58 protein-coding genes (2 of these 58 only partly in view) are annotated in these 57671 nt (G+C 32.2%); 31 read left to right on the top strand and 27 right to left on the bottom strand.

From position 1 onward, the window contains the following. From DMZ43_RS06450 to DMZ43_RS06395, 12 genes are all read right to left on the bottom strand, one after another. Positions 1-697 carry the 5' portion of an aldo/keto reductase gene (locus tag DMZ43_RS06450; protein WP_131506755.1) on the bottom strand. It extends 53 nt beyond the left edge of the window, so only the first 697 of its 750 coding nucleotides appear in the window; the start codon lies at positions 695-697; its stop codon lies off the left edge, out of view. Continuing rightward, positions 694-1470 carry a TauD/TfdA family dioxygenase gene (locus DMZ43_RS06445; protein ID WP_161566737.1) on the bottom strand — a complete coding sequence of 259 codons (777 nt, stop codon included), beginning with the start codon at positions 1468-1470 and terminating at the stop codon, positions 694-696. The genes DMZ43_RS06450 and DMZ43_RS06445 overlap by 4 nt, the downstream gene beginning before the upstream one ends. A gap of 4 nt (positions 1471-1474) precedes the next feature. Beyond that, on the bottom strand, positions 1475-2086 hold the full coding sequence (locus tag DMZ43_RS06440) for a sugar transferase (RefSeq protein ID WP_131507215.1): 612 nt from the start codon (positions 2084-2086) through the stop codon (positions 1475-1477). Between the two features lie 2 nt (positions 2087-2088). Next, complete coding sequence (locus DMZ43_RS06435) at positions 2089-3240, bottom strand: glycosyltransferase family 4 protein (RefSeq protein ID WP_131506751.1); 1152 nt, start codon at positions 3238-3240, stop codon at positions 2089-2091. A 167-nt stretch (positions 3241-3407) separates the two neighbouring features. Beyond that, positions 3408-4481, bottom strand: a complete 1074-nt coding sequence (locus DMZ43_RS06430) for a glycosyltransferase (protein ID WP_131506750.1) — start codon at positions 4479-4481, stop codon at positions 3408-3410. Beyond that, complete coding sequence (locus DMZ43_RS06425) at positions 4478-5563, bottom strand: glycosyltransferase (RefSeq protein ID WP_131506749.1); 1086 nt, start codon at positions 5561-5563, stop codon at positions 4478-4480. The genes DMZ43_RS06430 and DMZ43_RS06425 overlap by 4 nt, the downstream gene beginning before the upstream one ends. Before the next feature lie 3 nt (positions 5564-5566). After that, positions 5567-7417 carry an asparagine synthase (glutamine-hydrolyzing) gene (gene asnB, locus DMZ43_RS06420; RefSeq protein WP_131506748.1) on the bottom strand — a complete coding sequence of 617 codons (1851 nt, stop codon included), beginning with the start codon at positions 7415-7417 and terminating at the stop codon, positions 5567-5569. A 20-nt stretch (positions 7418-7437) separates the two neighbouring features. Next, complete coding sequence (locus DMZ43_RS06415) at positions 7438-8535, bottom strand: O-antigen ligase family protein (RefSeq protein WP_131506747.1); 1098 nt, start codon at positions 8533-8535, stop codon at positions 7438-7440. A gap of 1 nt (position 8536) precedes the next feature. After that, positions 8537-9409, bottom strand: a complete 873-nt coding sequence (locus DMZ43_RS06410; protein ID WP_131506746.1) for a glycosyltransferase family 2 protein — start codon at positions 9407-9409, stop codon at positions 8537-8539. Further along, on the bottom strand, positions 9402-10739 hold the full coding sequence (murJ, locus tag DMZ43_RS06405) for a murein biosynthesis integral membrane protein MurJ (protein ID WP_131506745.1): 1338 nt from the start codon (positions 10737-10739) through the stop codon (positions 9402-9404). Before murJ ends, DMZ43_RS06410 begins: the two co-directional genes overlap by 8 nt. Positions 10740-10760: 21 nt before the next feature. Continuing rightward, the gene (locus tag DMZ43_RS06400; RefSeq protein WP_131506744.1) at positions 10761-11708 is read right to left on the bottom strand and encodes a glycosyltransferase family 2 protein; all 948 of its coding nucleotides are present in this window, start codon (positions 11706-11708) and stop codon (positions 10761-10763) included. Further along, complete coding sequence (locus DMZ43_RS06395) at positions 11708-12802, bottom strand: glycosyltransferase family 4 protein (protein ID WP_131506743.1); 1095 nt, start codon at positions 12800-12802, stop codon at positions 11708-11710. Before DMZ43_RS06395 ends, DMZ43_RS06400 begins: the two co-directional genes overlap by 1 nt. A 290-nt stretch (positions 12803-13092) precedes the next feature. Here DMZ43_RS06395 and DMZ43_RS06390 point away from each other — a divergent pair, with 290 nt between their 5' ends. Next, on the top strand, positions 13093-17190 hold the full coding sequence (locus DMZ43_RS06390; RefSeq protein WP_131506742.1) for a T9SS type A sorting domain-containing protein: 4098 nt from the start codon (positions 13093-13095) through the stop codon (positions 17188-17190). Between the two features lie 31 nt (positions 17191-17221). On the opposite strand, the gene DMZ43_RS06385 is transcribed toward DMZ43_RS06390, so the two are convergent. The 6 genes from DMZ43_RS06385 to DMZ43_RS06365 form a co-directional block, all read right to left on the bottom strand. Continuing rightward, positions 17222-17593, bottom strand: coding sequence for a hypothetical protein (locus DMZ43_RS06385; RefSeq protein ID WP_131506741.1), 372 nt, complete (start codon positions 17591-17593; stop codon positions 17222-17224). 80 nt (positions 17594-17673) lie between these two features. Beyond that, a complete protein-coding gene (locus tag DMZ43_RS06380) occupies positions 17674-18873 on the bottom strand; it encodes an alanine dehydrogenase (protein ID WP_131506740.1) in 1200 nt (399 codons plus the stop codon). Positions 18874-18930: 57 nt separating this feature from the next. Then, entirely contained in the window at positions 18931-19482 is a 552-nt protein-coding gene (locus tag DMZ43_RS06375; protein ID WP_129760105.1) for a hypothetical protein, read from the bottom strand. Next, a complete protein-coding gene (locus tag DMZ43_RS14935; RefSeq protein WP_165353677.1) occupies positions 19421-19567 on the bottom strand; it encodes a hypothetical protein in 147 nt (48 codons plus the stop codon). Before DMZ43_RS14935 ends, DMZ43_RS06375 begins: the two co-directional genes overlap by 62 nt. Positions 19568-19723: 156 nt before the next feature. Further along, on the bottom strand, positions 19724-20179 hold the full coding sequence (gene tsaE / locus DMZ43_RS06370; RefSeq protein WP_131506739.1) for a tRNA (adenosine(37)-N6)-threonylcarbamoyltransferase complex ATPase subunit type 1 TsaE: 456 nt from the start codon (positions 20177-20179) through the stop codon (positions 19724-19726). A 102-nt stretch (positions 20180-20281) separates the two neighbouring features. Continuing rightward, a complete protein-coding gene (locus tag DMZ43_RS06365) occupies positions 20282-21835 on the bottom strand; it encodes a bifunctional response regulator/alkaline phosphatase family protein (protein WP_129760103.1) in 1554 nt (517 codons plus the stop codon). Between the two features lie 35 nt (positions 21836-21870). Between DMZ43_RS06365 and DMZ43_RS06360 the strand changes: the two genes are divergently transcribed. From DMZ43_RS06360 to DMZ43_RS06245, 24 genes are all read left to right on the top strand, one after another. Next, positions 21871-23100, top strand: a complete 1230-nt coding sequence (locus tag DMZ43_RS06360; protein WP_131506738.1) for an HD domain-containing protein — start codon at positions 21871-21873, stop codon at positions 23098-23100. Positions 23101-23125: 25 nt separating this feature from the next. Next, positions 23126-24154, top strand: a complete 1029-nt coding sequence (gene lpxD / locus DMZ43_RS06355) for a UDP-3-O-(3-hydroxymyristoyl)glucosamine N-acyltransferase (RefSeq protein ID WP_129760101.1) — start codon at positions 23126-23128, stop codon at positions 24152-24154. Then, a complete protein-coding gene (locus tag DMZ43_RS06350; RefSeq protein ID WP_131506737.1) occupies positions 24141-25547 on the top strand; it encodes a bifunctional UDP-3-O-[3-hydroxymyristoyl] N-acetylglucosamine deacetylase/3-hydroxyacyl-ACP dehydratase in 1407 nt (468 codons plus the stop codon). The genes lpxD and DMZ43_RS06350 overlap by 14 nt, the downstream gene beginning before the upstream one ends. A 94-nt stretch (positions 25548-25641) precedes the next feature. Beyond that, a complete protein-coding gene (gene lpxA / locus DMZ43_RS06345) occupies positions 25642-26427 on the top strand; it encodes an acyl-ACP--UDP-N-acetylglucosamine O-acyltransferase (RefSeq protein ID WP_129760099.1) in 786 nt (261 codons plus the stop codon). 3 nt (positions 26428-26430) lie between these two features. Further along, positions 26431-26997: an elongation factor P gene (gene efp / locus DMZ43_RS06340; protein WP_129760098.1), complete on the top strand. Its 567-nt coding sequence runs from the start codon at positions 26431-26433 to the stop codon at positions 26995-26997. Positions 26998-27003: 6 nt separating this feature from the next. Then, positions 27004-27942 carry a UDP-3-O-(3-hydroxymyristoyl)glucosamine N-acyltransferase gene (locus tag DMZ43_RS06335; RefSeq protein ID WP_131506736.1) on the top strand — a complete coding sequence of 313 codons (939 nt, stop codon included), beginning with the start codon at positions 27004-27006 and terminating at the stop codon, positions 27940-27942. Then, entirely contained in the window at positions 27939-28346 is a 408-nt protein-coding gene (locus tag DMZ43_RS06330) for a nuclear transport factor 2 family protein (RefSeq protein WP_131506735.1), read from the top strand. The genes DMZ43_RS06335 and DMZ43_RS06330 overlap by 4 nt, the downstream gene beginning before the upstream one ends. Before the next feature lie 67 nt (positions 28347-28413). Further along, positions 28414-29286, top strand: coding sequence for a succinate--CoA ligase subunit alpha (gene sucD / locus DMZ43_RS06325; protein WP_129760095.1), 873 nt, complete (start codon positions 28414-28416; stop codon positions 29284-29286). 94 nt (positions 29287-29380) lie between these two features. Then, entirely contained in the window at positions 29381-32353 is a 2973-nt protein-coding gene (locus DMZ43_RS06320) for a pitrilysin family protein (RefSeq protein WP_131506734.1), read from the top strand. A 136-nt stretch (positions 32354-32489) separates the two neighbouring features. Continuing rightward, positions 32490-33236: a 3-oxoacyl-[acyl-carrier-protein] reductase gene (fabG, locus tag DMZ43_RS06315; protein WP_131506733.1), complete on the top strand. Its 747-nt coding sequence runs from the start codon at positions 32490-32492 to the stop codon at positions 33234-33236. A gap of 21 nt (positions 33237-33257) precedes the next feature. Then, positions 33258-33794, top strand: coding sequence for a hypothetical protein (locus tag DMZ43_RS06310; protein ID WP_131506732.1), 537 nt, complete (start codon positions 33258-33260; stop codon positions 33792-33794). A gap of 146 nt (positions 33795-33940) precedes the next feature. Then, complete coding sequence (locus tag DMZ43_RS06305; protein ID WP_238155785.1) at positions 33941-35827, top strand: VWA domain-containing protein; 1887 nt, start codon at positions 33941-33943, stop codon at positions 35825-35827. A 12-nt stretch (positions 35828-35839) separates the two neighbouring features. After that, complete coding sequence (locus DMZ43_RS06300; RefSeq protein ID WP_131506730.1) at positions 35840-36655, top strand: prohibitin family protein; 816 nt, start codon at positions 35840-35842, stop codon at positions 36653-36655. Positions 36656-36664: 9 nt separating this feature from the next. Further along, entirely contained in the window at positions 36665-37207 is a 543-nt protein-coding gene (locus DMZ43_RS06295) for a hypothetical protein (protein WP_131506729.1), read from the top strand. 280 nt (positions 37208-37487) lie between these two features. Next, on the top strand, positions 37488-38345 hold the full coding sequence (gene hisG / locus DMZ43_RS06290; RefSeq protein WP_131506728.1) for an ATP phosphoribosyltransferase: 858 nt from the start codon (positions 37488-37490) through the stop codon (positions 38343-38345). 1 nt (position 38346) lies between these two features. Beyond that, on the top strand, positions 38347-39633 hold the full coding sequence (hisD, locus tag DMZ43_RS06285) for a histidinol dehydrogenase (protein WP_131506727.1): 1287 nt from the start codon (positions 38347-38349) through the stop codon (positions 39631-39633). Next, entirely contained in the window at positions 39630-40682 is a 1053-nt protein-coding gene (hisC, locus tag DMZ43_RS06280) for a histidinol-phosphate transaminase (RefSeq protein WP_131506726.1), read from the top strand. Before hisD ends, hisC begins: the two co-directional genes overlap by 4 nt. Further along, entirely contained in the window at positions 40679-41815 is a 1137-nt protein-coding gene (gene hisB / locus DMZ43_RS06275) for a bifunctional histidinol-phosphatase/imidazoleglycerol-phosphate dehydratase HisB (RefSeq protein ID WP_131506725.1), read from the top strand. Before hisC ends, hisB begins: the two co-directional genes overlap by 4 nt. A gap of 47 nt (positions 41816-41862) precedes the next feature. Beyond that, a complete protein-coding gene (gene hisH / locus DMZ43_RS06270) occupies positions 41863-42444 on the top strand; it encodes an imidazole glycerol phosphate synthase subunit HisH (protein ID WP_131506724.1) in 582 nt (193 codons plus the stop codon). 77 nt (positions 42445-42521) lie between these two features. Further along, positions 42522-43253 (top strand): 1-(5-phosphoribosyl)-5-[(5-phosphoribosylamino)methylideneamino]imidazole-4-carboxamide isomerase, encoded by a 732-nt coding sequence (gene hisA / locus DMZ43_RS06265; RefSeq protein WP_131506723.1) that lies wholly within the window; start codon positions 42522-42524, stop codon positions 43251-43253. A 1-nt stretch (position 43254) separates the two neighbouring features. After that, positions 43255-44010 (top strand): imidazole glycerol phosphate synthase subunit HisF, encoded by a 756-nt coding sequence (hisF, locus tag DMZ43_RS06260; RefSeq protein ID WP_131506722.1) that lies wholly within the window; start codon positions 43255-43257, stop codon positions 44008-44010. Next, a complete protein-coding gene (hisIE, locus tag DMZ43_RS06255) occupies positions 44007-44603 on the top strand; it encodes a bifunctional phosphoribosyl-AMP cyclohydrolase/phosphoribosyl-ATP diphosphatase HisIE (RefSeq protein WP_131506721.1) in 597 nt (198 codons plus the stop codon). The genes hisF and hisIE overlap by 4 nt, the downstream gene beginning before the upstream one ends. A 96-nt stretch (positions 44604-44699) precedes the next feature. Then, complete coding sequence (locus tag DMZ43_RS06250) at positions 44700-46502, top strand: zinc-dependent metalloprotease (RefSeq protein ID WP_131506720.1); 1803 nt, start codon at positions 44700-44702, stop codon at positions 46500-46502. Positions 46503-46608: 106 nt separating this feature from the next. After that, positions 46609-47391, top strand: a complete 783-nt coding sequence (locus DMZ43_RS06245) for a tRNA pseudouridine(38-40) synthase TruA (protein ID WP_131506719.1) — start codon at positions 46609-46611, stop codon at positions 47389-47391. Between the two features lie 52 nt (positions 47392-47443). On the opposite strand, the gene DMZ43_RS06240 is transcribed toward DMZ43_RS06245, so the two are convergent. Next, entirely contained in the window at positions 47444-47881 is a 438-nt protein-coding gene (locus tag DMZ43_RS06240) for a hypothetical protein (RefSeq protein WP_131506718.1), read from the bottom strand. Between the two features lie 100 nt (positions 47882-47981). Further along, entirely contained in the window at positions 47982-48206 is a 225-nt protein-coding gene (locus tag DMZ43_RS06235) for a hypothetical protein (RefSeq protein WP_129760079.1), read from the bottom strand. Between the two features lie 188 nt (positions 48207-48394). On the opposite strand from DMZ43_RS06235, the gene corA reads away from it, so the two are divergent. From corA to DMZ43_RS06220, 4 genes are all read left to right on the top strand, one after another. Continuing rightward, positions 48395-49465 carry a magnesium/cobalt transporter CorA gene (corA, locus tag DMZ43_RS06230; protein WP_131506717.1) on the top strand — a complete coding sequence of 357 codons (1071 nt, stop codon included), beginning with the start codon at positions 48395-48397 and terminating at the stop codon, positions 49463-49465. A 238-nt stretch (positions 49466-49703) separates the two neighbouring features. After that, a complete protein-coding gene (locus tag DMZ43_RS06225) occupies positions 49704-49868 on the top strand; it encodes a DUF1328 domain-containing protein (protein ID WP_131506716.1) in 165 nt (54 codons plus the stop codon). A gap of 47 nt (positions 49869-49915) precedes the next feature. Continuing rightward, the gene (locus DMZ43_RS14930) at positions 49916-50077 is read left to right on the top strand and encodes a hypothetical protein (protein ID WP_187347846.1); all 162 of its coding nucleotides are present in this window, start codon (positions 49916-49918) and stop codon (positions 50075-50077) included. Between the two features lie 94 nt (positions 50078-50171). After that, positions 50172-50846, top strand: coding sequence for a DUF2461 domain-containing protein (locus DMZ43_RS06220; protein WP_131506715.1), 675 nt, complete (start codon positions 50172-50174; stop codon positions 50844-50846). 75 nt (positions 50847-50921) lie between these two features. Here the strand turns inward: DMZ43_RS06220 and DMZ43_RS06215 are convergent, their stop codons facing one another. The 4 genes from DMZ43_RS06215 to DMZ43_RS06200 form a co-directional block, all read right to left on the bottom strand. Continuing rightward, the gene (locus tag DMZ43_RS06215; protein WP_131506714.1) at positions 50922-51446 is read right to left on the bottom strand and encodes a hypothetical protein; all 525 of its coding nucleotides are present in this window, start codon (positions 51444-51446) and stop codon (positions 50922-50924) included. A gap of 196 nt (positions 51447-51642) precedes the next feature. After that, positions 51643-52068 carry an RDD family protein gene (locus DMZ43_RS06210; protein WP_131506713.1) on the bottom strand — a complete coding sequence of 142 codons (426 nt, stop codon included), beginning with the start codon at positions 52066-52068 and terminating at the stop codon, positions 51643-51645. 75 nt (positions 52069-52143) lie between these two features. Continuing rightward, on the bottom strand, positions 52144-52587 hold the full coding sequence (locus tag DMZ43_RS06205; RefSeq protein WP_131506712.1) for a GreA/GreB family elongation factor: 444 nt from the start codon (positions 52585-52587) through the stop codon (positions 52144-52146). Next, positions 52587-53000 (bottom strand): glyoxalase, encoded by a 414-nt coding sequence (locus tag DMZ43_RS06200; protein WP_131506711.1) that lies wholly within the window; start codon positions 52998-53000, stop codon positions 52587-52589. The genes DMZ43_RS06205 and DMZ43_RS06200 overlap by 1 nt, the downstream gene beginning before the upstream one ends. Before the next feature lie 186 nt (positions 53001-53186). Here DMZ43_RS06200 and DMZ43_RS06195 point away from each other — a divergent pair, with 186 nt between their 5' ends. Continuing rightward, positions 53187-54080 carry a DUF72 domain-containing protein gene (locus DMZ43_RS06195; protein ID WP_131506710.1) on the top strand — a complete coding sequence of 298 codons (894 nt, stop codon included), beginning with the start codon at positions 53187-53189 and terminating at the stop codon, positions 54078-54080. Between the two features lie 3 nt (positions 54081-54083). Then, positions 54084-54473, top strand: a complete 390-nt coding sequence (locus DMZ43_RS06190; RefSeq protein WP_131506709.1) for an acyl-CoA thioesterase — start codon at positions 54084-54086, stop codon at positions 54471-54473. Positions 54474-54476: 3 nt separating this feature from the next. On the opposite strand, the gene DMZ43_RS06185 is transcribed toward DMZ43_RS06190, so the two are convergent. The 3 genes in view from DMZ43_RS06185 to DMZ43_RS06175 are tightly spaced (at most 47 nt apart) and all read right to left on the bottom strand, a layout consistent with a single transcriptional unit that may run on beyond the window. Next, the gene (locus DMZ43_RS06185) at positions 54477-55718 is read right to left on the bottom strand and encodes a mechanosensitive ion channel family protein (protein ID WP_131506708.1); all 1242 of its coding nucleotides are present in this window, start codon (positions 55716-55718) and stop codon (positions 54477-54479) included. Beyond that, on the bottom strand, positions 55718-56008 hold the full coding sequence (locus DMZ43_RS06180) for a DUF3817 domain-containing protein (RefSeq protein ID WP_187347845.1): 291 nt from the start codon (positions 56006-56008) through the stop codon (positions 55718-55720). Before DMZ43_RS06180 ends, DMZ43_RS06185 begins: the two co-directional genes overlap by 1 nt. Before the next feature lie 47 nt (positions 56009-56055). Continuing rightward, positions 56056-57671 carry the 3' portion of a DUF6851 domain-containing protein gene (locus DMZ43_RS06175; protein ID WP_131506707.1) on the bottom strand. 580 nt of this gene lie beyond the right edge of the window, so the window shows 1616 of its 2196 coding nt (coding positions 581-2196); its start codon lies off the right edge, out of view — the gene reads right to left on this strand; its stop codon occupies positions 56056-56058.

Raw genomic sequence — 57671 nt, 5'->3', positions numbered from 1 at the left:
TGCTTATTATAGAGGTTTTTACGCTTTTGTGTTTATACACATAATCTAAACAATCACTAATTATGCTTTCAGAGGTGTTTGAAGCATCATTAAAAAGTTTTCCTGCAAAAAATGGTCTTATGGCTATAAAAGGTACTGAATTTGCAAAGTGGGAATAATCAGTTTCAGATTTATTGAGATAAGAAATAATTCCATCAACAGATTTTAGTTTTATGACCTCATGTGCAAAGTTTACAGAGTAGGGGAAAGCAAACACGTGTTTGATTTTGCCTTTTTCTTTTAAGTTTGATAAACTTGCTTCTATGGTTTCTTTTTGATGGAGTAGAACTGATAGTCTGTCGATGTCATTAATAGGTTCTGATCTTACTAGCCATTGCAAAACATCAATACAGTCGACTTTTAAATGTTTTAACTCATTATCAATAAGCTTTTCTAGCTTTTCAGCTGAAAATTTTGACTCTCCAAAATGAGGAGAAGATAGTTTAACAATGTGTTTGATGTGAGGCTTGCAACTGCTTTTATTTAAGGCGTTTGCGTATAAGGAATAAGAATTGTATTCAAATGAAGAATGGTGAGTATTAATGCCTAGATTAAAACTCTCTTCAATAAGTTTTACTGTTTCCTTGATACTGAGGTTTTTATCAACGAAACGCATTGTTCCTAAAGTGATTTTTCCCAGATTTAAAGTATTCATCATCCTACCCACTTAAAGCCGGTTTTCCAGATGTAGCGGTCGTTGGTTTTTTTTGCATCATAAGATGTACGACCATGTAATACATATTGATCCCACCATAAAACAGATTCTCCAGGATTAAGATATACTCTTTCTACTAAATGTGAGTGAGCTATGTATTCTTGTAAAAATGTAAAAAACTCTTTATTAAGCTTTTTATTTTCTTCTGTTTCATTTGGGTCAATACAATAGTAGTTAAAGTTTAAGGTAATTTTACCATTGTCTTGAATGTCTATAATTTTTTCGGTTCGCGCTTCATCTGCTTTTCTGTAGCATATAGATTTTGATGTTAAGTCATCCAACATAATTGGCGCATTTTTCTTCATGTAGTCTACTAGAATTTGTCCATCAATAAAAGTAGTGGCTCCACCAGCAGGTGCTTTATTAACGCAGTAAAACAGCATTATATCAGCAGGATTTGTTAGGTAAGACTCATCAGTATGTAATGGCTGCGCATTTTTACTGTGCCTGTATGCAGCAAGATCAGGAATGTCGTCATCATATCTAATTTCTAACCAACGTTCACCAGTTAAAACGCCTCCTTTTGTAAAATCTTCACCACCATTTACTACGGGACCTAAATAATCTACAAGCTTATCGTAGAAAAGACGCAAATCACCTAAATACCACTCAGGAGTAACTTTAAGTACTTTTGTGTTTTTTAGAGTTTCTTTTATCATTTCAGCACTTTCAACTGGGTCGTTAGTGCGTAAGTTTAGATTGTTGTAGAAATTCATATCTTTAGTTTTTACCATTAAATTTTTCGGCAGTTACTTCTAAATTACCATCCTGATTTACATCTAACGTACTGAAAATCTTAATCAAAGTTAAAAAAAGTATTTTAATATCTAGCTTAAAACTTAGGTTGTTTATATACCAAATATCTAAGTCAAATTTTTTATTAAATGTTAAGTTGTTTCTACCATTTATTTGCGCCCAACCTGTTATTCCTGGTTTTACATTTAAACGTTGTATTTGATGGTCATTGTAAATTGATAGGTACTCAGCAAGCATAGGTCTTGGGCCAATAAGGCTCATGTCACCTTTTATTATGTTTATTAGTTGAGGTATTTCGTCTAAAGAAGTGTTTCTAACAAAGTTTCCAATTTTCGTTAGTCTTTGCTTATCTGGAAGTAAATTTCCATTTGCATCCTTTTTATCGTTCATGGTTTTAAACTTTATTATCTTAAAAACGGTTTTGTTTTTACCACCACGTTCTTGAATGAAAAAGGGCTTACCTTTATTAGCTATAGTTAATAGTAGAGTTGTTAATATGAAAATAGGAGATATAACTATTAACCCAAGTATAGCGCTTAGCTTGTCGAGTAATGGTTTGAAAAAATGTTGGTACATCTTCATTCTTCTAGCGTTTTATAAAGAGATAGTAATTCTTTCCAAACGATATCCTGACTGTATAAATCTGTAATTGTGTTTCTGGATACACGAGACATTTCTTTCACTTTTTGTGGGTTGTTTAAACAAAACGCCATTGCGTTTTTTAGTGATTTGGTATCTTTTGGAGGAATTATTATCCCATTAATTTCATTTTTTATAATTTCATTACAACCATTAATATTTGAGGCAATACAAGGCACTTGCATTGCACATGCTTGTAGTACTGCGTTTGGAAAACCTTCTCTGTAACTAGGAAAAGTTAAAACATTTGAAATTGATAAATAAGGTCTAATATCGGTTTGAAAACCTAGTTCTATAATGTTTTTATTTTCTTTTAGAACTTTTAGAGATTTTTTGGATATTGGGTCTAAGTGGCTTTCTTTATGACCCAACAGAAGTAGCTTTATAGTACTGTATTCTTTGTTTAATGAGTTAAAAGCCTTGATTAACTCATTGATACCTTTGTCTCCAACTATACGTCCTACGAATATGAATACAAAATCATTGGGTTGAATACCAAACTTTAGTCTTAATTTTTCTTTTTGTGATTCAGATATTGCCTCAGGATTGAAGTGCTCAACATTAATGCCATTAGAACTTCCATTACCTATAACCTTTAATTTAGATTGATTTGCAAATTTTAAATCAATAATAATTTGTTTAAGACCAAAAGAGTTAGGTAGTACTAGGCTAGAGCAGTTGTAAGTGCTTTTTTCAACAATGTCCAACAGCTTTCTTTTTAAGCCTTTACTTTCTAATAGAGGTAACCCAGCAACAGTGTGTAAACGATGTGGTACTTTGGCTAATTTGGCAGCAAGCATACCTGCTATACCTGCTTTAGGAGTATGCGTGTGTACAATAAAGGGTTTTTCTTTTTTAAATAATTTATAAAGAGAATAGGTAGCAGCTAAATCTCTAATAGGAGTAATTTTTCGAGTCATTTCTACAGCATAAGTAGGAATGCCCTCTTCCTCACCAATACTTTTGAGTCTTCCACCTTCATCGCTTGACACAGCTAAGATGTTGTAATGTTGACTCATGAAGCCTAATTGACCTTTTAAAAGTGAATTTATTGATCCTGGCATTGTTGTTACTCGAATTATTTTTTTCATTTAATTTTTTTAAGATGTAAGTTGTTGTTGAACATCTTTTTATCACTAAAAACTATTAGCCGAAGATATCAAATATTTAAATTGTAATAAATGATAAAAGGATTAATTAGTTGTAAGGAAAGGTTTATAGGATGAAGGTAAAAACAACTTAAAAGATTGTTTGTGATTTAAGTTATTGCAATAATTTTTTTAATAAACTTGTCAATGTCTCTTTCGCTAAGATAATTGTCAAATTTACTTCTGTTGCTTGTACTGTTTGATGTAGAAAGTGCTTTCTCAATAGCAATTTTTAAGCTTTCAGCATCATTTGGTTTTGCTAAGTAAATGCCTTCGATTTTATCAATTCCACCAGCACATGTTGTAGATACTACATTGTTGTTTTGCGACATCATTTGCAAAAGAACATTAGGAAAACCTTCGATTCTTGATGATACAACACATAGTTTTGCAGACTTAAAATAGGATAACACATTGTTTACATGACCAGGTAATATTATATCGTTGTCCAAGCTTAAAGATTTAATTTGCGCTACTAAATCAGGTTTTAATTCGCCATCACCAAGAAGTATCAATTTTAAATTTGGGTAGGATATCTTAACATGATAAAAGGCATTAATTAATAAATCAAACCCTTTTTCTGGAATGAATCTACCAGCTGATACGATATATTCAAAAGGAAGATTTACGCCTTCTTTTGCTCGTTCATTAAGTAAATATTCAAAATTTAATGGATTAGGGATGGTTACTATTTTTGTTTTCTTTTCAATGCTTTTAAAATGTTGTATTAACTGGTTTTTCATCAATTCAGTCTGACAAATCAATAAGTCTATTTTTTTATACCCAATTTTATATGCTAGTTTATATAAAAATAGTTTTAATCCTTTGTATCTAAGGAAAATTGAGGTTGATTCTCTTGCGATAAACTTTTTAGTTTTTAAAATTTTAAGTTTTAGTAGTATTCCTACTAAAGCGTTAATATAGATATGAGATGTAAAAACGTAATCATATTCTTTTTTTTGTTTTTGACTTAGAGAAAGAAATTTTAAAACACCCAAAAATTTATTGCTAGTAGAGCAGAAGTGTTGATTAGTGTTGTTTTTTATATTATCCCAAAGCTTTGTGTTATAGGCTGTGATAAAATAAATATCTACAGTTGCTTCTTTAAAGTAGGATGCAACCATTTTTAAGTATTGTTCTGCACCACCAAGTGCATCGTTTGGAATGATTATTAGTACTTTCATGGTTTTGATTTAGATGAAAGACTATTAAATAAAGCTTCATACTTTTCTAAAATTAACTCTTTATTGTATTTTTTTATAACTGAAGCATTGATGCGTTTAGGATCCCAATCTTTTTGAACCATCATATTCAACGTTTCAATAAATTGAGTGGTGTTTTCTACAATATAACCATTTATGCTCTCTTCAATAATTTCTTTGGTTCCACCAGGAGCATTAAAAGCTATCACAGGAGTTCCAACCACACAACTTTCTAGTAAAGCATTGGGAAAACCTTCTACATATGAGCCTTGGATAAAAATATCGCTGTTAGATAAATATTGAGCTACAGTATTGGTATGCGGAATAATTTTTATATTATCAATAATTCCTAAATGTTTTGCATGCTGTATAATTGCATCTTTTTCATCTCCAGTTCCAATAATTGTATAATTATATTCAAAGCTTAATTTAGAAATTGCTTCTAAAATTCTGAGATGACCTTTTTCTTTACTTAATCGTCCTATTGTGATAAATTCTTTTACTGTAGTGATAGGCTTAGAAGATTTAATAGGTAAATAACCAGATATAGGATTGTTGATTATGTGTATTTTTTCTTTGGAAAATGAATTGTTTAATATTAGATCATTAGCCATGTCAATAGACTGACAAATTACAGCATCTAAATACTTGTGGTAGTTTTTAAAAAAAGGAAAGTGAAAAACACTTTTTTTTGTGTTGAAACTATTCATAATACTTAATACACTAGCTTCTCTACCAACAAATTTAGTGTTAAAGAAAAAGATAGAGAACATAGCTAGCACTCTGTTAACATGAGCAATAGACCCAACAACTATATCAGGATTTTTTATTAGTATATATTTAAATAATTTAGGTATTGCATTTAAGACTCTTCTTTTATTAAGAAAAAGAACCTCAATAGCTTCAGTGTTGTATATAGCATCTTTTTTTTGACCAACAACAATTAGTGTGCATGTAAATTTATTTGGGTTTAAATTACTAGCAATAAAAGAAATAACTCTTTCGGCACCACCAGCCTTTAATGATGGTAAAACAAAAAGTATATTTATTTTAGACTTAGACATAAGTTAGCTTATACTTATTCCTTTTCCATTAGTACTTAACCATTGTTTTAATACTAATAAAGACCATATTAAAGGGTATCTATTCCAGGTGCCATCCATATGTTGGTTAATCATAAACTGCACTTTTTTGGCGTCAATACAAGGTAGCGATTTTAAAGTGTCTTCATTTAATTCACTTAAAACATAGTCTTTTAAATCTTCTCTAAACCATTCAGAGAAAGGCATAGTAAAGCCTGCTTTTGGCCTATTAAATATGTGCTTTGGAACTGATTCGTACAACACATCTTTTAGAATGCGTTTCATTTCTTTTTTATGAAATTTAAAAGATGTTGGTAGCGAATTTGCAAACTCAACTATTTGATGGTCTAGCAATGGAGCTCTAACTTCTAGTGAAAAAGCCATCGAAGCCCTATCTACTTTAGTGTTTATATCCCAATTAAGATAGGTTTTAGTGTCAAAATCACTAATACGTTCAAATAGGTTTTTATTATTGTGCATTAAGTATTTTGATTCGTCAACTAGTCTAGTGTTATAGTCTGTGTTTATATGAGATAAATCTACACCAGTCATAGCGCCTAAGTAAACTTCATTTACGTCTTTAAACTGTAAAGCTTTAGCAATAACATTTAGTCTATAGTGAGGTAATAGAGATAAGACTCCTGCACCAAGTTTTCTGATAGGTAATGGTAGTTTGTAATAAACTCCTCCTTTTTTTGCCCAATTGTATCTGTGATATCCAATAAAACTTTCGTCACCACCATCACCAGAAAGAGCTACTGTTACATGTTTTTTGGTATGTTTAGCTAAAAGCATTGATGGGATTGCTGAAGAATCAGAAAAAGGCTCATCGTAATAATGGCAAAAATTCTTAATTAAATCAATGCCTTCGTTGTAATTACATTCAATTACATGATGATCTGTTTGTAAGTGGTCTGCAACTTGCTGTGCATAATGACTTTCATCAAAGCCTTTTTCGTTAAATTTAACCGAAAATGTTTTAACCTTAGCGCTAGATGTTTGCGTTGCAGTAGCAGCAACTAATGAAGAGTCTACTCCTCCAGATAGGAATACACCAACAGGAACATCGGCAAATAACCTGCTTTTTACAGCGTCATTTAAAATTGTTTTAAGTTCTTGTTTAGCATCTTCATAACTTCCTTTATAAGGGTTTTTATTTGTGTAATCAATATCCCAATAGGGTTGTGATTTGAACTCACCAGAACTAAGGTTAAATGTAAACTTATGTCCTGCTTTAAGTTTTTTAACTTGACTAAAAATAGATTGAGGATCTGGTACATTTCCCCAGGATAAATAATAAGCTATTGCGCGTTCAGAAATTGTGAGGTTGTTGGAGTGTAATTGAATTGAGGATATTTGACTAGCAAATTCAAAATCTTTACCATCGTGGTAATAATAAAATGGTTTTTTACCTAGTCTATCTCTTGCTCCAAAGAGTATGTTGTTTTTTTCATCGTAAATTACAAACGAAAACATTCCAACAAAGTAATCTACACATTTTTCACCATACTCTAAATATGCAGCACAAAGTACTTCGGTATCACTAGTTGTTTTAAAACTATATCCTTTTTTACTAAGTGTTTCTTTAATTGTTTTGAAATTGTAAACTTCTCCGTTAAAAACAATATGAATTGTATCGTAATAAGTAAATGGTTGATTTGATCTAGGGTCTAAATCTATTATTGAAAGTCTGTTATGACCAAAAATGACTTGTCTATTATCTTTTTTATAAAACTGCCAACCCATTTGATCAGGACCTCTAAAAGCTGTTCGCTTGAGTTTGTCCTTAACTTGCTGTTCGTTATAATTTAATGTTGTTCCGTAAATACCGCACATAGTATGATTTGAGTTTACTTTTATAAAGTTATTTCATTTTCTTGAGAGTTATTTGTACTCACTCTATTAAATAACCAAATAGTTATAAATAGTATTAGGTAGTAATTAAAATAGTTATGCATTGTTAATAAAATAGCGCTTAATGATATGGCTAGGAGTAATTTATCAGTGTTGGTTTTGTAGCCGTAAATAGTTTTTCTAATTAAATACAAATAAATACCTATAATAATCAAAAAGGGGATGATACCTGCTTCACCTAAAACCATTAAGTAGGTGTTGTGCACACCTTGTTTAATATTGTCTATACCGCTAAAACTTTTATAACCATTACCAAAAATTGGCTTATCTAAAATATCATTGTAATAGGTAGACCATCTGCTCATTCGACTATCTTCAGTTAGTCGTTCTGTTTGTGCATTATTATTTAATAATCCAATTAATAGAGAAAATCGAGTAGTGTTAACTTGTAATATTGTGGCAAAACTTATTAATAGAGCCAATGTGCCAATACCAATTCCAAATAATTGCAAGTTTTTTTTGTTACTTATTGCAGAAAGCAAGGTTATTAGAAACCACATTAAAAAAAAGAACCTTGAAAAGGTTAAAATACCTGCAAAAGTAAAAATGAATGTAAATAAATACTTTGTAGTTTTATTACTAATGTTAAATGTTAAGCAGTAGCCTATTAGGCATACAAAAGCTGCTCCATTAGGATTTAAATAAAAGCCACTATACCTACCATAGTTATCAGCAAAAAATAAAGAATGAATTAATACACTTGCTGCTCCAATTAAAAGAAAAAGTATTAACTCTTTTGAAGATGTGTCTCTAGCTACTTCAGCACCACAAATAATTAGAATACCGTATTTGATAAACTCATTGATGTAAACTTCATAATTATCAATATATGTAAGACCTGAAATTATAAAATAACTAACCCCTAGAATTGCTAAAGGGATAATTACAGGACGCTTTCTTGCAAAGAAATAATACCCAAGTAATAGTATAAAAGTAAGATGACTAACATAACCACCTATGGTTTCTCCAAACACAAAAAATGAGAAGCTATCAATACCCCAAAGAATTAAAATTAGGATTATGTATTTTAGGATTTTCATATTAAGTTCTTACTAATTTTAATGGAATATTCAACATAAATATCACAAAGCATGTAAGCTTTTTTACAAAAGACAAGCGATTGGTTCTTCGTTTTAAATATAGGTTAGATTTTATGTATTGAAATGCATAAAACCTATAAAATTTGTATTTTATAATATCATTTAAGGATACGTTTTCTAACTCAATCAAAGCACTGTTGTAATAGACTTTGGCTTTTCTTTCTTTACTTGTTTTTGTGGCAATAAGCCCATCGTTAGAATGGAAATAAATTCTATGGGCAATATTTATGCATAAAAAATCAAATGATCTATTAATATGGTTCCAAGTGTGACTTTCGCCAATATGACATTCATCACTTAAAATCATTTTGTTAGATTTTAAAACATTAGTTTTCCAACAATGCCATTTTTCGCCTTCAATGTTATGTTTGAGAACTCTAGTCTTAAAATCTACTTTCCAATAATCTTCAGGAAACTTATCTCCAATAATTTGACCGCTTTCATCCTTAGTGAGTGTCCAAATAGCTCCAATGTTATTATCAGTATTGTTAGTCCAAATATCTTTTAAATCTGATATTGTTTCTGGAACAAAAGTATCATCGCTATCTGCAATTATGGTGTATTTTTCTTTACATAAATCTATTGCAACATTTACAGCATTAGATTTTCCTTTATTAATATTTAGTTTATGGTAAGTAATTTTAAATTCGGTAGTGTTTTTTATCCATTCACTAATTAGTTGATATGTGTTATCAGTACTACCATCATCAACAATAATCCATTCAAATGTTTTGGTGGTTTGTTGTATTAAAGATTTGTATACTCTAGGTAATGTATGCGCTCTATTATATGTTGGTGTAATTATATTAAACATAGGAACTGTTTAATTTGTTTATATAGACATATAAAATGATACTATTAACTATGGAAACTAGCGATGTAGCTAATGCTAATCCATAAACTCCCATTACATCTATTAAAATAAAATTGAACACAATATTTAGAATTAAACTTACTAAAGAAGTTAATACCATAAAATTATTTTTATTTATTGATGTTAAAAACTTAACCATCACTAAACCACTAATATAAGAAGGTATTTGTAAAATATACATTTGTTGTATTTTTGATACAATTACAGTGTCTGAACTTGTAAAAGCATTTCTCTCAAAAACAAGCCATATAATTGGAGAAGAGAGAAGAACTAGTATAATTACTATAATAGAACTACTAATTATAAGGTATTTAAGTATTAGTTTTAGTTTTTTAAAAGTAGCTTCTTTATTATCAACAGCATTTTTAGAAAAATAGGGCAGAAGTACATTACCAACTGCAATACCTACAATTGAGATGGCAAAAGCAGGGATTTTGATTCCATAATTTAATGCAGCTATTGAACCAACAATTAATTGAGCTGAAAAGTATTGGTCTATAAGTGGGTTAATACCACTTAGCAAGCTAGATGATACTTTAGCAGGTATTTGCTTAAATAATACTTTAATGTTAACCGAAATAAAATCAGGTGTTTGTAATGTGATAATTTTTCGATTAAGTGCTACTATCAACAAAAACAAGAAGTTTAGGATGCTTCCAAATAATGTGCCTAAAGCAAGTACCAAACTTCCAAGGGCCTCTTTAAAAAAAACGAGACATATAATAATTGATATAGGCGTAAAAATACTTGCAATTGAAGAAAATTTAAACTCGTCATCAATGTTTAATAATCCACTTATTAAAGAAGAAAGTCCCCAAAATAAAATACAAGGAGCTACATAATAAAATTGTGTTTTAATTAAACTATAGTATTGTGTAGTGTGACCTTTAAAAAATGTTTCTAAATAAGTGTCAGTAAAAAGTATAGCAATAAGTAAAAATACTAAGGATATTACAATTGTCACAATAAAACTGGTGCTTTGAAACGCTCCTATGTTTTTTCCTGTTTTTAATTCGCTAACATAGTTAGGTATAAAAACGCTTTTAAACGAATCTAGAAAAACACCACTTATAAATGTGGGAAACAATATAGCTATGTAAAAAGTGTCGAGTAATTCCGAGAGACCAAAGCTATTAGCTACAACTATTTCTTTAAAAAAACCAAGCCCACTTACAATTAAAGTAGTTACTCCAACGGTAATTACATTAGTAACCGTTGAGTTTTTAAGTAAGTTACTTATAAAAGATTTTAAATCGAATTTTGAATTCAATTGTACTGGTATTGGTTAAGTCTATTTTAGAAATCTTCTAATTGGCCATAATAGTACAAAGAAAAACTTGATAATAGGTGAATCAATAGATGTTGTGTAGTTTTTTAGGTTGAAATCTAAATAATTAGATAATCTTAGTAAAAAGTATAAGTTTTTTATAAAGTATGTTGGTGCTTTTAAAAAGCTCTCTTTAAAGAACCAATTAAAGTTAGCAATGAGTTGTGTAGCAGATCCTAAAGCAGTTTTTTCAATGTTAGAATTAGATATTGAGTTTTCAATGTTAGTATGATAAATACGTAATGCCTTATTAATATAAACAGTTATAAAACCTTTTTTAGCTAATAGATTCCAAATAAGTCCTTCAGGCATAAAACCGTTGCTAATAAACGCTTTGTTGTAAACTATATTCCTTAAAATATTAGTTTTAGTAAAACCCCATTTTTCACCTAAAATTCTCTTTACAGTATATGATTCAAAGGTATTACTAAAATATGGACTCGTAGGATAAGAGTCACCTACCTGATCACCATTTTGATCAATGCATAAAGCTGTAATAGCACCAATAGTGTTTTTTTTCTCAATAGGTATACTGTTGTAAGTATTATTAAACACCTCTAAAGCTTTATTAACGCATTCATCATCAGCATCAAATGTTAAAAAAAAATCACCATCGGCTAATTTAATGGCTTGCATAAAACAGCTCATCTTATGCTTGTTTTTGGAGTTATGTATATACTTAATGTCTAAAGGAGACTTTTTTATAATGCTTGAAATGATGTTGTGAGAACTATCGGTAGAGCCATCATTAATGATTAACCATTCAAAATCCTTAAAACTTTGTTTAACTAAACAGTCGTGAACACGTTCAATTGTTTTTTCACAATTATATACAGGTGTAAAAACAGTAAATTTATACTTAAATGCCTTAGTTGGTTGTTCAATATATTTTGGAATTAAATCTCTAAACATTATATAAGTTTAATTATGAGTTCGTTCCATTTTTCAGCAACTTGAGTTACTTCGTATGCCTTAGCGGTTTTAAAAGCTTTTTTTCCTAGTGAATCTCTAAGGGTATTATTATCGATTAGTTCTATAAGTCTACTTTCTAATTGTGATTGATTGTTGACTTCAATTAGAAAGCCATTTTTGGTGTTTTTAATAATATCTGAAGGTCCTGTCGGACAATCTGTTGATATGCATGCCATTTCAAAATACATAGCTTCTATTAAAGCATTAGGAAAACCTTCAGACTTTGATGTAAAAGCAAAAATACTAGCTGTATTGTAATAATTTTGAACATCGTTAATATTGCCTGTAAATATAACGTTGTTAGCTATATGTAACTTTTTAGTGAGTTTTTCATAGTCTTTTCGTAATTCACCATCGCCAATTAAAACAAGTTTCCAGTCCTTTTTATTTATGCTCGCAAATGCTTTTAATAATACATCTTGAGCTTTATTACTGTCTAACCGTCCAACATTAATTATAGTAGGTGTTCTTTTTTTAGAAATATTTTTTTGAGAACTTAATGTTTCAGAAATAGGATTAGGAAGGATTAAAACTTTATTGCTCTTAACAAAAGTTTGATAATAATTTTTAATCAAGTTTGATTGAACTACTAAGAAGTTCGCTTTAGGGTAGGTATATCTTACAAGTTTATCCCAAAAAGAATTGTTTGTGTATATGTATGGGTTACTTCTTTCTGAAATTATACATGGTATTTTTAAAGATCTTGAAGCAATTAAACTTAATACATTTGATGTGGTCATAAAACTTAATACTAAGTCAATATTTTCACTCTTTAAATGTTTTTTTATTGTTTTAATGAGCTTTGTGTTATTCTTTAAAGCACTAACTAAGTTTTTACTATTGTTAATCTCATTAACACAAGACTTCAATGTAATTTCTTTATTTAAGGTATAAAATGGTGTCGTATTAACAATTGTTATTATAGTAACATTGTATTGTAATGCAAAATAATTGGCTAATGTAGTTACTACACGTTCTGCACCTCCAGAGTTCAAACTATACACAACAAAAGCAATATTTTTTTTGGGCTTCAAATTCTAATAATTTATGTAAATGTAGTTAATTTAATAGTTCTATGTTCATTATCAATTATGTAGGAATTTACTTTTAAACGTTAAAATTGTGTAGTTAGTCGACTTTTTTTACATTCTGCACGTATATTTGTTGACGCTAAAATCACTATTTCATCCTGAAAAATCTTTATTTGTAAGAAAAGTATTTCAAATATTTTCTTTTTGTCGAATATTAATGCGTTAAAACGTATTTTTAGATATTATTTATATAGATTGCCAGTATAATAGCAAGCCCCAAAGATTAATAGTAGATGAAGCCCCTAAATTTTGGTTGCCATAATTATGGCCTATTGTGTTTTAAAAAAGCACTGTGTTTAATTTTATTTGTATCGCATTATAGTATAGCTCAAGTTTACCCACCTGATGTTAATGTTAATTCAGTTGATTGGGGAACTTATCAAGTACCAACTAGTGTGCCTGATTATTTAGCTACGTTTACGGACCCATTAACAGGTAATAATGTTACCCGAATAAGTGATGAAAATGTATTTGGTTGTGATTGTTCTCAATTACGACATATTTATGCTAAAAAGCAACCTTGGAATGCTGATGGCACTAAAATTATGACTGCAGGTTGGCCATCAAAAATTTTAGATGGTAATACTTATGAGGTGTTAACTACTGCTTATTGTCGTTCATTATGGAGTAATGTTGAACCAGACATTACGTATGATTCACATGAGAACCAATTATTCAGAAGAAATATAGTTACACAAAGCGAAACTGTTTTAAAAACCTTTTCAGGATATTCATCTGTAAGTGTTGGAGATGGAGAAGGTAATTTGTCCAATGATGATCGTTATGTGGCTTTAATAGCAACTAGTGGATCACAAAAAACGATATTAGTTTACGATATATTTAATGATGAAATTCTAGGAACAAAGTCTCTAGGAACTGCTAATATTGATTGGGTGTCTGTATCACAATCTGGTGAATATGTAGTAATGAGTGGATACTCTGATGGTTCAGGACCATTGCAAGGTATTAAAGCTTACGATAAGTACATGAATAATGAAATACACTTATATAGCGGAAGACCTCATGGAGATATAGGATACGATGCTCAAGGAAATGAAGTTTATGTGGCATACCAAGGTGTTAGTGGTTATAGTTTGTCTTATGCAAGATTAGATAATGGAGCAAAACAAGGAATTTTTCCATTCTCAGGAGGATCAGGTGATAGTGGCCTTTGGGGAGGACATATTAGTACTAGAAATTTAAACAGACCAGGATGGGCTTATGTAAGTGAACAAGGGCATCCATCTAATGTAAATAATTATGAAGCAACAAGAGAGATTTTTGCTATTAAGTTAGATAATTCTCAAACTATAGAAAGATTTACCAAGCATAATACTAATTTAAATTCAGGATATAGCCATCAAGCTCATGCAGTACCAAATAGAGATGGTTCTAAGGTGATATTCGCAAGTAATTGGGATAACGCTAGCTTAGAAAACAATTCTTATCCCTTGTTGTGGGTTGTAGAAGCACCACAAGATCCAACAGGCATAACAGCAAATGCAGGAGAAGATGTATCGATTTGCGAAGGAGAAGAGGTGGTTTTAACAGCTTCTGGAGGAGCAACGTATGAGTGGAGTACAGGTGAAACTACACAAAGTATTACAGTAAGTCCAACTGAGACAACAACCTATATTGTTACTGCGTATGATGCATCAGGAAGTAATTCAGATCAAGATGATGTAATAGTTACTGTTAATGCAATACCCGAAGCTAATGCAGGAGAAGATGTGTCAGTTTGTTTAGGTAACTCTATTACGCTAACAGCTTCAGGAGGAAGTACATATTTATGGAGTACAGGAGAAACTACAGAAAGTATAACTGTATCTCCAAGTGAAACAACAACATATTTAGTTGAAGTTTTTGAAAACAATTGTTCTAGTAGTGATGAAGTACTAGTAACTGTTAGTGAGCTTCCTATAATTAACGCAGGAGAAGATGTAACAATTAATCTTGGGGAAAGTATTACGCTAACAGCTTCAGGAGGAGATACATATTTATGGGATACTGATGAGGTATCAGAGTCAATAACAGTAAGTCCAATCGAAACAACTACTTACTCAGTAACAGGTTTTGTGGCTGATTGTGAAGCTTCTGATACTGTAACTGTAACAGTTGTTGATAATAGTGTAGTTGCAAATGCAGGAGAAGATGTATCGATTTGCGAAGGCGAAGAGGTGGTTTTAACAGCCTCTGGAGGAGCAACGTATGAATGGAGTACAGGTGAAACCACACAAAGTATTACAGTAAGTCCAACTGAAACAACAGTCTACACTGTTACAGTTTTTGATGAATCTGGTAGTAATTCAGATCAAGATGATGTAACTGTTACTGTAAACCTAATTCCTGTTGCTAATGCAGGAGAAGATGTGTCAGTTTGTTTAGGTAACTCTATTACGCTAACAGCCTCAGGAGGAAGTACATATTTATGGAGTACAGGAGAAACTACCCAAAGTATAACAGTATCACCAAGTGAAACAACAATATATTCAGTTGAAGTTTTTGAAAACAATTGTTCAAGTGCTGATCAAGTGATGGTTACTGTAAATGAATTACCAATTGTTGATGCAGGTCCTAATGTTACAATAAATGTAGGAGAAAGTACTACACTTACAGCTACTGGAGCAGATGCCTATTTATGGAGTACAGGAGAAACTACCCAAAGTATAACAGTAAGTCCAGCAGAGACTACAACTTATTCAGTTACAGGATTTGCAAATGGTTGTGAAAACACGAACACTGTTACTGTTTTTTTGCAAAGTAGTACTGTAGTTGCTGATGCAGGAGAAGATGTGTCGATTTGCGAAGGAGAAGAAGTGGTTTTAATAGCTATAGGAGGAGCAACGTATGAGTGGAGTACAGGTGAAACTACACAAAGTATTACAGTAAGTCCAATTGAAACAACAATATACACTGTTACAGTTTTTGATGAATCTGGAAGTAATTCAGATCAAGATGATGTTACTGTAACAGTAAATGCACTTCCCATTGCTAATTCAGGAGAAGACGTGTCTGTTTGTTTAGGTAACTCTATTACGCTAACAGCTTCAGGAGGAAGTACATATTTATGGAGTACAGGAGAAACTACAGAAAGTATAACTGTATCACCAAGTGAAACAACAACATATTCAGTTGAAGTTTTTGAAAACAATTGTTCAAGTACTGATCAAGTGATGGTTACTGTAAATGAATTACCAATTGTTGATGCAGGTTCTAATGTTACAATAAGTGTAGGAGAAAGCACTACGCTTACAGCTACTGGAGCAGATACTTATTTATGGAGTACAGGAGAAACTACCCAAAGTATAACAGTAAGTCCAGCAGAGGCCACAACTTATTCAGTTACAGGATTTACAAATGGATGTGAAGCATCAGATTCTGTTTTAGTGTCAGTTGAAGACCTAGTAATTGCCAATGCAGGAGATGATGTTAGTATTTGTCAAGGTTACGAAACTGTTTTGACAGCTTCTGGAGGAGAAAGTTATCTATGGAGTACAGGAGCTACTACACAAAGTATAACAGTAAGTCCTAGTTCAACCTCAACTTATTCGGTTATTGCTTATGTAGGTGATCAACAAGATGAAGATGAAGTCACAGTTACTGTTAATCCTAATCCAAATGTTATTATTCAAAATGGAGATGAAGTTATGATATTGCAAGGTGATTATGTCACTTTATCAGCAACAGGAGCTAATAGTTACCAATGGAGCAATGGTGCAACTCAACCCAATATAGCTGTTAATCCTAGTGTTACAACAACATATTCAGTTACAGGATTTATAAACAATTGTGAAGATGAGAAGCAAATAACAGTTAATGTGTTAGAAGAAGTTACAGCAGTTGTTGATGTTGAGCAAAATGAAATTTGTTTAGGAGAGACTGTTACACTTACAGCTTCAGGAGGAGATGAGTATTTATGGAGTACAGGAGATACAACTGAAAGCATAACTGTATCGCCTGAAGAGAGTTTAGAATATTCGGTAACAGTATTTAATGCGTTAGATTTTGATGAGACCTCAGTGATTGTTTCAGTGGTTGATTGTTCATCAATAGAAACTCCTGATGAGCCTGAGGAGTTTGATTTTCTAGTATATCAAGACCCACAAACAGATGTGTTAAAAGTACGTGTATCAGGTTGTCAAAGCGTTAATGTGAATAACATGTCTATATTTGATATTACTGGAAAACACGTATTTTCTATTGATTTTGAAGAAGAAGATGAGTCAACTGTGATAAAAGAAATAGATACAAGCTCATTTTCTAGAGGAATCTATATCATCAGGTTGATATACGATGATAAAGCACTCGTTAAAAAAATTCCTATTCGATAAAAAAGAAAAGACTTGGTTATCCAAGTCTTTTTTATTTAAAATCTATTGAAAGAACAGTAGCTACTGAATCACAGTTTTTGATATGAAGTGCAATATCACTTTTATTTAACTTGTTTTCAATAACATAAGTTTTGCAATCTTCAGACTTTGTATCACTTTCTTGAAAGTTAACATCTCCAGTTAAAATTAAATTAGTGATAGTAGTAGTGTCTATATCATGAGTATTCATAATTGCTTTCGTTTCATCAGAGAGCAATCGTTTTTTAATTGAAATGTTTTTAATGGTTCTTGCGTTTGGACCATAATCACACGAAGTGTTTTTTCCTCTTAAAAAAAAGGCTAAAAGTATTAAACCTATTGAAAATCCTCCTAAGTAGTAACCTATACGTTGTATTAATTTCATTAGTTAAATTGAAAATTTTCTGTAAAAATACAACCCTTTTTAACCTTAGCAAAACTCCAACTTAGTAAAGATGAATTGAACTAAAAAATAAGCAAGTTTACGTCATTATAGTTAAGACCAAACCAATCAGCTACCGACTTATTGGTTAAAACACCATGATATAAGTATAAACCATTTTTTAAACCTCTATCAAACCTGATAGCATCTTCAATACCACCATCTTCAGCAATTTTTAGTAGATAAGGTGTGAAAATATTACTGATAGAAACTGATGCAGATCTAGAGTAACGAGCGGGAATATTAGGTACACAATAGTGAGTAACTCCATTGACTTCAAAAGTTGGATGGTCATGATTTGTAATTTCACTAGTTTCAAAACAGCCTCCCATATCAATACTAACATCTATTACAACAGCTCCATTTTTCATGCTGCCAACCATTTCTTCAGTAACAACAATAGGAGCTCTATTGGTTCCTCTTACAGCTCCAATAGCAACATCACAGCGTTTTAGCGCTTTAATTAAGTTTTTTGGTTGAATGGTTGAGGTGTATATTGTTCTTCCTAAGTTAGACTGTAAACAACGTAATTTGGTAATAGAATTGTCAAAAACCTTTACATTGGCTCCAAGCCCAATAGCTGAACGTGCAGCAAATTCACCAACAGTACCAGCACCTATAATTACAACTTCAGTAGGAGGAACACCACTAATATTACCAAACATTAATCCGTTACCACCATTAACATTAGATAGTAATTCTGAAGCAATTAAAATTGAAGCTGTTCCAGCAATTTCACTAAGTGATCGCACAGCAGGATATGCACCATCTTCATCTTTAATAAATTCAAAAGCTAAAGCTGTAATTCGTTTAGAAGCAAGAGCTTCAAAGTATTTTTTACTTTGAGTTTTTAACTGTAATGCAGAAATAAGAAGCGTTTGCGGATTAATAAGTTTTATTTCGTCAAGAGAAGGTGGTTCAACTTTTAGAATAATAGGGTTAGAGTAGACCTTAGCTGTATCTTTGGTAACTTCGGCACCTGCTTCACTGTAGTTTTTGTCTTTAAAGTTAGCACCTTCGCCTGCTCCAGATTCTATCATTACTCTATGTCCATTTGACACTAAAGCAGATACTGCATCAGGAGTTAAACAAACTCTTTTCTCTTGAAAATAAGTTTCTTTTGGAATACCAATGTATAGATTGCCTTTTTTTCTTAAAACTTCTAGTTTTTCTTCTTGAGGCAAAAGTTGAGCCCTTGTAAAAGGAGATAAAGATTTACTCATTTGTGATTGAAATAATATTCAAATTACAAATAATAATTTGAATTTTAAAAGAACTCTTTAAAAGTAATCTTTAAGTTTTCCTAAAATACCTTTTGGCTTAATTTTAAATTCATCTTCTAAGTCTTGCATAGTCTTATCAGCATCATTTAATTTATCAAAGATTCTAACTCTTATAAGGTATATTGAAGGAACAACTATAGCCATAACAGGTAGTAAATAAAAAATTTGCTTGCTAGTATCTATAAACTCTAAATCGTCATTAAATATTTCAATTACTTGATATACATACATTGCAATTGGCACTAATAGTGCATGATACCACCAATGTCTTGATGTAAAAAACCAAACAAAAATAAGTAATAACGGAATTAACTTATTCATAAGTGTCCAAGCTGTGATTTGTGCACTAGTGTAATAGTTACTGCTATATGTAAACAAAAAAGTGTCCCAAACTTTAACGTTAGGGACACTCTCGTAAAAGGTAAAAATATATGGAGTTAAAGCTATTAAAGTAGCAATAATAGTTCCATATACTAATGACTTAGCACTATTTTCCTTGACCTGGAATTTTGATTTTTGCTTTTTCGATGTTTGTTGTTGTTTGGTCATTTAAGTCAATTAAATTTGTAGCCTGTGCTGCAAATAACATTCCACCGAAAATAGCAACTGCTAATACGTACTTTTTTGTTTTCATAATTCAAGGGATTTAATTAATTAATTACTTCAAATTTAGAATCAACAGGAGTTAAATTCTGTTAAAGAAATGTTAAAATAATTTTCAGAAATCGCTTGAACGTTACGGTTTTTCCGTACTTTGCAACTATGCTCTATTGGTGTGATGTCACTTTTTTTACAAAAAATTTTGCTGCTCCATAGGTTTTTTTTTGGTTAATTTTATGTTTTGGTCAAATTTGAGGGTTCTTTTACCATTTTCATCAGAAAGAATTGTTATAATTTCTGCGTCATCTGGTATTAAATTTGGAATTTTTTCTGGCCATTCTACAAGTTTCCATGCACTAGAGTAGAAGTAATCTTCAATACCAAAATTTAATGCTTCTTCCTCGTTTTCAATTCTATAAAAATCAAAATGAAAAATTGAATCAGAAGGAGATGAATATTCGTTAACAAGTGAGAATGTTGGACTACTTACCAAATCATTACTACCAAGATGTTCAACAATCGCTTTTATAAGTGTAGTTTTGCCAACACCCATTTCTCCGTAAAACAAAATTGTTCTAGAAGATGCATGTTTTATAACTGCTTCAGCAATTGAATGAATATCAGATATTTGATAAGTTGTTTCCAAAATTGTACTTGCTAAGTATAAAATTCAGCACAAGTATAAGAATAAAATTCGAGAAAAACCAATAAAAAGTGTATTTCGTCGGATTTTTTTGCATTACATAGATTATTTTGGACTCATGACAACAAACGGAATAATCATTTCTTCTAGAGACACTCCACCATGTTGATAAGTGTTTCTGTAATAGCTTACATAATGGTTATAATTGTTTGGGTAAGCTAAAAACACATCGCCTTTTGCGAAAATATAGGAGCTACTCATCGTGATTGAAGGCAAATGTATGGTCTTTGGATCTTTAGCTGCAAGTACATCTTTATTTTCATAAGTTAGGCTACGTCCAGTTTTGTATCTTAAATTTAAACTGGTATCTCTATCACCAATTACTCTTGATGGGTTTTTTACATTAATGGTTCCATGGTCTGTGGTTAAAATAAGCTTAAAACCAAGAAGCTGTGCTTGTTGAATCATTTCTAATAATGGAGAGTTTTTAAACCAGCTTTGTGTTAAAGATCTGTATGCCTTATCGTTTGAAGCTAACTCTTTTACAACTTCCATTTCGGTTTTAGCGTGAGAAAGCATATCTACAAAATTGTAAACCACTACAGTAAGGTCGTTGTCTTTTAAAGCTTTAAAGTTTTCAACTAGTTTCTTTCCAGATTTTAGGTTTGTGATTTTGTGATACTCATGTTTTAAGTGTGATAGCCCTAAGCGTTTTAATTGTGCTTCAAGAAACTCAGCTTCGTGTAAATTTTTACCACCATCATCAGTGTCGTTTTTCCAAAGGTCTGGATGTAGCTTTTCCATATCACTTGGCATTAAACCAGAAAAAATAGCATTTCTTGCATATTGCGTAGCTGTAGGGAGAATACTGTAAAACGGCTCTTCGTATGTTTTTTTGTAGTAATTGTTTACAATAGGCTCAAATGCTTTCCATTGGTCGTAACGCAAATTATCTATAACAACAAAAAGAGTTGGTTGTTTGTCGCTTAATTCAGGTACAACCTTTTCTTTAAATAAGGTATGTGACATTATTGGTGCTTCGGTGTTGTGATCAAACCAACTAGGGTAGTTCTTGTCTATAAATTTTCCAAACTGTTGGTTAGCTTCACTTTTTTGAGATTCTAAAATCTCAGTCATGCCAACATCTTCAATGTCTTCAAGCTGTAATTCCCAATAAATCAGTTTTTGATACAATTCTTCCCATTCTTTAAAAGAGTTAACCATAGATAAGTCCATAGCTATTTTCCTAAACTCTTGTTGGTAGTTAGAAGTTGTCTTTTCTGAAACTAACCTAGAATGATCCAAATTCTTTTTTAAACTCAGTAGTATTTGATTTGGGTTTACAGGTTTTATAAGGTAATCGGCTATTTTACTACCTATAGCTTCTTCCATAATATACTCTTCTTCACTTTTGGTAATCATAACCACAGGAAGGTTAGCACGCTTTTCTTTAATCTCATTCAAGGTTTCCAATCCTGTAAGTCCTGGCATGTTTTCATCTAAAAAAACAATATCAAAGTTAGTATCGTTAATAATTTCGATAGCTTCAGTACCACTTTTGCATGTAGTAACCTTATATTGCTTTTGTTCTAAAAAGAGAATATGTGGTTTAAGTAAATCAATTTCATCGTCAACCCAAAGAATATTTATATTGTTCATGTATATTTGTTTAAATTTAAAGTAAAAATTGAAGTTTGAATAAGGTAAACAAACTTAAGATATTTAACGACCCAATTTACGGATTTATTACTATTCCAAATTCGTTAATTTTTGATTTAATTGAACACAGATACTTTCAGCGTTTAAGACGAATAACCCAAATGGGAATGTCTTATTTGGTTTATCCAGGTGCACATCATACTAGATTTCATCATGCAATTGGTTGTATGCATCTAATGCAAAAAGCGGTGAATGTACTTCGTTTTAAAGGAGTTACAATTTCCAAAGAAGAAGAAGATGCACTATATATTGCCATTTTATTGCACGATATTGGTCATGGTCCATTCTCACACGCTATGGAGCATAGTATAGTTAATGGAGTATCGCATGAGGATATTTCGCTGCTTTTTATGGAGCAGTTGAACGAAGAATTTAACTCAAGTTTAACGCTTGCCATAGCTATCTTTAAAGGTAACTATTCCAGAAAGTTTTTATGTCAATTAATATCTGGTCAATTAGATATGGATCGATCAGATTATTTAAAGCGTGATAGTTTTTACACTGGAGTTGCTGAGGGAAATATTAACAGTGAGCGATTAATAACTATGCTTAACGTAGTTGAAGATGTGTTGGTTGTTGAAGAAAAAGGCATTTATAGTGTTGAGAAATTTTTGGTAGCACGACGTTTTATGTATTGGCAAGTGTATTTGCATAAAACTAGTTTAGCGGCTGAACAATTGTTAATGAAGGTGTTGAGTAGAGCTAAGGAGTTAACTAATAAAGGAGTTCATTTGCAAGCAAGTGAGCCTTTGCAGTATTTTCTTAAGAATGAAATCTCACTAGATGATTTTAATAAAGATACTCTAGAAGCCTTTTCACGGTTAGACGATTATGATATTGTTTCAGCAATGAAAACATGGCAGTTTCATGAAGATTTTGTACTGAGAAACCTTTGCGAAATGATTATAAATAGAGATTTACTTAAAGTTAAAATAAAGAATAAAAGGATAAAGAAAGATGTTTTGCAAAAACACACTCAAAACCTAATGAACAAGCATTCAATATCTAAAGATGAAGCTGAGTATTTTGTGTTTTATGGCGAAATTTCTAATCAGGCTTACAATGCCAAAAAGCAAGGGATTAATATTCTTCAAAAAAATGGAAAGATAGTAGACATCGCTAAAGTATCAGACCAGTTCAACATCAAGTCCCTTTCAAAACAAGTGACTAAATATTATATATGTTATCCTAAGGATAAAATGTGATACATTTTTTCTATTTTTGCGATTAATGAAATTCACAGCAACACAAATAGCAGGAATTTTAGAAGGTGATATTATTGGAAATCCCGATGTTGAAGTTTCTAAACTTTCCAAAATAGAAGAAGGAACCGAAGGGTCATTAACCTTTTTGGCTAATCCTAAATACAAGCCTTATATTTATTCTACAAAGGCATCAATTACAATAGTTAATAAAACTTTTGAAGCAGAAAACGACATCACTACAACTTTAATAAAAGTTGAAGATGCTTATAAATCGTTCTCAAAATTGTTGGAGTATTACAATCAGGTAAAACTTAATAAAAGCGGAGTTGAACAACCCTCGTTTATTTCAGAAACAGCAAGCTATGGAGAAAACGTTTATGTAGGCGCATTCACTTATATAGGTGATAAGGTAAAAATAGGAGATAATGTAAAAATATTTCCAAGTGCTTACATAGGAGACAATGTTACAATTGGTGATAATACCATAGTGTTTTCTGGAGCTAAAATTTATTCTGAAAGTTGCATAGGCTCAAACTGTGTGATTAACTCTGGGGCTATTATTGGAGCTGATGGTTTTGGTTTTGCACCTAATGAAAAAGGAGAATATAGCAAAGTACCACAAACCGGAAATGTAATTATTGAAGATTATGTAGATATTGGTGCTGCTACCACTATTGATAGAGCAACGTTAGGCTCTACAATTATTAGAAAAGGAGTTAAGCTTGATAACCAAATACAAATTGCACATAATGTTGAAGTTGGTAAAAATACAGTTATTGCTGCTCAAACAGGTGTAGCAGGATCTACTAAAATTGGTGAAAACTGTATTATAGGTGGTCAAGTTGGTATTGTAGGACATATAACAATAGGAAATAATGTAAAAATCCAAGCACAATCAGGAATTGGACGAAACATCAAGGATAATGAAGTGTTACAAGGTTCGCCAGCATTAAGTTATGGTGATTTTAATAAATCCTATGTATACTTTAAAAACCTTCCTAAGATTGTAAAAGATATTAATGAAATAGAAAAAAAAGTAAATGGCAATAATTAAAACAGACGTTAAGCAAAAAACCATTCAAAAAGAAGTTTCGCTTACAGGTGTTGGGTTGCATACAGGAAAAAATGTAACACTTACTTTTAAACCTGCTTCTGTAAATAATGGTTACTCTTTTAAAAGAATTGATTTAGAAGGTAATCCAGTAATCGAAGCTGATGCAAACTATGTTACCAACACACAACGTGGTACATGTTTAGAAAAAAATGGAGTTGTTATTCAAACCTCTGAACATGTTTTGGCTGCTTTGGTTGGAATGGATATTGACAACGTTATTATTGAGCTAAACGCTTCAGAACCTCCAATTATGGATGGATCATCAAAATTCTTTGTTGAAGCATTGGAAAATGCAGGAATCGAAGAGCAAGATGACTTTAGAGAAGAATATGTAGTATCTGATGTTGTGTCGTATTCAGATGAAGAAACAGGTAGCGAAATTATTGTTATGCCTTCTAAAGAATATCAAATTACAACAATGGTTGACTTTGGTACAAAAGTATTAGGCACTCAAAATGCAACTTTAAATCATATTTCCGATTTTAAAGATGATATTTCAGACTCTAGAACCTTTAGTTTCTTACATGAACTAGAAATGCTTTTAGAGCATGGACTTATTAAAGGAGGCGACTTAAACAATGCAATAGTTTATGTTGATAAGGAACTGTCAAAAGAAACTACCGAAAAACTTAAAGTAGCTTTTAATAAAGAGACTCTAGCAATAAAACCAAACGGAATTTTAGATAATCTTACGTTACATCATCCTAACGAAGCGGCTAGACATAAACTGTTAGATGTAATAGGAGATTTAGCTTTAGTAGGAACTCGAATTAGAGGGAAAATTATAGCTAACAAGCCAGGGCATTATATCAATACGCAGTTTGCTAAAAAAATGTCTAAAATCATTAAAAATGAAAGACGTAACAATGTTCCTAGTGTAGATTTAAACCAAGAACCATTAATGGATGTCAATCAAATTATGGCAATGTTGCCTCACAGACAGCCATTTTTGCTTATTGACAAAATATTTGAATTGACTGATAGTGGTGTTATAGGTATGAAAAATGTCACTATGAATGAGCCTTTCTTTGCAGGCCATTTCCCAGGAGCTCCAGTAATGCCAGGAGTTTTAATAGTTGAAGCTATGGCACAAACAGGAGGTATTTTGGTGTTAAGTACAGTGCCAGATCCTGAAAACTATTTAACCTTCTTTATGAAAATAGATAATGTTAAGTTTAAGCAAAAAGTAGTTCCTGGTGACACATTGATATTTAAGTGTGATTTAATTACACCTATTCGTCGTGGTATATGCCACATGCAAGGATATGCTTATGCAAACGGAAAGTTATGTGCTGAAGCAGAACTTATGGCTCAAATATCTAAAGTGAAATAAACATGAACCAGACAGAAACTTATATTTTAAGTGCTTTGGTCAATCAAATAGGCGAATACATTTTCACCTATTTATTTAAATTAAAATTATAAAAATGAACCAACCATTAGCATACGTACATCCTGGAGCAAAAATTGCAAAGAATGTCGTAATAGAACCTTTTACAACAATCAACAATAATGTAACTATTGGTGAAGGCACTTGGATTGGAAGTAATGTTACCATTATGGAAGGTGCAAGAATAGGAAAAAACTGTAATATTTTCCCTGGGGCTGTAATTTCTGCAGTTCCTCAAGACTTAAAATACAAAGACGAAGACACGCTTACAATTATTGGTGATAATGTAACTATAAGAGAGTGTGTTACCATTAATAGAGGTACAACCGATAAGATGAAAACAGTTGTAGGAGACAATTGTTTAATTATGGCGTATTGCCATATTGCTCACGATTGTATTGTAGGTAATAACTGTATTTTTTCAAACAACTCAACATTAGCAGGTCATATTACTGTTGGAGATTATGTTGTACTTGCTGGTATGACTGCTGTACACCAGTTTTGTTCAATTGGTAATCATGCTTTTGTAACAGGAGGATCTTTGGTAAGAAAAGATGTACCTCCTTATGTAAAAGCAGCAAGAGAGCCTTTGTCTTATGTTGGTATTAATTCTGTAGGACTAAGACGAAGAGGGTTTTCAACCGAAAAAATTAGAGAAATTCAAGATATATACAGAATTCTGTATCAAAAAAATTATAACAATACCCAAGCTGCTGAGATTATTGAAGCTGAAATGGAAGCGACTTCAGAACGCGATGAAATACTTCAATTTATCAAAGACTCTCAACGAGGTATTATGAAAGGATATTTTAAATCAAATTAATTTATGGCAACTACAAGTGATATTAGAAACGGATTGTGTATTAGATACAATCATGATATTTATAAAATTATAGAGTTTTTACACGTAAAACCTGGTAAAGGTCCAGCGTTTGTTCGTACAAAATTAAAAAGTGTAACTACAGGAAAAGTTATAGATAATACCTTTTCTGCAGGACATAAAATTGAAGATGTTAGAGTGGAAACTCACAAATTCCAGTTTTTATATAACGATGGTGAATTTTACCATTTTATGAATACTGAAGATTATACTCAAATTCGTTTATTGGAGGCTGCTTTAGACAGACCTGAATTAATGAAAGAAGGAGAAGTAGTAACTGTGCTTATCAACACAGAAGATAATTTACCTTTGTCTGTTGAAATGCCTGCAAGCGTTATTCTTGAAGTTACTGCAACTGAACCTGGAGTTAAAGGAAACACAGCAACTAATGCAACAAAACCTGCAACTGTTGAGACAGGAGCAGAGGTTAATGTTCCTTTGTTTATTAATGAAGGAGACAAGATTAAGATTGAAACTGAAAAAGGAACTTACAAAGAAAGAATTAAAGAATAGCTTTAATTGAAATTTTCTAAACCACATACTTTAAAAGAAATAGCTAGCATAATTAAGTGTGATTATGTTGGAGAAGAGACCTTTCCTGTTTTGGGCATGAACGAAATTCATGTGGTTGAACCAGGAGATATTGTGTTTGTTGATCATCCTAAGTATTATGATAAGGCATTACAATCTGCTGCAACCATAATATTAATTAATAAAGAGGTAGAATGTCCTAAAGGAAAAGCACTATTAATTAGTGATGACCCTTTTAGAGATTTTAATAAACTCACGCAACATTTTAAACCGTTTCAAGCTTCTGATATTGCAATATCAAAGACTGCAAAAGTTGGAAAAAACACAGTTATTCAACCCAATTGTTTTATTGGTAATAATGTTATAATAGGTGACAATTGTGTTATTCATTCTAATGTAAGTATTTATGATGATGCTGTTATTGGTGATAATGTTACAATACATTCAGGTACTGTATTAGGAGCAAATGCGTTTTACTACAAAAAAAGACCAACTGGTTTTGATCGTTTACTTTCTGGAGGTCGAGTAATTATTCAAGATAATGTTGATATAGGAGCTTCTTGTACAATTGATAAAGGTGTTACAGGAGATACTACCATTGGAGAAGGCTCTAAGCTAGATAACTTAATTCAAATAGGGCATGATACTGTTATTGGTAAAAAATGTCTCATTGCATCGCAAGTGGGTATTGCAGGTTGTGTAGTAATTGAAGACGAAGTAACTATCTGGGGACAAGTAGGTATTACCAGCGGAATTACCATAGGTTCAAAAGCAGTTATTTCTGCACAATCAGGAGTAAGTAAATCTCTTGAAGGTAACAATAGCTATTTTGGGACACCAGCAGACGATTTTAGATCTAAATATAAAGAAATAGCTTCTATCAAGAAGATTCCTGAAATTTTAGAACAATTAAAAAATAAATCATGACTCCAAAAGAATATGTAAAACGTTTTTATGAATCAGATTTTGCCAATGATACAACTGTAATTGATAATTATCTACATAAAGATTGTTTATTGCATTGGAGTAGTAGTAAAGGGTTTTCTGTTTTAAAGTTTAATGATATTAAAGATTTATTCTTAGATATCAGTAGAACGTATGAGTCGTTTAGAGTTGAAATCAGTCATCTGTTAGCCGATGAAAATTTTGTGACTACGAGATATACTGTCTATGTAAGAACAATTGAAGATCCTGATGAAGAACAACCAATGGCACATTTTATAACTATCTGGGAGTTAAAAGACAATAAACTCTATCGTGGTTACGAAATAAGCCAGCAAGCAGATGTAAGTTTAGAGAGTCTTAAATCATTTTCAAAAATAAAAGTATAAAACACTTTTTTATAGGTGTTAAAACAGTATTTTTGTAACGTTTTTTAAAATAAAAATCAAAATATAGATGAGCGTTTTAGTAAATAAGAATTCAAAAATTATAGTACAAGGTTTTACAGGTAGTGAAGGTACTTTTCACGCTGGACAAATGATTGAGTATGGAACCAATGTTGTTGGAGGTGTTACACCAGGAAAAGGTGGTCAAACTCATTTAGATAAACCAGTTTTTAACACTGTAAAAGAAGCTGTTGATTCAGTAGGAGCAGATACAACTATTATATTTGTACCACCAGCGTTTGCTGCTGATGCAATTATGGAAGCTGCTGATGCTGGTATTAAAGTAATTATCACAATTACTGAAGGTATTCCAGTTGCTGATATGATTACGGCTTCAAACTATATTAAAGATAAAGATTGTCGTTTAATAGGTCCTAACTGTCCTGGAGTAATCACTCCTGGTGAAGCTAAAGTAGGTATTATGCCTGGTTTCGTTTTCAAAAAAGGAAAAGTAGGGATTGTTTCAAAATCAGGAACATTAACTTATGAAGCGGCTGACCAAGTAGTAAAACAAGGTTTAGGAATTACTACAGCAATTGGTATTGGTGGAGACCCAATTATTGGAACAACAACTAAAGAAGCTGTTGAGTTGTTAATTAACGATTCAGAAACTGAAGCTGTTGTTATGATTGGAGAGATTGGAGGTCAATTAGAAGCCGATGCTGCTAAATGGTATAAAAACAGCGGAAGCAAAAAACCTATTATTGGGTTTATAGCTGGTGAAACTGCGCCTGCTGGACGTACAATGGGTCATGCTGGAGCTATAGTTGGAGGTAGTGACGATACTGCACAAGCTAAAAAAGCAATTATGAGAGATTGTGGAATTCATGTAGTTGATTCACCTGCTGAAATAGGTAAAAAAGTAGCAGAAGTTTTATCATAACTTTTTGTTAAAATATATACAAAAATATCTCGTTATCATTCCGTTGGCTGTATCTTAGTCAACGGAATTTTTTTATCAATTAACAAATCAACAAATGAAACAATTTAAATTACTTTACTTGTGTTTATCACTGTTTGTAGTATTTAGCTGCAAGACCGATAAAGGCAATGACACTTTGGCTTATGCTGTTGAAACCCATAAAGACGCTAGTGGGTTTTCTTATGAAACTGTTGAAAACGACCCAACAGGTTTACGTTTGTATACTCTAGACAATGGTTTAAAAGTATACTTAAGTAAAAATAATGACGAGCCAAAAATTCAAACTTATATAGCTGTTAGAGCTGGTTCTAACTACGATCCTAAAGAATCTACTGGATTAGCACACTACTTAGAGCACATGGTGTTTAAAGGTACTGATGAGATTAGTGCGTTAGACTGGGAAAAAGAAAAAGAGTATTTAAAGCAAATTTCTGATTTGTATGAAGAACATAAAGCTGAAACTGATCCTGAAAAGAAAAAAGCGCTTTATAAGAAGATAGATGAAGTATCGCTAGAGGCTTCAAACTATTGTGTAGCTAACGAGTATGATAAAATGGTAAGCTCTCTTGGTGCTACAGGAACAAATGCACATACTTGGTTTGAGGAAACAGTTTACAAAAACAAAATTCCTGCTAATGAGTTAGATAAATGGTTAAAATTAGAGAGTGAGCGTTTTAGTCAATTAGTATTAAGATTGTTCCATACTGAACTTGAAGCTGTTTTTGAAGAGTTTAACAGAGGTCAGGATAACGATTACAGAAAAGCATATGCTGCAATGTTAGATGGTTTATTTCCAAACCATCCTTACGGACAACAAACTACTATTGGTACAGGAGAACATTTAAAAAATCCTTCAATGGTAGCAATTCATAATTATTTCGATAAATATTATGTGCCAAACAACATGGCAATGGTATTAGTTGGTGATTTGGATTTTGATGCTACAATAAAAAAAGTGAATGAAACTTTTGGAAAATTAGAACGTAAAGAAGTTACTCATCCTACACTTCCAGTTGAAGAACCAATAACTGCTCCAGTTGTAAAAGAAGTGTTTGGACCAACATCAGAAAGTGTATCTATTGCTTTCCGTTCTAAAGGTGTAAATACTGATGAAGAAAAATTAATGACACTTGCCGATATGATTTTAGCTAATGGTAAAGCAGGTTTAATTGATTTAAATTTAAATCAGCAACAAGCAGTACAAAATGCAGGTTGTTCACCAATGTTTTTAAATGATTATGGATACCATACATTTAATGGTTCTCCTAAAGAAGGTCAAACACTAGATGAAGTTAAAGATTTACTATTAGCTCAAATAGATAAGCTTAAAAAAGGAGAATTTGAAGATTGGATGTTAGACGCAGTTATTAACGACCTTAAGCTTAGCGAAACTAGACAGTACGAAAACAGTACTGCTTTAGCTTCAATGTATTATAATGCTTTTATTCACCACGAAGATTGGCAAAGAAAAGTGAAGTTTTTAGATGATTTAAAGAAAATCACTAAACAAGAATTAGTAGATTTTGCTAATGGTTTTTACAAAGACAATTATGTAGTAACCTATAAGCGTCAAGGAGAAGATAACTCAATCGTAAAGGTTGAAAATCCTGGTATTACTCCTGTAAATCTTAACAGAGATAAGAGCTCTGAGTACCTAACAAACTTTAATGCTATTGAAGCTGCTGAATTACAGCCACAATACGTTGATTACAAAACAGCTATTAAAGAATCTAAAACCGATAATGGAATTAAAGTATCTTATATTGAAAATGAGTTGAACGATCTTTTCGACTTAAATATCATTTTTGATATGGGAAGTGATAACGATAAAAAGTTAGGATTAGCTGTTGGATATTTAGAGTACTTAGGAACTGATAAATACTCAGCTGAAGATCTTAAGAAAGAATTTTACAAATTAGGTATCGATTATTATGTAAGTGCAGGTTCAGAGAAGTCTTATGTAGGGTTGAGTGGTTTAAAAGAAAACTTGCCTAAAGGGCTAGAGCTATTAGAGCATTTATGGGCTAATGCTGTTCCAGACCAAGAAGCTTATGATAAGTATGTTGATCAAATCATAAAAGGAAGACAAGACGGTAAAACTCAAAAAGGAAATATTCTTTTTAACGGATTAATGAATTATGGTAAGTATGGTGATAATTCTAGATTAAGAAACATCATGCAAGCTAGTGAGCTAGCAACAGTAAATCCACAAGAGTTAGTTGATTTAGTTAAAGACATGAAAAACTACAAACAGCGTGTATTCTATTATGGTAAAGATGTTGATGCAGCTATCGCAGCATTAAATACACATCACGTTTTACCTGCAGAGTTAAAAGAATACCCTGAAGCTACAGCTTATGTTGAAAAAGAAACAGGAGGTAACGTGTATTTTGTAGATTACGATATGGTACAGTCTGAAATGTTATTTTTAGCAAAAGGAGAGCCTTTTAAAGCTGAAAACATGGCAGCTTCTACTTTATTTAACACGTATTTTGGTAGTGGTTTGTCTTCAATTGTATTCCAAGAAATTAGAGAGTCTAAATCGTTAGCTTACTCAGCGTTTTCTAGCTATAGTAATGCAAGTGATAAAGACGAGTCTAACTATGTAATGGCTTACATTGGTACTCAAGCAAACAAGATGCCACAAGCAGTAGATGCAATGATGGAGCTTATGACTAATATGCCTGAAGCTGAAGAGCAATTTAATGCTGCTAAAGAAGCTACATTAAAAAAGATTGCTGCACAACGTATTACAAAATCTAATATCTTCTGGACTTATGAAGGGCTTCAAAAAAGAGGTATAGATAACGATAACAGAGAAGAAATCTATAACACTATAAAAGATATGACTATTGAAGATTTAAGAAACTTTTTCAATACAAATATTAAGGGTGAAAACTATAACGTAATGGTTATTGGTAACAAAAAGGAAATCGACTTTAAAGCGTTAAGTAAGTTAGGTGAAGTACAAGAAATGGATGTTGATCATTTATTCAACTACGAAAAGCCTGAAGACGTAAAGCTGTAATTGAAATTATCATTCCGAAACCTGTTTCGGAATCTCAATAACAATGTTAAAAACCTCACAAGAATTTGTGAGGTTTTTTTATTTCGTGCAACTTGTATTTGCTATATTTGAACATCAACTAATATTAAAACTAACAATGAAAATTTTAGAAGGAAAAACAGCTATTATAACAGGTGCAAGTAGAGGTATTGGAAAAGGAATTGCTGAAGTTTTTGCACAACATGGAGCCAATGTGGCTTTTACCTATAGCTCTTCTGTAGAAGCTGCTAATCAATTAGAAAATGAATTAAACGCACTTGGTGTTAAAGCTAAAGGCTATCAAAGTAATGCTGCAGATTTTAATCAAGCTCAAGAGTTGGCTGATGATGTTGTAAAAGAATTTGGAAGCATTGATATATTAGTAAACAACGCAGGTATTACAAAAGACAACCTATTAATGCGTATTACTGAAGAAGATTTTGATAAGGTTATTGAAGTTAACCTTAAATCTGTTTTTAATATGACAAAAGCAGTACAACGAACTATGCTAAAACAACGTAAAGGATCTATCATTAATATGAGTTCTGTTGTTGGGGTTAAAGGTAATGCAGGACAAACTAATTATGCAGCATCAAAAGCTGGTATAATAGGATTTTCAAAATCGGTTGCATTAGAACTAGGTTCAAGAAACATTAGAAGTAACGTGATTGCTCCTGGGTTTATAGAAACTGAAATGACTGCAAAGCTAGATGAAGATACAGTAAAAGGATGGAGAGATGCAATACCATTAAAACGTGGTGGTACACCAGAAGATATTGCAAACGTATGTGTGTTTTTAGCTAGTGATATGAGTGCTTATGTTACTGGTCAAACCCTAAACGTTGATGGAGGAATGCTAACCTAATCAATATATTATTCAAATCTTATGAAAAAACTCTCTTATTTAATTGCAATTTGTTGCTTATTATCTATCCAGGCAATAGCTCAAGATTGGCAAAAGTACAAATCTGAAGATTTAGCTTTTATAGCATATTTTCCCGAAACGCCTAAGCGTACTGTACAACAAGTTGAAACAGCAGTAGGAACACTAGACATGCATATGGTTATGTGTACTCCACAACAAGACGATAATGTTGTGTATAGTACAATAAAATCTGATTATCCTGAAGAACAATTTATAGATGCAGATGATAAGTATAATACTACTGTTTTAGATGGAGCAGTTAAAGGAGCAGTAAGTAATGTAAACGGCACTTTAATATTTGATAAAAAAATCACCTTCAATGGCTACCCAGGAAGAGATGTCAAAATTGAAATTCAAGGCGGTTTTATATACATACGTGTTGCTTTAGTTGTAAACTCAATGTACATTTCACAAGTAATTTGCACGCCTGAAAATGATAATAATAGTAAAATAGAACGTTTTTTAGACGGTTTTGAAATTATAAAAGTTAAACAATAGTGCAAGAAAGCACCATTATATATATAATACTATCTGGAATCATAGCGCTTTTATTAGCGCTTTTTCAGTATATATATAAATCAAAAAGTAAGAGCAATAGTCACAAGTTTTTAGCTGTTTTAAGATTTGTGACTTTGTTTGCAATTATGCTTTTACTTATCAATCCAAAATTTGAGCAAACCACTTATTACAATGAAAAACCAACACTTGTTGTAGCTATTGATAATTCAGAGTCTGTTAGGTATTTAAACCAAAACAATAACACCAATGAGTTGATTGAACGCTTAAAAGCCAACGACTCTTTAAATGAAAATTTTAATCTAGAGTTTTATACCTTCGGAAAAACCTTAGCTAAAACAGATTCGTTATCTTATTCTGATAGACAATCAAATATGGCTTTGGCATTTGACCGCTTATCAGAAATTTATAGTAATTCAGTAGCTCCAACGCTATTGATAACCGATGGAAACCAAACCTACGGTAACGATTATGAGTTTTCTACAAACAAGTATAAGCAGCCTATTTACCCAATAATTTTAGGAGATACTACACAGTTTATTGATTTAAAAATCCAACAGCTTAATGTCAATAAATATGCATACTTAAAAAATAGATTTCCTATTGAAGCTATTCTTGTTTACAGTGGAGAAGGTTCGGTTTCAACCACTTTCAATATCACTTCAGGAAATACAGTTGTGTATTCGCAAAATGTCAATTTTACAGCAACAAGCACTTCAAAAGTCATTAATTTAACTTTACCAGCTAATAGGGCAGGAGTGTCAAGTTATAAAGCTGAAATTGTTCCGATAGAGAACGAAAAAAACACAGTAAACAATATCAAAAACTTTGCTGTAGAAGTTATAGACCAAAAAACAAACGTAGCTATAGTTTCTGATATTTTGCATCCTGATATTGGAGCCTTAAAAAAGAGTATTGAAAGCAACGAACAGCGTCAAGCAACACTTGTAACACCTGAAGAGTTTGTTTCCAACGCAGGCGACTATCAGCTAGCAATAGTGTATCAACCTAATATGAAGTTTAAACAAGCGTTTGATGAAATCAATCGTTTAAAAATTAATAAATGGGTAATTGCTGGTACAAAAACAAGTTGGAATGCACTTAACGCGCTGCAAAGTAATTACAAGCAAACAATAACCAATCAAACCGAAGATTTTTTACCAGAGTTAAACTTAAATTACACACCTTTTATTATTGAAAATGTCGATTTTGGTGAGTTTCCTCCTTTGCGTTCAGAATATGGCGAAACCGAATTTAACTTACCAATTCAAACCATTTGCTATAAAACTGTAAATGGAATAGCTATAGGAGAACCTTTGCTGGCTACTTTTGAAATCAATGAAACACGAGAAGCCTTACTTAATGGTGAAGGTATTTGGAAATGGCGAGCACAAAGTTTTCTTGAGCAAAAATCTTTTGAACCGTTTGATAATTTTATCGGTAAGATGGTTCAATATTTAAGTTCTAAACAAAGACGTACAAGACTAAACGTTGAATACGAGTCTTTTTACAACGGAAATGAAGACTTAAAAATTAATGCGCAATATTTCAATAAAAACTATGAGTTTGACACCAGTGGTAATTTAAACATCACTTTAAAAGATAAAGAAACTAACAACTCCAGAACACTTCCTTTTGTACTAAAAAATAATGGTTATCAGGTAGATTTAAGTGGAATTCCTGCTGGCGAATACAGTTTTACGGTATCAGTTACTGGTGAAAATGTATCTCAATCTGGCGAACTGAAAATTTTAGATTATAATGTAGAACAACAGTTTCTTAATGCTGATGTAGCTAAGTTAGAAAGACTTGCAGCATCCACTAAAGGAAACTCATTTTTCATTGATAATACCAGCAGCTTAGTCAAAACGTTAACGAGCGATACTAGGTTTGCAACACTACAAAAAAGCAGCAAAAATGTTGTACCTTTAATCGATTGGAAATACTTACTCGCTGTCATAGTTTTAAGTTTGACTGCTGAGTGGTTTATCAGAAAATATAACGGATTAATTTAAAAACTAACAAAAATGGATAAGTTACCTAAAATAGGTCTACCCATCATAATTGGAGTAGTACTTTTAATAATTGTATTAGCTAAATCTGCAGTAACCATTGGTTCTGGTGAAGCTGGTGTGCTATATAAAACTTTTGGAGGAGGTGTAGTGACTGATAAGCCACCTTTAGGTGAAGGTTTTCATATTGTAGCGCCTTGGAACAAAGTGCATGTTTATGAGGTTAGAAGACAAGAAATTTTTGAAAAAATGAAGGTGCTTTCCTCTAATGGATTAGACATACAACTAGATGCTTCTGCTTGGTACAAACCAGATTATGATAACCTTGGAAAACTTCACCAGGAAATTGGTGAAAATTATCTGCAAAGAATCATTTTACCTACCATTAGATCTGCTGCGCGTAGTGTAGTTGGTCGTTACACGCCAGAGCAATTATATTCTAGCAAACGTGATGCAATTCAGCGTGAAATCTTTGAAGAAACTAAAAAAATTGTTGATGACCAATATATTGTTTTAGATGAAATCTTAGTTAGAGATGTAACTTTGCCACCAACAATTAAAGATGCTATTGAGCGTAAACTAAAGCAAGAACAAGAGTCTTTAGAGTACGAGTTTAGGTTGGTTACTGCAGAAAAAGAGGCTGAAAGACAAATTATTGAAGCACAAGGTAAAGCAGATGCAAATAAAATTTTAAGTGCTTCCTTAACCGATAAAATTCTTCAAGACAAAGGTATTGAAGCAACTATTAAACTATCAGAGTCACCAAATAGTAAAGTAATTGTTATTGGTTCTGGAGATTCTGGAATGCCAATTATTTTAGGAAATCAGTAAGTCTTTTAAATGAGAAGTTTTATTCTTTTTCTATTGTGTAGTTTCACGCTATTTGCTCAAGATAATGACCAAACGCATTATCTAGAGTTTGTTGAATCCTACTACGATAAAGAATCAAAGCAACCAATATACATTTATGACGATATTGATGGTAGAATAGTTGATACCTTATATAATAATGAATCAAAATATTCTTGGTACAAAATAGCAATTATTGAAAGTAGCTACGGTTGGTTTAAAATCAAAAACATACAACGTTTACCTGATGCTTACAAAAATTACGACTATGAAAATCATTGGGTTAAAAGTTCAGGATTTTTAGTTTCTGTTGATGTCTATGAAGATGGTAACAAAGTTTATCTTTATGATTTAGCCTCTAAAACGTCTAATAAAATCCATAAAATAAGCGGTTTTCAAAAAGTCAATATTATAGAAGTTAGCGATTTATGGGCTAAAGTGAGTTTTAATGTTGGCAAAAAATCAGTGTCTGGTTGGTTAAGTTTTAAGGACCAATGTGCTTATCCTTGGACAACATGCCCTAAATATGATTAATTCGCATTTTAGACTTAAAATACTAACAAAATCATAAAACCTCTTATAGGATTTGGATTTTTAAATTTTTATTTTAAATCTTTGTACAGACAAAAACAACAAATGAATTTTATTCAATTACATCATCATCATTTTCATACTTGCACTCAAGCGAGCTGAAAATGTATTGAATAATAACAAGATATTTTTAAAACCGTTTGAGTAAATCAAGCGGTTTTTTGTTTTTACAAACGTAAAAATATCTCCCAAAAAAGATTTACTCAAACACATTAAAACCAAAATGAGTAAATTAAAAATTGCAGTTCAAAAATCGGGTCGGTTACACGACGATTCTATGAAAATCCTTAAAGACGTTGGGATTTCTATAGATAATGGCAAAGACCAATTAAAAGCTTCGGCTAGAAACTTCCCTTTAGAGGTCTTTTATTTAAGAAATGGTGATATCCCTCAATACCTTAGAGATGGTGTGGTTGATGTTGCCATTATAGGAGAAAACGTATTGGTTGAAAAAGGTAAAGATATTTCCATAGTTGAAAAACTAGGGTTTTCTACCTGTAAAGTTTCGGTAGCAGTACCAAAGTCTACCAAATATTCAACAATTCAGGATTTAGAAGGCAAGCGTATTGCAACATCTTATCCAAACACTGTGAATGGGTTTTTACAATCAAACAATGTAAATGCTGAATTACATATAATAAACGGTTCGGTTGAAATTGCACCAAACATAGGACTTGCCGATGCTATTGTAGATATCGTTTCCAGCGGAAGCACCTTGTTTAAAAATAACCTAAAAGAAGTTGAAGTGCTTTTAAAGTCAGAAGCTGTTTTAGCAGTGTCTCCTAATATTAGTGAAGATAAACAACAGGTATTAGAGAAACTACAATTCAGGATCAAATCGGTTTTAAAAGGAAGACAAAACAAATATGTCTTACTAAATGCTCCTAACAAAAACTTGGAAAGTATTATTAATATTCTTCCAGGAATGAATAGTCCTACAGTAATGCCTTTAGCAAAAGAAGGTTGGAGCTCACTACACTCAGTAATCAATAAAAATGACTTTTGGGAAATTATAGATGAACTTAAAGCAAATGGAGCTGAAGGTATTCTTGTTTGTCCAATAGAAAATATGGTAATATAGTATGGAAACAATCATAAATCCAAGTAAAGTACAATGGTCAGAAATTTTACAACGACCAACAAAAACCATTGACGACATTGAAAACACTGTAACGCAAATTTTTGATGATGTTAAGCGTAATGGAGATAAAGCTGTTAGTAAATATACTTCCCTTTTTGATGGAGTAGATTTAAAAAGTAGCTTGGTTACAAGCTCAGAAATTCAAAAAGCAGTTGAAAGTGTACCTTCAGAATTAAAACAAGCCATTCAATTAGCTAAAGCTAACATTGAAACATTTCACGCAGCTCAAAAAACCCAAAATGTAGACGTAGAAACTACAAAAGGAGTTCGTTGTTGGCAAGAAAAACGTGCTATTCAAAAAATAGGCTTATACATTCCAGGAGGAACAGCGCCATTGTTTTCAACGGTTTTAATGCTTGCAGTTCCTGCTAAAATTGCTGGTTGCACAGAAATCGTTTTATGTTCACCACCAAATAAAAATGGACAAATTGCTAATGAAATTTTATATGCAGCTCAGTTGTGTGGTGTAACTAAAATTTATAAAGTTGGAGGTATTCAAGCAATAGCGAGTTTAACATTTGGAACCGAAACTATTCCGCAAGTTTATAAAATATTCGGACCAGGAAATCAATTTGTTACTGTTGCAAAACAACTAGCTACCAAATATGGTGTTGCAATTGATATGCCTGCAGGACCAAGTGAATTATTGGTGTTTGCTGATGATTCTGCTAATGCAGTTTTTGTGGCTTCAGATCTATTGAGTCAAGCAGAGCATGGTACAGATAGTCAGGTTATTTTAGTGACAACTTCAAAAGCAATGGCTTCGCAAGTAGAGGACGAAGTTAAAAAGCAGTTACAAGTTCTACCAAGAAAATCAGTTGCAGAACAGTCTATTTCAAATTCAAAAATTGTTTACCTGAATTCTAATACTGAAGCTTTAGAGTTAATTAATGAATATGCACCAGAACATTTTATTGTGTGTGCAAAGGACGAAGTCTTTTTTATTGATGGGATTTTAAATGCAGGCTCTGTATTTATTGGTAATTACACACCTGAAAGCGCTGGAGATTATGCTTCAGGAACAAACCATACTTTGCCAACTAATGGATTTAGTAAATCCTATTCAGGAGTTAATTTAGATAGTTTTACTAAGAGTATTACGTTTCAAAAAATTAGTGAAGAAGGTATAAAAAATATAGGGCAAAGCATTGAGTTAATGGCAGAGGCTGAAGGTTTACAAGCTCACAAAAATGCAGTTACCATTAGACTTAATACATTGAAGTTATGAAGCAAGTATTCGATATAGATGCATTGGTAAGACCGTCAATTAAGGATTTAAAACCATATTCTTCAGCAAGAGATGAGTTTAAAGAGTTCAATAAAGACATGATGTTTCTAGATGCTAATGAAAATCCTTTTAACAACGGATTAAATAGGTATCCTGATCCTCAACAAAGCAGCTTAAAAGAAAAACTATCAGAAATTAAAGAGGTTAAAAGTTCACAGATTTTATTAGGAAATGGAAGTGACGAGATACTCGATTTGATTTTTAGAGCATTTTGTGAACCAACTAAAGATGAAGTCATTGTTTTACCTCCAACTTACGGTATGTACGAAGTGTTGGCAAATACCAATGCTGTAAAGGTTATTGAAATTAATTTAGATGAAACATTTCAACCTAAGGTAAAACCTATCTTAGAGAGTCAAAAAGAAAATACCAAACTGCTTTTTTTGTGCTCACCTAACAATCCTACTGCTAATAGCTTCAATGCGAAAAATATTGAAGAGTTAATTAAAGGGTTTAATGGCATTGTAGTTATAGATGAAGCTTACATTGATTTTTCAAATCAAGAGAGTTGGTTGAGTAAACTAAAGGATTTTCCTAATTTAATTGTTACTCAAACACTTTCTAAAGCTTACGGATTAGCAGGTATAAGACTAGGTGTATGTTATGCTTCAGAAGCTATAATTTCGATATTAAACAAAATAAAACCGCCTTATAATGTCAATGCATTAACACAACAAAAAGCCCTTGAACGATTATTAGAAATTAATAAAGTGAAGCAAGAGGTAAAGACTTTAATTTCAGAAAGAGAAGTATTGATAAAAGCACTTGGGGATTTGAAATTTATAGGGAAAATTTACCCTTCTGATGCAAATTTTATCTTGATGAAAGTAGATGATGCCAATTTAAGGTATAGGCAATTAATTGCAGAAGGAATTGTGGTTCGTAATAGAACTAATCAACCATTATGTGAAAACTGTTTAAGGATAACAGTTGGGACACCTAATGAAAACAAAAAATTAATTAAGACATTAAAATATTTAGACCAATGAAAAAAGTATTGTTTATAGATAGAGATGGAACGTTGGTACTTGAGCCTCCTGTAGATTATCAATTGGATAGTTTAGAGAAATTGGAGTTCTATCCAAAGGTGTTTCAGTATATGAGTAAAATAGCTAATGAACTCGATTACGAATTGGTTATGGTTACTAATCAAGATGGTTTGGGGACTAATTCTTTTCCTGAGGACACGTTTTGGCCAGCTCAAAACAAGATAATCAATGCATTTGCTAATGAAGGTGTTGTTTTTTCTGAAGTTTATATTGATAAAACATTTCCTGAAGAAAACGCTAACACTCGTAAACCTAGAACAGGCTTACTGACTAAGTATTTTTCTGATGCGTATGACCTAGAAAATTCGTTTGTTATTGGAGACAGAATTACTGACATGGAACTTGCAAAAAACTTGGGAGCTAAAGGGATTTATTTATCTCAAGACCCAAATTTAGGCGCCAATGAAATTGAAACATCTTTACAGAGTATTACAGATTGTATCTCAATAACAACAACAGATTGGAAAGCAATTTATCAATACTTAAAAGTTAAAGATCGTTCAGCTAGTATTGAAAGAAATACTAAAGAAACACAAATAACAATCAATCTCAATGTTGACGGAACTGGTAAAAGTAATATTGATACAGGAATTGCATTTTTTGACCACATGTTAGACCAAATTGCAAGACATGGTCAGCTTGATTTAGATATTAAAGTCAATGGTGATTTAGAAGTTGACGAACACCACACTATAGAAGATACAGCAATTGCTTTAGGCGAAGTGTTTTCAAAAGCATTAAGCAATAAGTTAGGAATGGAACGTTACGGATTTTGTTTACCAATGGATGACTGTCTAGCTCAAGCAGCTATTGACTTTGGAGGACGAAATTGGTTGGTTTGGGATGCTGATTTTAAAAGAGAAATGATAGGTAAAATGCCAACCGAAATGTTCTTTCACTTTTTTAAATCGTTTACTGATGGTGCCAAATGCAATCTCAATATAAAAGCAGAAGGTACTAACGAGCATCATAAAATTGAAGCCATTTTTAAGGCATTTGCTAAAGCTATTAAAATGGCAGTAAAACGAGATGTAGAAAAAATGATTTTACCATCAACTAAAGGAGTTTTGTAAATGTCACTTCGAGTGATTTTGTACAACAAAAATTATATCGATAAGAAATGAAAGTAACTATTATAGATTATGGAGCAGGAAACATTAAGAGTATTCAGTTTGCTTTTAATAGGTTAGGAGTAGAAGCGATATTGACAAATAATTCTGAAGAAATTAAATCAGCAGACAGAGTAATTTTTCCAGGAGTAGGAGAAGCATCATCAGCAATGAATATGTTGAAGAGATCAAAACTTAATCTTTTAATTCCAGAGTTAAAGCAACCTGTTTTAGGGATTTGTTTAGGGATGCAATTGCTTTGTAATTTTACCGAAGAGGGCAACACTCAAGGTTTAGGTGTATTTGATGTTAGTGTAAAACGGTTTTCTGATGCTTTAAAAGTACCTCAAATGGGATGGAATTCCATTACCGATTTGAAGTCACCTTTATTTAAAAACAGTAATGAGCAAGATTATATGTATTTGGTGCATAGCTACTTTGCGGAAGTATGTAATCAAACCATTGCCAAAACTAATTATGGGTTAACATATTCTTCTGCATTACAAAATAAAAACTTTTATGGAGTACAATTTCACCCAGAAAAAAGTAGTACAGCAGGAGAACAAATTTTAAAGAATTTTATAGAACTATAATATTATGCTGAACCAGTTTCAGCATCTCAAAATAAATTATTAATTAAAAAAAGTCCTGCTTTTGCAGGAAAGAAATCATGAGGATAATTCCAGCAATAGATATCATAGACGGTAAATGTGTGCGCTTAACCAAAGGCGATTACAATACCAAAAAAATATATAATGAAAATCCTTTAGAAGTTGCAAAACAGTTTGAAGGCGCAGGTATTGAGTATTTGCATTTAGTAGATTTAGATGGTGCAAAAGCAAAACACATTGTAAACTATAGAGTTTTGGAGCTTATTGCCTCCAAAACTAGTCTTAAAATAGATTTTGGAGGTGGTTTAAAATCTGATGAAGACTTACATATCGCTTTCAATTCTGGTGCAAAACAAATTACAGGAGGTAGTATAGCTGTAAAAGACAGTGTAACTTTTGAAACATGGATTGAAAAATATGGTGGAGCAAAAATCATATTAGGAGCCGATTGTGAAAACGAAAAAGTAGCTATCAATGGTTGGCAGGAGCAAAGTAGTTTAGAAATAGTTCCCTTTATCAAAACGTACCAAAAGAAAGGAATACAATACGTTGTTTGTACTGATATTGCTAAAGATGGCATGTTAGAAGGTCCTTCGTTTGATTTGTATAAAAAAATTATTGACAACTGTTCTAATAGTGAAAGTCAATCTATTAAACTAATCGCCTCAGGTGGTGTAACCTCAATTGATGATATTAATAAACTCGAAGATTTAGGTTGTGAAGCAGTTATAATAGGAAAAGCACTTTATGAAGGCGCTATAAACTTAAAGGACTTAGAAAAACAGTTTTAAAATGCTAACAAAAAGAATCGTACCTTGTTTAGACATCAAAAACGGTAGAACTGTAAAAGGTGTCAATTTTGTAAACCTTATTGATGCAGGAGATCCAGTTGAGCTAGCTAAAGAATATGCTACTCATGGAGCTGATGAATTGGTGTTTTTAGACATTTCAGCAACTCAAGAAGCGAGAAAAACCACTAAAGACATGGTGCTTAAAGTCGCTGAACAAGTTAATATTCCGTTTACGGTAGGTGGTGGTATTTCGTCCATTGAAGATGTATGTATATTATTGAAAAATGGAGCAGATAAAGTTTCGGTAAATTCTTCTGCGGTTAAGCGACCTCAACTTATTAATGAGCTTTCTGAAAAGTTTGGTAGCCAATGTATAGTTGTTGCAATTGATGCGAAGCAAGTAAATGATGAATGGAAAGTACACCTAGCAGGAGGCACAATTGAAACAGAATTGAATTTGTTTGATTGGGCACAAGAAGTAGAACAACGAGGTGCTGGTGAAATATTGTTTACTTCTATGGATCATGACGGCACAAAAAACGGTTTTGCAAACGAGGCCTTAGCAAGATTATCCAAAATGGTAAACATTCCAATAATAGCTTCTGGAGGAGCAGGAAGTATTCAACACTTTTCTGATGCATTTACTAAAGGAAAAGCTGATGCTGCTTTGGCTGCAAGCGTATTCCATTTTGGAGAAATAGAAATTATTCAACTTAAAAAAGAATTACAAAAACTCAATATTCCTGTAAGGCTATGAACATAGATTTTAATAAAAACAACGACGGATTAATACCAGCTATTATTCAAGATGTAACAACCAAAACAGTATTAATGTTGGGTTATATGAATGAAGAAGCGTATAATAAAACAATCGATACAAAACGAGTGACGTTTTTTAGTAGAAGTAAGCAGCGTCTTTGGACTAAAGGAGAAGAAAGTGGAAATATGCTAATGCTAAAAGACATAAAAGTAGATTGTGATAATGATACATTGCTTGTAAAAGTTGAGCCATTGGGTCCTACTTGCCATAAAGGAACTGATACTTGTTGGGATGAAGATAACTCACAAACTTATGGGTTTTTGTCTAGTTTAGAACATATTATTTCTGATAGGAAACATAATTCCAAATCTAAAGAATCTTATGTTGCTGCACTTTTTGAAAAAGGAATAAATAAAATTGCTCAAAAAGTAGGTGAGGAAGCTGTTGAAGTTGTCATAGAAGCAAAGGACGATAATGACAATTTATTTTTAAACGAAAGTGCAGATTTGTTGTTTCACTATCTAATTCTCCTTCAGGCTAAAGGGTTTAAGTTAGATGATATTGTATCTATTCTTAAACAAAGACACTAAGTTAAAATCATCGATTAAACGTAAATATTTTCGACAAAGCGTTGTTTTTTTGTAAAAAAGTGTATATTGCAAGCCCAAAACTATAAACTAGATTTCATGAAAAACTTTACTATTTATGTTGTAATGGTAGTGTTTTCTTTGTTTAGCTATTCTACTTTTGCTCAGCAATGTGCATTCGATACTCAAAGAGAATTATTATTACAAGACCCTAACTATGTTCAACAAGAGCAACTTGCTGAACAGAAAATTCAAAACTTTATTTCAAACAATACGTTAACTCAACGAAATGGAACAGTATATACTATTCCTGTTGTTGTGCATGTATTGCATCTTGGAGAAGCAGAAGGTACAGGATCTAATATTTCTGATGCTCAAATTTTAAGTAGTATAAACAACTTAAACGATTTTTACAGAGGTCTAACTCCTAATAGTTCTATTGATTTTGAAATAGAATTTGCTTTAGCACAAAGAGACCCGAACTGTAACGCTACAACAGGTATTAATAGAATTAATGCTTCTAGTTTACCAGGTTACTCACAATATGGTGTTAATGTTACTGAGTCAAATGGAGCTAGTTACAATGATATTAAGACTTTAATTAGTTGGCCACAAACTGATTATTTTAATGTTTGGGTTGTAACTGAATTAGACGATAATAATGGTGGCTATGGTTATCAAGGATATGCATATTTCTATAGCGAAAGTTCTAGTAGCCATGGATCGGTAATGATGTCAACCGTTTTTGGTTACGATCCAGGAAATACTAATGGTTGGGGATTAAACTCCAATGGAGACAATAGTACTGTAGTGCATGAAGTTGGTCACTATTTCCATTTATATCACACGTTTCAAGGAGATGATACTGACAGTGATGGAGTAGGTGATACTTGTCCTGCCGATGCTACTGTAGGTGTAGATAGTGATGGTTGTGCAGATACTGTTCCTCACTTAAGAGAAACAAGTACTTGTCCAGCAAATAACACATGTACAGGTAGTCCTTGGGTTGATAACAATACTGTTAATAATATAATGAGTTATTATTATTGTACTGATAGATTAACTGAAGACCAAAAAACAAGAGCAAGAGCAGCAATGACTGATACTGGAATTGTAGCTTCTAAAGGAGATGAAGCTCCATCACCAGGATTTACAGCTCCTGCAGCAGTATGTTTAGCAAATTCACCTGCTGGAAACAATTACTCAGGTGTGATGAGTGTTGAATTAAACAATACAACTTATACAACATCTACTACAGGAATTGATGGAGGTAATATTGACAGAAGTGTTAATTGTACTGGTCTTTTCAATATTGATGCAGCAAATTCTTATACAATGAATGTTGAAGTTGCGCCTGGTAACTTTCATCAGTTAGGTGTGTGGATAGATTGGAATAATGATGGTGATTTTGATGACGATGCTGAAACGCAAAGTTTTACTCAAGATATAGCTGGTGGAGCAGTTGTGCCAGTAACAATAGCATATCCTACAAGTATTCCTTATGATAGTTATGTGAGATTAAGATTGATGACTGATGTTGATGATAGATTTGGAGGAGTTAATTTAATAGACTCAGCGTGTTACACCTCTTTAGTATATGGACAAACTGAGGACTATACAATTTATGTTGAACCAGGAACACTATCAATAGGAGAAGTTAATGCTAGTGAGTTGAATGTCTTTTCTGATAATACCAATAATGAATTAATTGTAAAAGGACAGTTGTTTGGTGAATCAACAGTTAACTTATACGATATTCAAGGTCGTTTAGTTAAAACTAAAATGTTAGATACTTCTGCAACAAGAAACAGTGTTGATGTATCTGGTTTAAACAGTGGTGTTTACATTGTAAAAGTTTCAAACCAATCTCAACTAAAAGTTAAGAAAGTAGTTATAGATTAATAATTAGTTAGTAATTTTTTAAAAGGCTGTCAAGCTTCGTGCTTGATGGTCTTTTTTTATAAATATTAGACTTTGGATTGTTCAATAAAATAACGTTCTTGCCATTATGTTTGATAAGCGCTATTACTACCTCATAAAAATTCAATATTTAGGCTATAGGTTTCATGGTTGGCAAAAACAACCCAACTTAAAAACCCTTCACCTTATGGTGGATCGTACATTTAATTACATACTTGAAGGCAAATATTTTAAAACCTTAGTTGCAGGTCGAACCGATGCAATGGTGTCAGCAAATGAAACGGCTATAGAGCTATTTTTAAAGCATGAAATTGACGATAAAGACTATTTTTTAAAATGGTTTAACTACAACTTACCACAAGATGTTAGAGCCTTATCAATTGAAGAAGTCGATAAGGAGTTTAATATCATTCAACACCCAAAAGTTAAAGAGTACATTTACTTGTTTGCTCATGGCGAAAAATGCCATCCGTTTTGTGCACCAATACTCACAACTATTTTAGATGAACTGGATATAGATGTAATGATTAAAGGCGCTAAACTTTTTCAAGGTGAGCACAATTTTAAAAGTTATTGCTATAAAGCAACAGGAAATGGATTATACACCAGAACTATTGAAAGCTGCGAGCTTATAGAAAACAAAGAATACACAGCAAGTTTCTTTCCAAAAAACACATACATGCTAAGGGTTAGAGGAGAAGGTTTTGGTAGAAATCAAATAAGGTTAATGATGGGAGCTTTGATAAAACTAGGAAAGGGAGAAATGACATTAGATGATATCTCTGCGAGTTTGCAAGAAGATAGTGATATAGCAATTGACTACATTGCACCTGCTTCCGGTTTAATTCTTAACAAGACGTTGTTTAAATAAAAAAGCACCTTATTGATAAGATGCTTTTGATTTTTATTAACTTATAATAGCATTAAGATATCCAACCTTTAGCTATAGACTTGTTAGAAAACATAATAAGATATAGCGCAATAATCAATATAATTATAGGCATAATTAATCCTTTAGTACCATAAACGTCTAAAGCATCGCTTACAAAAAGATTGTATGAGGTCTGTATCAACACACCTATTAACGAAATAATAAATAGGCTTTTAGCCCATTTTTTTCTTAAAAGTAAAAGTAAGCATCCTAACGCACCTCCAAAAACACCAATAGCAAATGCAGCAGTTGCCCAAGCAGGTACATTGGTATAAAGAGCTTGTTCGGCTTCAGGTAAAGCGCTTAAATCAGCATCAGACATATAGGCTTGACCTAAGTAGGCCATAACACCCATTAAATTCCATATTAATGCAATAACACTAATAATCCAAAACCAAATTGGTGGTTTTGTTCTAGTTGAATGATCCATAAATTGTTTTGTTTAGTTAGTAAAATTTTAAAACAATTTATGAAAATAATCTAAAAGTATATCTAAATAATTGCGAAATGAATAAAAAAAGTATAAGAAGTTAATCCTCCATAACGTGTAAAACAGGTTCTTTATTAACCCATTTTCCGTTTTTAGATTCTCCTAAAATAATAACTTCTTTGGCTTGTTCATACTCCTTAATTGTTCTAAGCATTTGAGCCTTAGTGTCTCTGTAAAGTTTAATTCCTGTTTTTGACCCTTTGTTTCTAATTTCTAAATAAAAACCATCTTTGAGTTTCTTAGGTTTTGTCGCTGGTCTTCCCATATATTCTATTTGAAGGATTTAATTTGCATAATAATAAAAATTTATCCAAAATGCAAGTCGAATTCCAATTATTCAAATATAGCTGGTTTTAACTTTTTTGCAGTCAAATTTCAATTGTTATTAGTTATTCTTAAATTGATGTGTTCAATTGCTCTAAGTTTTATACTTTTAGTCTCCAAGTTATATTAATGATGAAAATCAAAAAACGTAGAAAACCCAACAAAGCATCCAACCTTCCACCAGGAACTATTTCCTATAAAGGGAAAAAGTTTTCTGATGTTACTACTGTTGAAATTATCAATTACAGTGTAGATTCTTACACAAAGTTAGATTCTAAAAATGTTGAGGATGCCTTTAATTTTAAAGAGACCAATCAGGTAACTTGGATTAATGTAAATGGGTTAAACGCAATTGAAAACATTGAAAAACTTGGTTTGCATTATCACCTACACCCACTAACACTCGAAGATGTAGTTGATACCACACATCGTCCTAAAATTGATGAGTTTGAAGATTACTTATTTATCGTTTTTAAAATGCTTTATTTTAAAGATGATGGTGTGTTAAACTATGAACAGGTGAGCATGGTAGTTGGTGAAAGCTACGTACTTACGTTTCAAGAAGCAGATGGTGATGTTTTTGATGAATTGAGAGAGCGTATCTCTAACGCTAAAGGTCGTATTAGGTCTCAGGGTTCCGATTATTTAATGTATGCAATTTTAGATGCTGTTGTGGATAACTATATGTCAGTTATTGAAGATTTTGGCGATAGGATAGAGGATTTGGAGACAGATGTTTTTGCTTCGGAATCAAATGGAAGTACACCAAGTCAAATACAAGGGTTAAAACGAGAAATTCTAAAAATTAGACGGTCTATATTTCCGTTTAGAGAAATCATTAACCGTTTAGAAAAGTCTGAATGTAAAATCATAGACATTAAAACCCGAAGCTACCTTAGAGATTTGTATGACCATACCATTCAGGTGAGTGAAACCATTGATTTGTATCGCGAAATGATATGGAGTATTATGGATATGTACATGACACTTATTAGCAATAAGATGAACGAAGTTATGAAAGTGCTTACCATTATTGCTACTATCTTTATTCCGTTAACCTTTATAGCTGGTGTGTATGGTATGAACTTCAATAATATGCCAGAACTGCATTACAAATATGGTTACTATGTAGTGTGGGCTGTTATGATTGTTCTGTTTATTTTAATGTTAATTTATTTTAGAAGAAAACGTTGGCTTTAACATAATTTGTGTTAAATGAGTCTCTATTCAGTTAACATCTGTTAAAAACTATGGTAATTCGCTTACTGTTTGTAATTTAGAGGTAAATACTGTTGGTATTATCCGCTTAGCTAACAGTAATTACTTATTCAAGTATTTTCCCCTTTTAAGCTTTATTTTACGTATTTAAAATCTCTAAACGTTAGAGTAGCTTTTTGTATTCACAAAGCTTTTAGTGTAATCATAAAACAATAAAATTATGTTACGTTGGACAATTGCCTTTATTATTATTGCCCTTATCGCTGGATTCTTAGGATTTGGTGGAATTGCAGGTGCATCAGCTGGAATAGCTAAAATATGTTTCTTTATCTTTTTAATACTCTTTGTAGTATCACTACTTAGAGGGCTTATGAAGAAAAGCTAATCAGTACCAAAACAATAAAACAATTAATAACCATTAAAAACCATATCATGAAAAAAATAGTTTTAGCATTAACATTAATGTTCGCATTATCTGCAGTATTTACAAGCTGTAGAGAAAAGAAATCAGCAGACGAAACCGTAGAAGAAGCCATTGAGGATGTAGGAGACGAGGTAGAAGATGCTGTTGATGAAGTAACTGATGATAATTAATAACTAAATTGAATTCTCTTATGATCAGTTCAATTAAAGTCCTGCGTTATGCAGGACTTTTTTTGTACTTTTAAATAAAATTTAAGCAATACCAATGAGTTCGATTTCTAAAGACACTTTCGATTTTTTAAACAGATTAGAGCAAAACAATAATAGAGATTGGTTTAACGACCATAAAAAAGAATTTAAAACCATTGAAGCCAATACCAAAAAGGTGTACAACGAATTGTTTGAAGCTTTAAAAACACATGATGAAATTGACCGTCTTAAACTATTTCGTATTTATCGCGATGTACGTTTTTCAAAAAATAAAACTCCTTACAAAACGCATTTTGGTGGATCATTCCATAGAAAAAAGCCTGAGCTACGTGGTGGTTATTATTTGCATATTGCACCAAACAACCAATCGTTTATTGCTACAGGATTTTGGGAACCTAATAAAGAAGACTTATTACGTATTAGAAAAGAATTTGAGGCTGACGATACCGAAATTCGCGAAATCATAAACAACAAGTCATTTAAAGCAGTTTGGGGAGACTTTGTTGGCGACGAACTTAAAACTGCGCCTAAAGGCTTTGATAAAGAGCATCCTGCAATAGACTTAATACGAAAAAAGCAATACATTTTCACTAAAAACTATACTGATAAAGAGGTGTTAAGCGATAACTTTATAGAGGAAGTCAATACAGCTTTTAAAGCCATAAGACCTTATTTTGATTATATGAGCGATGTGTTAACAACAAACATAAATGGAGAGTCTATTATTTAAAAGCAATTGTAAACGCTAACCATAAGTTTAGAAGAGTTCAACAGTATTGTGGTTATACATTGTTGTACTGCGTTTTTATTCATAAAAGTCAGCCCATTCAGCTGTCGGTTTAAATTCTTTTTCAAATTCATTCTTTTCTGTCCGAGTTAGCGAGTTGTAATATCGTGCAAAAATTGAAATAGCATCTTCTCCTTTTCCCATTCTCCAAAACATATCGCTTGGATTGATATCAGGATATTTTTCCCAAGGTGCTTTTATCAATTCGGTATGATGCTCAAGCCATTCGAATGGTAAAGAATCTAATTCGGATTCTATAAGCTTTGAATTTAATTTAATTCCGAAGTTTGTTTTGGATGACAAGGTTAAATTCCGTTTATATCGCTCATTGATGTCTTTCAGAACACTTTTAAACTCCGATTTACTTTCAGTCATAATCACATTTACCAAACAGTTACTTTTCGATTCGTAATTAAAAATATTTACGTGAAATTTAGGTTTATTGTTCTCATAAACAATCCATTCTCCATAAGCAGAATCAGGAAGAGAAATTTCCTCAATTTTGCCTTTTAAAGTCAGATATTTATTCGTTCGGTATTTCATTTCTCAAATGCAGTACAACTTTATAAGATATGGATTGTTTTAATAATCTATATCGACCGTTAAGCGAAGTTAAAGTTTTCAATTGAACTAATAAACTTTTTGGAGTTGCGCTTAACAGTTTGTATATGACTCGTTTTGTGAAAGATAGTAAATAAGATTTAATTCATCTTAGGTTTAAACTAGTTGTTATAAGATGTTATTCTTTCTTTTTATCTACTATAACATAAGTGTTAGATATTTGATCGTGCCAACCTCTATCTGAAAACAAAAATGACAAAGGATCAAAAGGAATAAGTCTAGCTGTATTTCGTCCAAGAATATTCATAAATGAAGGTTTGCTTCCGTCATTTTTTACAACTTTAGTTTTCGTTATAAATTTACCAGGTGTTTTTCCGAAAAAATGTTCAAATAAGGCATGATACATCACATATAGAAAAAAGAAATAAAACACAAACCAATCTGAACCTCCTTCTGGTATAATCCCTAACCATTCATCTAATACCATTGCATGTAAGAAAACAATAAAATAAAATCCGATAGTGTCAATTATATTATGTCCAAACCTTGTTCCTTTTTCGGCTAAAATTAGTTTTTGACTTTCATTTGGTTGATTATTGTGCATTTAGTTTGTTTTTAATGTGTTATGATTTTTTTGTGTAATGGGTTATGAAAAGCGACAAATTCACTTTCTCAAATATCAACTAACCTCAGTAATGGTATATGTGGTTCCGTTAAAGCTTATAACATCGCCTTTGGTTTTTCCCATCAAAAGTTCACCAATAGGTGAAGACTTAGAAATCACAAAAAAGCTATCATTGGCAAGTTCAACCTTACCAACGCTTACAGCAATAAAAAAAGAAGTGCTATTGGTTTTTACTAAGCTGCCTAAAACCACATAGTCATTTACCGTTTTTGGGTTAATAAGTTTTAAGGTGTCTAGCATTTTGGTAGCATCACTAAGGTACTGTGCGTTTTTTTCTAAGTCGTTAAAAAGCTTTCCGTTACCTGAGTCGTCATCCTCATCATTGCTTTTGTCATTATTTTCAATAGACTCTTTTATGGTCTCTATCTCGTCTTTATAACTCGATATACGCTTGTTAACGTAGCTAAAACAAGCGTCTAGTAATTCGTGTTTAATCATTATATAGCCTTAGCAATAGGATGCTGAAAAAGTTGAATATTATTTATAAAACCTTCTTTTACAATGTTCATCATGCGTTTGTTTAAAGCTGAAGAGTTTTGAATATAAATACGGTACTCTTCAATTGTAAATTGTCCTATAATCATACCCTTTAAGGAGTTTCTAAACTTCATATCCTTATGTATGGCATTCTCTATATAGTCCAATTGTTTAGTATGCGACAAGTCGTAAAACACATTTTTGTGTTTTGAAACATAGTTTTTAAACACTTCAATAAACAAGTCACTTTGCAATTTTATTACTGGTCGTAAAGTGTTGTTTTGGAAGCGTTCATCGCTACTCATATTATCATGTACTAAAGCCGAAGAAATAACAGGACGAATCTGTTCTAATTGTGTAGATCTGTTTGACATGGAACTTTTGTTTTATTAAAAATATAAATTAAGACTCTGCATAAGAGTGTCTTCAAAATATGTTGTTAACTGCGTTATTAACAATATTGATTCTACTGATAATAATATAAGTCTTTGATATGGATTGCAATAAGCGGTATGCATGCTTTTGCGTATCTTTGAATGCATTTAAAAAAGAGTTCAATAATGAAATTTGGAAGTGTTAGCAACCCTCAAGATATAGACTTTACTTTTCCTAACGACCACATAGATACACTAAGAGTATTAAACGCAGTAAAGGATGATAATTTCCCAAGTGTTTATGTAGGTTGTGCAAAATGGAATAGAGCAGACCTTAAAGGCTTTTACCCAAGAGGTACAAAAGATGAACTGGCGTATTATTCTACACAGTTCAACTCTATAGAGCTTAATGCAACATTCTATCGTATTTTTCGTGCAGAACAGTTTGAAACTTGGTATGAGAAAACACCTAAAAACTTTAAATTCTTTCCAAAACTAAATCAAGAAATTAGCCATTGGAAACGTTTAAACGAAGTTAAAGCAGTTGTAGAAAACTACCTCTATAATGCGTCTAACTTAAAAGAAAAATTAGGAACGATCTTTTTACAAATGCATAATAATTTTGCACCAAAGGATTTTGACCGAGTAGTTCATTTTGTTGAAAGTTGGCCTAAAGAAGTCCCTTTGGCTATTGAGTTTAGACACACTAATTGGTACAACGACCAAGTAGTAGCAAATCAGTTATACGATTTATTGGAATCCAATAATATTTCAAATGTAATTGTCGATACTGCTGGTCGTCGCGATCTTATGCACATGCGATTAACCAACGCTACAGCTTTTGTACGTTATGTAGGAGCCAACCATGAAAGCGATTACACACGATTGGACGATTGGGTAAAACGTCTCAACGAATGGAAAGCGCAAGGGATTAAGGAAATAGACTTTTTTGTGCATCAAAACATTGAAAAAGCATCACCTTTATTATCAGCATATTTTATAAAACAATTAAACGCCACATTAGGAACCGATTTAGTTGTTCCGCAAATGGGTAATCAAAGTACAAACACATTATTTTAATAGATGAGATTTCACACACGCAAATGGGTAAAGCCCGAAGACCTAAACCCAAACCAAACCTTATTTGGAGGACAGTTACTAGCTTGGATTGACGAAGAAGCTGCATTGTATACTATCATTCAGTTAGAAAACTCTAAAATTGTAACTAAATACATTTCTGAAATCAATTTTATGTCATCAGCAAAACAAGGTGATATTATCGAAATTGGTATCGAAGTCCTAAAATTTGGTAGAACTTCTTTAACAATGAAATGCGAAGTGCGTAACAAAATGACTAGAGAAACCATTTTAACGGTTGATAACATCATTATGGTAAACCTTGGTGAAGACGGTAAACCAGCTCCTCATGGTAAAACCAAAGTAGAGTTTGTAAAAGATAGGCTAGAAGAGTAGCATTTACTCGTTAATAATCCCTGTTGTTAGTTCAAACAGTTCTAAGTCAAAATAAGGTACTGCAGCTAAAGCATGGTCAAAAATATCAGACATGATATACTCATAGTTTTGCCAGCGTTTATCACTACTAAAACAATAGATTTCTAATGGTAAACCTTGTGGTGTTGGTGCTAATTGGCGTACCATAATAAACATGTCTTTATTAATTGCCGAGTGACCTTCAATATACGATTGTAAATACTTTCTAAATACACCTAGGTTTGTTAAGTTTCTACCATTAATTAAAACCGATTTATCTGCTCCACGTTCTTCATTAGATTTTAAAATATCATTTTGACGTTGGTTTAGGTACTCGGTAATCAACTGTATTTTTTTAAAACGTTCTATTTGCTCATCAGTAAGATAGCTAACGCTTTTTCCTTTTAGTAGTATAGAACGCTTTATACGTCTACCACCTGAAGCTTGCATACCTCTCCAGTTTTTAAACGAATCAGAGATTAGTGCATAGGTTGGAATGTTGGTAATAGTCATGTCAAAGTTCTGCACTTGTACAGTAGACAGGTTAATTTCAATCACATCACCATCAGCGCCATATTTTTCCATGGTAATCCAGTCACCAATACGTACAGTATCGTTTATGGCTACTTGTATACTAGCTACAAAACCTAAAATAGTATCCTTAAAAATTAAAAGCAATACTGCCGAAGCTGCTCCTAATGTGGTAAAGAACTTAATAAACGACAGGTTGATTAATATTGCAAGAATAGAAGCTACACCTATAATCCAAATAAATAACATAGCTACTTGTATGTAGCTGTCAATAGGCTTGTCTTTTAGTCGTGGTAAGGTTTTAAAGTATGATTCAAAAGTTTTTAATACACTTCTTATAATCCAGATGGTGAGTAAAATACCATACACCTTAAGAATCATTATGATGTATTTTTCAAAATGTGGAAAATCTTGAAAAACAATAGGAAACAAATTAATGGTAAGCACTAACGGAACAAGATGTGCAATGCGCCTTGGTGCACGATGGCTTACTAAAAGGTTGTCAAAATCGGTTTTAGTTCTTTCTGAAAAAGCAGTAGAAAACCGAATAATAATTCTGCGTGCTATTCTATCAGCAATAAACAAGAGTATTGATAATATTACCAATAAACATAGCATGTTTAAATACTTCGCAGCAGTTTCTGAAACTCCAGAGGCTACAAAAAGATCATAAAAAAAGCACTGAATGTCTTGCATTACTTAGCAGTCTTTAAATATTTTTTTTCGATGTAAAAAGTACCAAATGGTATAATTGAAGCTACTAGTACTATTGCTGATGTTTTCTTGCTCCAGTTCATTTCACTTCCTACCATTATCGCTAGGATAATATAAGCAATAAATAATAAACCATGAGGCATACCCAATAGTTTTACATACTGTGGGTCGTCAGCAAGATACTTTATAGGAGTTGCAACAAATAGTAATAAAATGTAAGAAAGACCTTCTAAAAAGGCGACAATTCTAAAGGTGTTAAACAATGAAAACATAAGGTACTTTATTTTACTACAAAAGTACCCTATGTAAAGTGTTTTATCTAGTTTTTAACAATTTTTTTAACGTCTACAATGTGGTTGTTGGTATCAATAAACTTTGCTACATACACACCAGTTGATAAATTGTTTAAGGATAGGGAAGTAGGACCATTATTAGTAACAGTAGTGTCTAGTATTTGCTTACCATCTAAGCTATACAATGACAACTGTAAAGTGCTTCCAAAATTGTGAGATACGTGTAATTCCTCTTTAAAAGGAACAGGATAAAGCTTAATACTACTAGTCTCAAATTCTTGCTCTTGCGTGTTAAGTGTTCCGTTAAAATACTGAGTAGCTAAATTGTAAGCTTCTACGCCAATTTTATTACCTATAATTCGTCCTCTAATATCATCAATAGGTGGATGAATTCCACCCCAAATACGAGACAAACTACATTGGTCTGATGCATCTTTATAGGTTGCCCACTGTAGCTCAATGTTTTGTGACGGACCTTCTTCGAACACTAAAAATTGGTTTTGGTCAGCATCAAAAACTCCCATTCCTCCAGGAAAATAAGCGTCACCAGTAAATAAAGTCAAAGTTTCTGCTGCAGCTCTTGAAAATGTTGAGTGACCAGATAAATACCCAGCAAATGGAGGAGATACAAAACTGGGTCTTTGGTAGGGCCACCAACGTGTACCTAATATCCAATCTACATGTGCAATATCAGTTTCAGGATCACTAATATAATCAGGTCCTTTCCAAGCATATATTTTAATCTTTCCTACGTTCTCATCTCCCGAACCAGCTAGCGGATCTCCAGCTTCAATAAGTTCAATACGTCCAGGTATTAATGGTAAGCCATGTGGATCGTAACTTGGTAACGACATATCACTACTTTGTCCTTTCCAAGCCATATAACGAATAGCAGATACTGGTCGTACATAGTCATAATAACCTTTAATTCCCCAAATATTTACTGCGCAATCGTGTACTGAACCACCAAGAGCTAAATAACTCTTTACATCCCATTCTAGGTCATCTACAATTGGGCCTACACCTCCTATACGTTTTTCTAATTCAGGATGGTCACTTACATAATTTAATATTGTAAACCAGTGTCCTGGTGGTGTTTCAGAGTCTGGTCCATCTGCCCAAAACTCAGCAAGTATACGTCCATAATCACCTCGTTTTACCATTTGTGGTGTATATGGTAATCCTGTTGACGGATTTACAGTATATCCTGGGCTTGGGTCACCACCTTCCATAAAGTCATAAAATACTTTATATTCTTCAAAAGTAGTTGGTAAGCTTGCAAAATCAATATTACCTATAGATGCTGGTGATATATCAATTAGTGTTGGGTCGTCAGGGTCTAAATGTGAAGACCATGAAGCTACTAATGAAAAGTTCCATTTGTAAGGGTCATCAAATCCATCTTCATTAGAATTTTGAATATAAGCTGGTGGTCCTGGGTCGTTATATACATAACAATCAAAACCATCGTTTAAAATATCAAGATCGGTTGGTTTTAAGCAAAACGGTGTAACTGCTCCCCATTCAGGACTTAAAAACGAAGGTGTATCTACAGGATACACATTACCACTTTGGTCTATAAACGTGTCAAACGATAAAGGTTGCCAGCGGTTTGGATCTTGCATATCGTTCATGTCATCAT

The sequence above is a fragment of the Meridianimaribacter sp. CL38 genome (genome assembly GCF_004328055.1).
In the GTDB taxonomy this organism is placed as follows: Bacteria; Bacteroidota; Bacteroidia; order Flavobacteriales; family Flavobacteriaceae; genus Gaetbulibacter_B; species Gaetbulibacter_B jejuensis.
The sequence above is the reverse complement of the archived record's forward strand: the minus strand, read 5'-3'. Positions and strand labels throughout refer to the sequence as shown.

Excerpts from the sequence above, each read along its gene's own strand:
- DMZ43_RS06445 (WP_161566737.1), bottom strand. The coding sequence starts at position 1,470 with ATGAATTTCTACAACAATCTAAACTTACGCACTAACGACCCAGTTGAA.
- DMZ43_RS06440 (WP_131507215.1), bottom strand. The coding sequence starts at position 2,086 with ATGTACCAACATTTTTTCAAACCATTACTCGACAAGCTAAGCGCTATA.
- DMZ43_RS06435 (WP_131506751.1), bottom strand. The coding sequence starts at position 3,240 with ATGAAAAAAATAATTCGAGTAACAACAATGCCAGGATCAATAAATTCA.
- DMZ43_RS06430 (WP_131506750.1), bottom strand. The coding sequence starts at position 4,481 with ATGAAAGTACTAATAATCATTCCAAACGATGCACTTGGTGGTGCAGAA.
- DMZ43_RS06425 (WP_131506749.1), bottom strand. The coding sequence starts at position 5,563 with ATGTCTAAGTCTAAAATAAATATACTTTTTGTTTTACCATCATTAAAG.
- asnB (WP_131506748.1), bottom strand. The coding sequence starts at position 7,417 with ATGTGCGGTATTTACGGAACAACATTAAATTATAACGAACAGCAAGTT.
- DMZ43_RS06415 (WP_131506747.1), bottom strand. The coding sequence starts at position 8,535 with ATGAAAATCCTAAAATACATAATCCTAATTTTAATTCTTTGGGGTATT.
- DMZ43_RS06410 (WP_131506746.1), bottom strand. The coding sequence starts at position 9,409 with ATGTTTAATATAATTACACCAACATATAATAGAGCGCATACATTACCT.
- DMZ43_RS06400 (WP_131506744.1), bottom strand. The coding sequence starts at position 11,708 with ATGTTTAGAGATTTAATTCCAAAATATATTGAACAACCAACTAAGGCA.
- DMZ43_RS06390 (WP_131506742.1), top strand. The coding sequence starts at position 13,093 with ATGAAGCCCCTAAATTTTGGTTGCCATAATTATGGCCTATTGTGTTTT.
- DMZ43_RS06385 (WP_131506741.1), bottom strand. The coding sequence starts at position 17,593 with ATGAAATTAATACAACGTATAGGTTACTACTTAGGAGGATTTTCAATA.
- DMZ43_RS06380 (WP_131506740.1), bottom strand. The coding sequence starts at position 18,873 with ATGAGTAAATCTTTATCTCCTTTTACAAGGGCTCAACTTTTGCCTCAA.
- DMZ43_RS06375 (WP_129760105.1), bottom strand. The coding sequence starts at position 19,482 with ATGACCAAACAACAACAAACATCGAAAAAGCAAAAATCAAAATTCCAG.
- DMZ43_RS14935 (WP_165353677.1), bottom strand. The coding sequence starts at position 19,567 with ATGAAAACAAAAAAGTACGTATTAGCAGTTGCTATTTTCGGTGGAATG.
- DMZ43_RS06365 (WP_129760103.1), bottom strand. The coding sequence starts at position 21,835 with ATGAACAATATAAATATTCTTTGGGTTGACGATGAAATTGATTTACTT.
- lpxD (WP_129760101.1), top strand. The coding sequence starts at position 23,126 with ATGAAATTCACAGCAACACAAATAGCAGGAATTTTAGAAGGTGATATT.
- DMZ43_RS06350 (WP_131506737.1), top strand. The coding sequence starts at position 24,141 with ATGGCAATAATTAAAACAGACGTTAAGCAAAAAACCATTCAAAAAGAA.
- lpxA (WP_129760099.1), top strand. The coding sequence starts at position 25,642 with ATGAACCAACCATTAGCATACGTACATCCTGGAGCAAAAATTGCAAAG.
- efp (WP_129760098.1), top strand. The coding sequence starts at position 26,431 with ATGGCAACTACAAGTGATATTAGAAACGGATTGTGTATTAGATACAAT.
- DMZ43_RS06330 (WP_131506735.1), top strand. The coding sequence starts at position 27,939 with ATGACTCCAAAAGAATATGTAAAACGTTTTTATGAATCAGATTTTGCC.
- sucD (WP_129760095.1), top strand. The coding sequence starts at position 28,414 with ATGAGCGTTTTAGTAAATAAGAATTCAAAAATTATAGTACAAGGTTTT.
- DMZ43_RS06320 (WP_131506734.1), top strand. The coding sequence starts at position 29,381 with ATGAAACAATTTAAATTACTTTACTTGTGTTTATCACTGTTTGTAGTA.
- fabG (WP_131506733.1), top strand. The coding sequence starts at position 32,490 with ATGAAAATTTTAGAAGGAAAAACAGCTATTATAACAGGTGCAAGTAGA.
- DMZ43_RS06310 (WP_131506732.1), top strand. The coding sequence starts at position 33,258 with ATGAAAAAACTCTCTTATTTAATTGCAATTTGTTGCTTATTATCTATC.
- DMZ43_RS06305 (WP_238155785.1), top strand. The coding sequence starts at position 33,941 with ATGCTTTTACTTATCAATCCAAAATTTGAGCAAACCACTTATTACAAT.
- DMZ43_RS06300 (WP_131506730.1), top strand. The coding sequence starts at position 35,840 with ATGGATAAGTTACCTAAAATAGGTCTACCCATCATAATTGGAGTAGTA.
- DMZ43_RS06295 (WP_131506729.1), top strand. The coding sequence starts at position 36,665 with ATGAGAAGTTTTATTCTTTTTCTATTGTGTAGTTTCACGCTATTTGCT.
- hisG (WP_131506728.1), top strand. The coding sequence starts at position 37,488 with ATGAGTAAATTAAAAATTGCAGTTCAAAAATCGGGTCGGTTACACGAC.
- hisD (WP_131506727.1), top strand. The coding sequence starts at position 38,347 with ATGGAAACAATCATAAATCCAAGTAAAGTACAATGGTCAGAAATTTTA.
- hisC (WP_131506726.1), top strand. The coding sequence starts at position 39,630 with ATGAAGCAAGTATTCGATATAGATGCATTGGTAAGACCGTCAATTAAG.
- hisB (WP_131506725.1), top strand. The coding sequence starts at position 40,679 with ATGAAAAAAGTATTGTTTATAGATAGAGATGGAACGTTGGTACTTGAG.
- hisH (WP_131506724.1), top strand. The coding sequence starts at position 41,863 with ATGAAAGTAACTATTATAGATTATGGAGCAGGAAACATTAAGAGTATT.
- hisA (WP_131506723.1), top strand. The coding sequence starts at position 42,522 with ATGAGGATAATTCCAGCAATAGATATCATAGACGGTAAATGTGTGCGC.
- hisF (WP_131506722.1), top strand. The coding sequence starts at position 43,255 with ATGCTAACAAAAAGAATCGTACCTTGTTTAGACATCAAAAACGGTAGA.
- hisIE (WP_131506721.1), top strand. The coding sequence starts at position 44,007 with ATGAACATAGATTTTAATAAAAACAACGACGGATTAATACCAGCTATT.
- DMZ43_RS06250 (WP_131506720.1), top strand. The coding sequence starts at position 44,700 with ATGAAAAACTTTACTATTTATGTTGTAATGGTAGTGTTTTCTTTGTTT.
- DMZ43_RS06245 (WP_131506719.1), top strand. The coding sequence starts at position 46,609 with ATGTTTGATAAGCGCTATTACTACCTCATAAAAATTCAATATTTAGGC.
- DMZ43_RS06240 (WP_131506718.1), bottom strand. The coding sequence starts at position 47,881 with ATGGATCATTCAACTAGAACAAAACCACCAATTTGGTTTTGGATTATT.
- DMZ43_RS06235 (WP_129760079.1), bottom strand. The coding sequence starts at position 48,206 with ATGGGAAGACCAGCGACAAAACCTAAGAAACTCAAAGATGGTTTTTAT.
- corA (WP_131506717.1), top strand. The coding sequence starts at position 48,395 with ATGATGAAAATCAAAAAACGTAGAAAACCCAACAAAGCATCCAACCTT.
- DMZ43_RS06225 (WP_131506716.1), top strand. The coding sequence starts at position 49,704 with ATGTTACGTTGGACAATTGCCTTTATTATTATTGCCCTTATCGCTGGA.
- DMZ43_RS14930 (WP_187347846.1), top strand. The coding sequence starts at position 49,916 with ATGAAAAAAATAGTTTTAGCATTAACATTAATGTTCGCATTATCTGCA.
- DMZ43_RS06220 (WP_131506715.1), top strand. The coding sequence starts at position 50,172 with ATGAGTTCGATTTCTAAAGACACTTTCGATTTTTTAAACAGATTAGAG.
- DMZ43_RS06215 (WP_131506714.1), bottom strand. The coding sequence starts at position 51,446 with ATGAAATACCGAACGAATAAATATCTGACTTTAAAAGGCAAAATTGAG.
- DMZ43_RS06210 (WP_131506713.1), bottom strand. The coding sequence starts at position 52,068 with ATGCACAATAATCAACCAAATGAAAGTCAAAAACTAATTTTAGCCGAA.
- DMZ43_RS06205 (WP_131506712.1), bottom strand. The coding sequence starts at position 52,587 with ATGATTAAACACGAATTACTAGACGCTTGTTTTAGCTACGTTAACAAG.
- DMZ43_RS06200 (WP_131506711.1), bottom strand. The coding sequence starts at position 53,000 with ATGTCAAACAGATCTACACAATTAGAACAGATTCGTCCTGTTATTTCT.
- DMZ43_RS06195 (WP_131506710.1), top strand. The coding sequence starts at position 53,187 with ATGAAATTTGGAAGTGTTAGCAACCCTCAAGATATAGACTTTACTTTT.
- DMZ43_RS06190 (WP_131506709.1), top strand. The coding sequence starts at position 54,084 with ATGAGATTTCACACACGCAAATGGGTAAAGCCCGAAGACCTAAACCCA.
- DMZ43_RS06185 (WP_131506708.1), bottom strand. The coding sequence starts at position 55,718 with ATGCAAGACATTCAGTGCTTTTTTTATGATCTTTTTGTAGCCTCTGGA.
- DMZ43_RS06180 (WP_187347845.1), bottom strand. The coding sequence starts at position 56,008 with ATGTTTTCATTGTTTAACACCTTTAGAATTGTCGCCTTTTTAGAAGGT.